The 57,671-nt window shown below is 40.7% G+C and carries 41 protein-coding genes and 1 tRNA gene (1 of these 42 running past the window's edge); 8 read left to right on the top strand and 34 right to left on the bottom strand.

What is annotated here, in order from left to right:
* Nucleotides 1-365: 365 nt before the first annotated feature.
* The 7 genes from HCG69_RS15665 to HCG69_RS15695 form a co-directional block, all read right to left on the bottom strand.
* Nucleotides 366-728 carry a hypothetical protein gene (locus HCG69_RS15665; RefSeq protein ID WP_221650819.1) on the bottom strand — a complete coding sequence of 121 codons (363 nt, stop codon included), beginning with the start codon at nt 726-728 and terminating at the stop codon, nt 366-368.
* A gap of 230 nt (nt 729-958) precedes the next feature.
* Entirely contained in the window at nt 959-1,918 is a 960-nt protein-coding gene (locus HCG69_RS15670) for a FimB/Mfa2 family fimbrial subunit (RefSeq protein WP_221650820.1), read from the bottom strand.
* Between the two features lie 236 nt (nt 1,919-2,154).
* Nucleotides 2,155-3,795, bottom strand: a complete 1,641-nt coding sequence (locus HCG69_RS15675; RefSeq protein WP_221650821.1) for an Mfa1 family fimbria major subunit — start codon at nt 3,793-3,795, stop codon at nt 2,155-2,157.
* Between the two features lie 38 nt (nt 3,796-3,833).
* Nucleotides 3,834-5,360 carry a DUF3868 domain-containing protein gene (locus tag HCG69_RS15680; RefSeq protein ID WP_221650822.1) on the bottom strand — a complete coding sequence of 509 codons (1,527 nt, stop codon included), beginning with the start codon at nt 5,358-5,360 and terminating at the stop codon, nt 3,834-3,836.
* Between the two features lie 7 nt (nt 5,361-5,367).
* Nucleotides 5,368-5,940 (bottom strand): DUF3575 domain-containing protein, encoded by a 573-nt coding sequence (locus HCG69_RS15685; protein WP_221650823.1) that lies wholly within the window; start codon nt 5,938-5,940, stop codon nt 5,368-5,370.
* A gap of 25 nt (nt 5,941-5,965) precedes the next feature.
* Nucleotides 5,966-7,669, bottom strand: a complete 1,704-nt coding sequence (locus tag HCG69_RS15690) for a hypothetical protein (RefSeq protein ID WP_221650824.1) — start codon at nt 7,667-7,669, stop codon at nt 5,966-5,968.
* Nucleotides 7,670-7,708: 39 nt separating this feature from the next.
* Nucleotides 7,709-10,621, bottom strand: a complete 2,913-nt coding sequence (locus HCG69_RS15695) for a fimbrial protein (protein WP_221650825.1) — start codon at nt 10,619-10,621, stop codon at nt 7,709-7,711.
* A gap of 495 nt (nt 10,622-11,116) precedes the next feature.
* Here HCG69_RS15695 and HCG69_RS15700 point away from each other — a divergent pair, with 495 nt between their 5' ends.
* Complete coding sequence (locus HCG69_RS15700; protein WP_221650826.1) at nt 11,117-11,440, top strand: co-chaperone YbbN; 324 nt, start codon at nt 11,117-11,119, stop codon at nt 11,438-11,440.
* 197 nt (nt 11,441-11,637) lie between these two features.
* Here the strand turns inward: HCG69_RS15700 and HCG69_RS15705 are convergent.
* Nucleotides 11,638-11,722: transfer RNA gene (locus HCG69_RS15705), tRNA-Ser, on the bottom strand.
* A gap of 287 nt (nt 11,723-12,009) precedes the next feature.
* Between HCG69_RS15705 and pflB the strand changes: the two genes are divergently transcribed.
* From pflB to pflA, 3 genes are read left to right on the top strand one after another with little or no spacing between them, the layout of a single operon-like run.
* On the top strand, nt 12,010-14,238 hold the full coding sequence (pflB, locus tag HCG69_RS15710) for a formate C-acetyltransferase (RefSeq protein ID WP_221650827.1): 2,229 nt from the start codon (nt 12,010-12,012) through the stop codon (nt 14,236-14,238).
* A gap of 37 nt (nt 14,239-14,275) precedes the next feature.
* Entirely contained in the window at nt 14,276-14,635 is a 360-nt protein-coding gene (locus tag HCG69_RS15715; RefSeq protein WP_002561881.1) for a four helix bundle protein, read from the top strand.
* Between the two features lie 2 nt (nt 14,636-14,637).
* The gene (gene pflA, locus HCG69_RS15720) at nt 14,638-15,396 is read left to right on the top strand and encodes a pyruvate formate-lyase-activating protein (protein WP_002561882.1); all 759 of its coding nucleotides are present in this window, start codon (nt 14,638-14,640) and stop codon (nt 15,394-15,396) included.
* Between the two features lie 96 nt (nt 15,397-15,492).
* Here pflA and HCG69_RS15725 read toward each other — a convergent pair whose 3' ends face one another.
* Entirely contained in the window at nt 15,493-16,740 is a 1,248-nt protein-coding gene (locus HCG69_RS15725; RefSeq protein ID WP_221650859.1) for an outer membrane beta-barrel protein, read from the bottom strand.
* A gap of 11 nt (nt 16,741-16,751) precedes the next feature.
* Nucleotides 16,752-17,303, bottom strand: a complete 552-nt coding sequence (locus tag HCG69_RS15730; protein ID WP_007484765.1) for an RNA polymerase sigma factor — start codon at nt 17,301-17,303, stop codon at nt 16,752-16,754.
* 217 nt (nt 17,304-17,520) lie between these two features.
* On the opposite strand from HCG69_RS15730, the gene HCG69_RS15735 reads away from it, so the two are divergent.
* Nucleotides 17,521-18,276: a NigD-like protein gene (locus HCG69_RS15735; protein WP_221650828.1), complete on the top strand. Its 756-nt coding sequence runs from the start codon at nt 17,521-17,523 to the stop codon at nt 18,274-18,276.
* A gap of 374 nt (nt 18,277-18,650) precedes the next feature.
* Here HCG69_RS15735 and HCG69_RS15740 read toward each other — a convergent pair whose 3' ends face one another.
* On the bottom strand, nt 18,651-19,577 hold the full coding sequence (locus HCG69_RS15740) for a hydrogen peroxide-inducible genes activator (RefSeq protein WP_221650829.1): 927 nt from the start codon (nt 19,575-19,577) through the stop codon (nt 18,651-18,653).
* A gap of 134 nt (nt 19,578-19,711) precedes the next feature.
* On the opposite strand from HCG69_RS15740, the gene HCG69_RS15745 reads away from it, so the two are divergent.
* A complete protein-coding gene (locus HCG69_RS15745) occupies nt 19,712-20,188 on the top strand; it encodes a Dps family protein (RefSeq protein ID WP_025866908.1) in 477 nt (158 codons plus the stop codon).
* Nucleotides 20,189-20,347: 159 nt separating this feature from the next.
* Here the strand turns inward: HCG69_RS15745 and HCG69_RS15750 are convergent, their stop codons facing one another.
* From HCG69_RS15750 to galB, 5 genes are all read right to left on the bottom strand, one after another.
* Nucleotides 20,348-22,414, bottom strand: coding sequence for a family 20 glycosylhydrolase (locus tag HCG69_RS15750; protein ID WP_221650830.1), 2,067 nt, complete (start codon nt 22,412-22,414; stop codon nt 20,348-20,350).
* A gap of 317 nt (nt 22,415-22,731) precedes the next feature.
* Nucleotides 22,732-24,981: a GH92 family glycosyl hydrolase gene (locus HCG69_RS15755; RefSeq protein WP_221650831.1), complete on the bottom strand. Its 2,250-nt coding sequence runs from the start codon at nt 24,979-24,981 to the stop codon at nt 22,732-22,734.
* 152 nt (nt 24,982-25,133) lie between these two features.
* Entirely contained in the window at nt 25,134-26,105 is a 972-nt protein-coding gene (locus HCG69_RS15760) for a glycoside hydrolase family 130 protein (RefSeq protein WP_221650832.1), read from the bottom strand.
* A 202-nt stretch (nt 26,106-26,307) separates the two neighbouring features.
* Complete coding sequence (locus HCG69_RS15765; protein ID WP_221650833.1) at nt 26,308-27,612, bottom strand: MFS transporter; 1,305 nt, start codon at nt 27,610-27,612, stop codon at nt 26,308-26,310.
* Between the two features lie 107 nt (nt 27,613-27,719).
* Nucleotides 27,720-30,218 carry a beta-galactosidase GalB gene (gene galB / locus HCG69_RS15770; protein WP_370634157.1) on the bottom strand — a complete coding sequence of 833 codons (2,499 nt, stop codon included), beginning with the start codon at nt 30,216-30,218 and terminating at the stop codon, nt 27,720-27,722.
* A 239-nt stretch (nt 30,219-30,457) separates the two neighbouring features.
* On the opposite strand from galB, the gene HCG69_RS15775 reads away from it, so the two are divergent.
* On the top strand, nt 30,458-32,833 hold the full coding sequence (locus HCG69_RS15775) for a beta-N-acetylhexosaminidase (RefSeq protein ID WP_221650835.1): 2,376 nt from the start codon (nt 30,458-30,460) through the stop codon (nt 32,831-32,833).
* Between the two features lie 215 nt (nt 32,834-33,048).
* On the opposite strand, the gene HCG69_RS15780 is transcribed toward HCG69_RS15775, so the two are convergent.
* From HCG69_RS15780 to HCG69_RS15800, 6 genes are all read right to left on the bottom strand, one after another.
* Entirely contained in the window at nt 33,049-33,930 is an 882-nt protein-coding gene (locus HCG69_RS15780) for an exo-alpha-sialidase (RefSeq protein ID WP_255586123.1), read from the bottom strand.
* Nucleotides 33,881-34,078 (bottom strand): hypothetical protein, encoded by a 198-nt coding sequence (locus HCG69_RS20745; protein ID WP_255586124.1) that lies wholly within the window; start codon nt 34,076-34,078, stop codon nt 33,881-33,883. Before HCG69_RS20745 ends, HCG69_RS15780 begins: the two co-directional genes overlap by 50 nt.
* Before the next feature lie 124 nt (nt 34,079-34,202).
* Nucleotides 34,203-37,274, bottom strand: a complete 3,072-nt coding sequence (locus HCG69_RS15785; protein ID WP_221650836.1) for a GEVED domain-containing protein — start codon at nt 37,272-37,274, stop codon at nt 34,203-34,205.
* 76 nt (nt 37,275-37,350) lie between these two features.
* The gene (locus HCG69_RS15790; protein WP_221650837.1) at nt 37,351-39,132 is read right to left on the bottom strand and encodes a SusD/RagB family nutrient-binding outer membrane lipoprotein; all 1,782 of its coding nucleotides are present in this window, start codon (nt 39,130-39,132) and stop codon (nt 37,351-37,353) included.
* A 20-nt stretch (nt 39,133-39,152) separates the two neighbouring features.
* Complete coding sequence (locus HCG69_RS15795; RefSeq protein WP_221650838.1) at nt 39,153-42,644, bottom strand: SusC/RagA family TonB-linked outer membrane protein; 3,492 nt, start codon at nt 42,642-42,644, stop codon at nt 39,153-39,155.
* Between the two features lie 366 nt (nt 42,645-43,010).
* Nucleotides 43,011-44,000 (bottom strand): FecR family protein, encoded by a 990-nt coding sequence (locus tag HCG69_RS15800; RefSeq protein WP_221650860.1) that lies wholly within the window; start codon nt 43,998-44,000, stop codon nt 43,011-43,013.
* Nucleotides 44,001-44,156: 156 nt separating this feature from the next.
* On the opposite strand from HCG69_RS15800, the gene HCG69_RS15805 reads away from it, so the two are divergent.
* On the top strand, nt 44,157-44,753 hold the full coding sequence (locus HCG69_RS15805; protein WP_221650839.1) for an RNA polymerase sigma-70 factor: 597 nt from the start codon (nt 44,157-44,159) through the stop codon (nt 44,751-44,753).
* Nucleotides 44,754-44,765: 12 nt separating this feature from the next.
* On the opposite strand, the gene HCG69_RS15810 is transcribed toward HCG69_RS15805, so the two are convergent.
* The 12 genes from HCG69_RS15810 to HCG69_RS15865 form a co-directional block, all read right to left on the bottom strand.
* A complete protein-coding gene (locus HCG69_RS15810) occupies nt 44,766-45,857 on the bottom strand; it encodes an AMP-binding protein (RefSeq protein WP_221650840.1) in 1,092 nt (363 codons plus the stop codon).
* A 13-nt stretch (nt 45,858-45,870) separates the two neighbouring features.
* The gene (locus HCG69_RS15815) at nt 45,871-46,896 is read right to left on the bottom strand and encodes an o-succinylbenzoate synthase (protein WP_221650841.1); all 1,026 of its coding nucleotides are present in this window, start codon (nt 46,894-46,896) and stop codon (nt 45,871-45,873) included.
* A gap of 34 nt (nt 46,897-46,930) precedes the next feature.
* Nucleotides 46,931-47,752: a 1,4-dihydroxy-2-naphthoyl-CoA synthase gene (gene menB, locus HCG69_RS15820; RefSeq protein WP_221650842.1), complete on the bottom strand. Its 822-nt coding sequence runs from the start codon at nt 47,750-47,752 to the stop codon at nt 46,931-46,933.
* A 181-nt stretch (nt 47,753-47,933) separates the two neighbouring features.
* On the bottom strand, nt 47,934-49,628 hold the full coding sequence (menD, locus tag HCG69_RS15825; RefSeq protein ID WP_221650843.1) for a 2-succinyl-5-enolpyruvyl-6-hydroxy-3-cyclohexene-1-carboxylic-acid synthase: 1,695 nt from the start codon (nt 49,626-49,628) through the stop codon (nt 47,934-47,936).
* Between the two features lie 97 nt (nt 49,629-49,725).
* Nucleotides 49,726-50,847: an isochorismate synthase gene (locus HCG69_RS15830; protein WP_221650844.1), complete on the bottom strand. Its 1,122-nt coding sequence runs from the start codon at nt 50,845-50,847 to the stop codon at nt 49,726-49,728.
* Complete coding sequence (locus HCG69_RS15835; protein ID WP_221650845.1) at nt 50,844-52,076, bottom strand: Cof-type HAD-IIB family hydrolase; 1,233 nt, start codon at nt 52,074-52,076, stop codon at nt 50,844-50,846. Before HCG69_RS15835 ends, HCG69_RS15830 begins: the two co-directional genes overlap by 4 nt.
* Before the next feature lie 169 nt (nt 52,077-52,245).
* Entirely contained in the window at nt 52,246-54,507 is a 2,262-nt protein-coding gene (locus HCG69_RS15840; protein ID WP_221650846.1) for a GH92 family glycosyl hydrolase, read from the bottom strand.
* A 148-nt stretch (nt 54,508-54,655) separates the two neighbouring features.
* Nucleotides 54,656-55,015, bottom strand: coding sequence for a DUF488 domain-containing protein (locus tag HCG69_RS15845; protein ID WP_221650847.1), 360 nt, complete (start codon nt 55,013-55,015; stop codon nt 54,656-54,658).
* Nucleotides 55,016-55,269: 254 nt separating this feature from the next.
* Entirely contained in the window at nt 55,270-55,815 is a 546-nt protein-coding gene (locus HCG69_RS15850; RefSeq protein ID WP_221650848.1) for a hypothetical protein, read from the bottom strand.
* Between the two features lie 27 nt (nt 55,816-55,842).
* A complete protein-coding gene (locus tag HCG69_RS15855; protein WP_221650849.1) occupies nt 55,843-56,208 on the bottom strand; it encodes a hypothetical protein in 366 nt (121 codons plus the stop codon).
* 4 nt (nt 56,209-56,212) lie between these two features.
* Nucleotides 56,213-56,749, bottom strand: coding sequence for an RNA polymerase sigma factor (locus tag HCG69_RS15860; protein ID WP_221650850.1), 537 nt, complete (start codon nt 56,747-56,749; stop codon nt 56,213-56,215).
* A gap of 237 nt (nt 56,750-56,986) precedes the next feature.
* On the bottom strand, nt 56,987-57,671 hold the 3' end of the coding sequence (locus tag HCG69_RS15865; RefSeq protein WP_221650851.1) for a family 20 glycosylhydrolase. 1,613 nt of this gene lie beyond the right edge of the window; 685 of the gene's 2,298 nt are visible here — the last part of the coding sequence; its start codon lies off the right edge, out of view; its stop codon occupies nt 56,987-56,989.

Here is a 57,671-nt window from a genome sequence, read left to right on the forward strand (position 1 = left end):
ATAGCAACCCATTTAACTTATTTAACTATTTTTTCTTGCACAAATATTTGCGCAGGTCTTAGAATTCTGCGTTTCAAGAAAGATTTAAACTCTGTGTTACTCTGTGGTGAGTTCATTTCTTTTCAGGTTTGTACCAAATGCCGTCTACCGCTATCGTCTATTTCTTTCTCCGGTATCGGTAAAGTCCTGTCTCATAGAGGAACGTAGGAATCCTCGGTATGCAACGTTGTTTTAGATGTACATGTAAAGCAGTACGACATGTACATGTGGGCCAGTACGACATGTGCATCTCATACTGTTTTAGATGTACATGTAAAACAAGACTATGTACCGGGAAAAGGAGCGTTCCTTTCTGAGAAAGACAATTATAGTGAACTTACAAAGATACTATCGCCTGGCACACCTCCCCATGCGGGAAGCAAAGGATTTTGCTGGTGAGCCAAAGGAAGTTCTGTGGCCAATTCCATTATATCGTCTCCCAACAATGTACAGTAGGCTGGTAAGTTATAACGATCCATTTGCTCAAAGCTAATAGCAGCATAGCGAAGACGTATTTCCGCATCGGAGAATATCTCTTCATCGGGTAACAACAGAGGAGCAAGCGACAGCAGATTCAGTGCCGACTGCTCATAAGCTACCCAATGCTCGTGCTGCGGGCGATAGTGTAGATAGATACGGTTGGTATTGGATGCTTCTTGCATCAGAATTTTTTCAAGTTTTGAATTCATTATTATTTTCCTCAGTTGGTTTTGATTATTAATATTCGTTTTTCTTATTGCTTTGTAAAAAAGCCCCTATTACACATCTACACTTAGAGGAAATAGGGGCACACACAAACAAAACAAACAATATAATATACCCCGCGATTCACATCGAAGAAGTATAAGTGCCTTTAAGAGAATGCTATATACATTCTCTTTATCTTTCTACTCAAATATGTCAGTCTATACCCTTTTTATCAAAAATCGTCTTCATCCTGAAAGCGATACGTCCAGCCATTGATATTAATCTGTACGGCCAGCCACGATTCAGAGAAGAAAAAGGATATCTTATATTCATCTTCACGGTCCAGATATTCCTGTGCATTAGGAAAACTCCCTTCCATAGCAGACATTTTCAAATAATTAGTCAGATTGATATTGAAAACTTTCCGTCCCGTAGCTTTCTCCGTCACGATAAAACGGGTGGGACGATCTGCCATAAACCGCATTGTATTGAGTTCCACTGCTACAAGTGAAATATCATTCTGTTCCATATGGTAGGGACGGAAACTCAGAACATCATCAACCAGCAAAGAGTTATCGTAATTCAGATGACCATTTGACTCGATAATCTCATAATCATAATCATTCATGTTCAACGCCCAGTCGTCATCTGAATAGCCCTGGAACAGGAATCTCACTTTATTAGTGTCTTTTATGAGGTTTATCAACTCCGTCTGGTTACGGGTACCTGTGAACTCTACATCAATAATCTCACCATACCACAACGGCTCGAGTTTCTTACTCATAATAAGAGATTCTTCACGTTTCAGTTGCAATTTCAAATCCGTAAGGGTAGAAACTCCTGCCGTCAGTGAAGTTATGTCGTATGAATCACGTGCTCCTGCCCATGCCATAAGCTGATACTTTCCCACAGGCAGTTCTACAACCATGCGGTAATAACCGGTTCCAAGTGAAGCGCCTTCCTCTGCCTGCTTGAACATGAATTTACCTTCTTCATCAAATACATAAAGTTCCACTTTATCTACTTGCGTATGGAATGCATCGGCAAAAAGCATATTATAATCATACTTGAATTTAACGAATAAACGGCACTCCGGCAGATCTTCGTTAAAGCTATCGCATGAGGTCATCATCCAGGAACAGGCTACAAGAAGTCCCAGGGCAATGTAATGTATAAGGCTTTTCAGATTCATATTTTTTATTTTTCTAATTTAATCATATATAGAGTGGAAAAGAAACGGGTTCTTTTCTCGTAATTTCCAATTTTGGGGATAGAACCAAACAGTCGTTCTATCAAAACTATAATATCCCGGAATTTTTTATAGAGGAGTTTCCGGAAACTTCCTGAAGTTGAAAGTAAGGTTGTGGGAGCAATACTTATCTCCCACAACACTTAAATAAAGAATTAAATAAAACTACTAATCTGAAATTAGAATTCTACTTCCTGAGTATACCATGTCCATGGGTTAACATCAATCAGAATAGACATACGGAGATCATCATCTTCATCCTTATCTGTTACTATAGGAGGAATAGTAGGATATCCGGGATCATTGAATTTAGTGACACTAATATCGTAAACAGAATTACGAACTACACCAAACTCACCCAATTCATTGGTAGCTAAACTGGTATCGTCATGCTTAATCATCGCTTTATAGAAGCTATAACCTCCCTTATAATAAGTAAGAACATCTACCGTTTTTGCTCTGTCATCCACACCCAATATACCAGTTTTCGTATCCTTGAAATCCTGCATAAGAGTTGTAATAGCAGCAGCATCTGCAGTAGCAGGAAGAGGCACAGCAGCCAGACTTATTCCTACCAGATATTTGTTAAACGCAGTGGTCAAAGGTGTAGTGATGACAATAGGATCCGGATGAGTACTGAGATACTTATACTTCAGTTCTTTTTCAATCCAGTCCATCAACGTAGTAAAGGTATAGAAACCACCATCAATCAGCATCCAGTCTCCATTAGTTTCCTGATCAGTAGTAGTTGTACCATCTGCTTTCTGATACTCTTTAGGCATATATTTAGCTTTCACCAATATCTGCGTTGTATTATCATGCGTATTACCAGCCTGATTCTGAGTATTTTCAAGACAATATTCACTTTCTGTAGTCAGATGCCACGGAATCGCTGTAGCACCTGCATCAACATGATTTTCATCATACACATTGTAAGATCCTGCCGGATGAGCCGTATAATTAGGGTCTATTCTATAAGAACCTTTCTTATATTGGTCAAACGGGGCACGGAAACCTCCTGTAGGAACATTCTGTTGTTCCAACCATGTCGGAGTTCTCTTAGAGAGAGGGTAGTAACTCTTATTCGTTGTATTCAATACCCATTTAGCTTCGGATATATCCGCCTTAGAACTTGTTTGTGTAATAGTAACACGAACTTTGGCAACGACACGGTCAATATTGATAGTCAACGGATTGGCCTTTGCTCCGGCATCTGTTTTATAAAGACTCAGATCTTTCGGATCACCCAAAGTAGGACCGTCTTCGGTAATCGATGGTTCCAGGTCTCCTTTAGCATTTGTCATCATAAAACCATCGGTTGAAGAGATGCTGGCTGCCGTATTAGTAAGAGCTGCATTAACAACGGAATACTTTGTACCGGTAATCCATTTACTATTGACAGCATCATTCTGGAAGGTTGCAGAAGGATTGGCTACAATCAAAATACGCTTAGAAACTCCCGGTACTTTAAACGCAGTACCTGCACTTCCTGTAGGTTGTCCGGTAGCATCCACACCTGCCTCAGCATTGGTCAATAAAATATCAGCTGTCACTTCAGGATCAGCATCAGCCGTAAAGAAAATAGCTCTTACTTTCTTCAGTTCCGATTCAACAGCAGTCCCGTTTTGATGATCCGGAGTATTCAAGCCACGAGACTGAGACGGAGTTTTAATCCCCACAGCTACCCATGCATCCCCCTTAGGATCGGTTACCACGCCATAATCGATATCTTCTTCGACCACCGGCACGATGTCTTCATTACTACATGCCACAAATGCCAAAGATGCAAGTGCCAGCATAAAAAGATTCTTCTTTTTCATTGTTTACAATTAACTTAAAGTGTTTATAACTAAAATATTTATCTCTTTTGTTTTTGGTTTTTATTTTCAATCTCAGCTGCATTCGCTTTTTTCGTAGCCAGTTCCTCCAAATTGTGTCCGGCAGCTTTCAGACCCGATTCAGCAGCGGCTTTCAAATACTTCTCCGCATCATCATACTCTCCTTTTAATAACATTAATACACCCATAGCATTCGTATATTCCGGTAAATGCTTTTTAGAATTTACCATACCCAAATAGCGCTCTGCAGAAACCAGGTCATTGCGTGAAAGAGCAGCAGCAGCGGCGTTCATATTAGCAACCTCATCTTCAGGATACATCCTGACAGCTGTTTCAAACACATCAATAAACTCTTGCGAACCTGCCGGATAAGTATTAGCCACCAGGAACATTTCGTTCAGGCTCAGGTTCTGAGGACGTTTCTTTATCACCTCCCGTGCCTCGTCTACATCGAAGTTCTTGATGTCATAATTCACTTTACAAATAGCAACACGCAGGCTTGGGAATATATTTTTCAACATATAACGGTAAGGTACACCTCCGCGAAGCTTCATCAGTTTTGCTTCTCTCCCCTGTTCAAGAGAAGTATACTCAATAATATCCAATATCTCATCTTTATACTCTATATCTATCGTATCAAGTGCCTTCACCAGCCCCTCCCAGTTTTCGCCACCAAAGATGATGTAATACTGATTCCGGGAAAAATCATACCGGGTTGCCAGATAATCACGCAACGCCATAGCACGTCCTTCAGACAAGCGTTTGTTATTCGCCAATGATCCTTCGGGCGAAGCATAACCAATAATATCCAGTCTGTTTACCTTGATACTCGGATCGGCCTTCAGATCGTCAATCATCGTACGAATCTTAGCCAACTCTTTAGGATTGTTCATGTATTCGGGACGAATATTTACTTTATTCACCTCAAAGTCCAGGAAACATTCTGCCTGTATATCACGACGCTTCACTTCTTCAGCTACCGGCTGTAAATAAGCCAGGTAAGGTGCCACAACATACGGGAATAGTATGCGTTCTAATGTAACCTTATCAATCAGTGGCTCTACACTCATCAAGGTCGATTCACCGCAACCACACTCATCACGCTGTAAAACCAGTTTAGCATCTTCCATCCATGCTTCATAAGGCAATATGTATCTATATTGAATGGTATCATTTTTTCTTTTGTTACCCTTTTCCACGACATAAGGACGCACATAACTCTTTCTCTCTTTAGCACTCATCACCGCCAGTCGGCGTTCGTAAGCCATATATTCGTCACGTCCTTTGATAGATACTTTCGGAAGATCATAAGTACGTTCCGGGGCAACCAGCTGCGGAATAAAATCGACTCCCCGGGCTGTTTTAACCTTCACATTATTCATGATAAAGTCGATATCTATATGAAGAAAATCACCCCGTTGTTCCAGCTGCATCGGTTTTACTGACACAACACCCTCATAAGAGCGGTCCTGAGCCACAGCCAGATTCATACTCTGACATAAAACAGCTAATACAAATACGATGAATTGTAGATTCCTTTTCATCATTCTCTTTTTATTTTATTACGTAAATAAGTGACAGACTCGCTTTGGTAGGACCGAAATAGTTCTTACTCGTATCCTTTATCTTAGTACCACACTCTGCACAAGGGTATTTTTCATACACAATACGCGCATATCCTACTCCGACAGATGCTTCTAAACTCCAGCGTTTTTTCAAGATCCACGAATGCCCTACGGAAATACCACCACCGTACAGGTGTCCTTGATATCGGTTGTTCTGCATATTCTCACTGATAAACGACCAGCCGGGAAATCCTCCTACATTGAAATCGGCGTAATGACCATGTACTCCTATAAATGTACGTCTGAAGCTTTCGCAAAACCAGTAACGGACTTCCGGCTGAACTCCCCAATGCCGGAGTCTGGCTCCATCATTAAATTTCCACGGATTATAGTTGAATGGTACGTCGAGCGTCCACTTGCGTGCCAGACCAACCTCCAGACCAAGATTCAGGGTAGTAGTAGCATCATAAAGCAGATTACTTTTGACAGCAATTTTCTGCGCTTTGCTGTTTACTGCAAAAGTGCAAAGTATGACTAATATGAGTATGAATACTTTCTTCATTATCAAGTTTTTATTTTTTCTGTTATCAAGATCCTCGTTGATATAAATATACTTTAATTCGTCTCGGTATATCTTCATTATCATCCTGAGGTTCTTTCGGATTTTTTATAGTTGTAAGATAGATCACCTGGTTTCTTGCAGAAGAAGTGGAAGCCACGTTTATATCAATTACTCCGTCTTCTACCAGAATACTGTTCGGATCGGCACTAACCACACCATATTTGTTTTTCATTGTAATCCACGGTACATTGACTGAATTATCTACTTTTGCAGTAAGAAGATAATATTCAAAATCATAGGCACCGGAATTCTCCGTGTAATAGTTTACAATCATTCCTGCAGCCGGAATAATAGGTTTTCTTATCACGCTAATTGTCTGCTCGATGTTACCAAGCTTTATATTAATGCTTGAGTTAGCGGCACTGCCGGCAGGAAGCTTTACTATCACATTCATCGTGACCGGAGAATTCTGATTTGAGGCAGAAGGAATTCTTGCGGGCGATGGCGAAACGATAGTCATCGCACCATTGGCGACCTTCAGATAGTTACTTCCATCCGAGAATTGATGTGCGTAAGTGCAATCCGTCGTCAGTGTAAAAGCAACATACTGATTGCCTGAACTCTCCGTATTGTCATATATGATACAAAGCCGGTTACTTACAGCAAGAAAATATTCGCTATTGGCTTTAATTTCATAAGAAGAAATATCTGTTATTGTAACTTTATATTTCAAATTCATGTTATTAGGTTTCGACAGCATAGCGTCACTGTAAGTTGCAAACCCCGGAGAATTAGCAGATAGTATCGTAAACTCATATTCATGATTACGCTTTATATCCATATAATTGAGGCCATCATCGGCTATAGCCATCTTATAATAATATTGAACCCCTTTATAGAATGCGCGTATAATCATATAAGTATAAACATTGCTGTTTGCCTTTGCTTCATACACATATATAGGATCGGCTACATTAGTAACAGCAGAGACAAAATCTTCATTTGTATTACTTCTAATATAATTCAACATAGTTGTTGCCATTGTCAAATTGCCGGACAGATTATGCAGTACCGTATTTTTATTCAGATTATACACCGAATGTACACCCGATAAGGTGAAGTCTGTAGCATTACTCTTAACAACGATTTTGGCTACTGCACGCGTCAACTCCAATGGAACATCATCTGTACCTATTTTCGTATTTACATTAATCCCTCCGGTAACTTTATACAAATAGCTCATTGGCAACGTTTTTCCCACGAATGGAGGTTCATTTACAGTGTTTAATGGTATAACTGAAATCTGAGATGTCACATTAGCAAGCCTCTGACCTGTAAACAGGCTTTTAAAATTAGCAATCGAAAAGTCATAAGGCATATTGCCTATATAGAACTTTTCTTGCGGATTGGCTACTATTAAGATCCATGATGTGACACTTTGTGGCTTAAGCAAAACATAACTTTTATTACCAACATTAATGTTTGCTTGTGCCGCTTCTGCAAATACAGCATTATCAACTATGCCATCACCAGCATCAGTGAATACAAGTACCCAAGGATCTTTGGATACTACATCTTCCAGCGCTTCCGCTCTGGACACAGGAGTATCGTATGATCTCAGCCTTGTAAACAGCTCGATGCTGACCTGGTCGGCTTCCTCGGTTTCTACCGGATAAATCTCCTTCTCCAGTACGCATGAAACCATACAGAAAAGTAACCAGAAGAGCATATATATCTTTATTTGCAATCTCATTCTTCACTCATTAATTCATTCATTCTTTACACACCTCAAAGAAAAACCACCCTTAAACGAAGTGCTTATAGGCGCTGTTCCCATATAGCTTAGCTCCATATTCCATACAGAACTCCAATCAGGATCAATTGAGCTTTTAGTCTCAGGAACATCAGCAGCCGATGCCGTCATATAAAATCCGGCACTCGGATGTTCTAACATGCCAGCCTCGTTTGCTCCTTTCACGCCATAGTTCCGTCTGCCCGCAGCAGGGAGAAACAAAGACTTATTACCATTAAAAAAGAGACATCCCCAGTATGCGGCATTCGCACTGTTTATTGTAACTCCATATTGTACATTATTGCCTGGAAGAAAATTCTGTTCGATAGGACGCCTGTCAAAATACCCATCTGCATAAAACCCGAATGTCATATTGTCGGGGAGAGTTACAGGAGTATAATATGAAGGCGATGTCACCTGACCATCGGACGGAGGATTCGGATTATAATCCGGATGACTTGGATTATACAATTCATTTCCATCACCAGTCATCGGATGTGCAAAAATGGATGCTCTCCATTCTGACGCATTCGCTTCCGCCTGTGAACTATTATGTGATGCCACACGCCCTCCGGATATACTTCCATCATTCGGCCGATGATAACCATTAGGGCATACTTCATAATCAGTACTATAACTTTCAGACGCATTTCCATTATCCCATATCAGGTATTCATAGTTTTTATAATAGCTCCATCCCCAGCCTATAAGACCAATCGCATTCTTATCAGGACGCGGATTCAATGCTCTATAGCCAAAATTGTCATAGTCTGCGTCTGTTCCCGCTTCATTGGCATAACTACCATATGACCCCGATTTTAGTCTTGTCCATTGGAAATGCGCTCCCGCTTTCGTCGGGAAATCGACTTCCGAAGCATTTCCTCTATTCACTACAATACTAAAAGGGCTCGTTACAGGGGCAGTTAGAAAACTGCTATGAGTCATATTGTAAACAGCAAATGCTCTCGATCCTGTGCGTCCTGTATATAGATAATCCGGTTTTTCACCTTGTCTTAAGTAAATAGTCGCCTCTATAGGATCTCCCCATCCCCACAAGTAATATTTCAATTTTACTGTTGCATATCTTGGGGTATTCGTCGTATTTGTTCCCGTCAATCCGATACGGAAATAAATACGTCCCTTGCCAGTTACACTTTTACCATCCTCCCCTTTCTGGGAATTGGGTATTACCAGAAAATCTTCGGCTTGTCCCGGATTAGCAGTCCCAACATTAGGATCGAGGCTGGGCGTCGTACTCAAAACAACCATTTTATTAGGATCATTGTCCACCCATGCACTCCAATTCACCAGTGTCCCAGCATATGTATCGACTCTGGCATGTTGCCCCATGATAATACGTTCTCCACGCTGATTATCTTTCCAAAAGGCACCGGCATAACCCGTTGCACCGTTTGACGGTTCCGCAGCCGGATGATAAAATTGAAGACGTTTACCATTTTGTATTATCTTAACTGTAATCTCCCTTTGTAGAGCATTACTGCCATCTTCATTTTCTGCCGACAACGTAAGTTTATATGTACCGCTCACATTTCTGGCCATACTAAAATAATCATCTACTCCACTTCCCCAATATTCTCTTTCAACCCATCCGTCAGCCAATAAGTCCATGTATCCTGTACCCGTTCTCTGTCCATTTTGGTATTGAACTGTATACATGAACCGTTCGGGAGCAGTAGTCTTGTCTATGGTGTATTGAGATGCCAGGCTATTAAAAATACGGTTAGTTTCCACCATCTTACCAGCATCTACATCGTACACTTCGGGCAGCACTTTGACTACAGGCATGTTTGACCAGAATGAAATCCGGCTGCCGTTAAAGTCTGTTATCGATGCATCCACATGCGAGATTCTTAATATACGTTGATTATCTATGTTCCAATCACTATCCATGTCCACCCATTTGGAAGCCTTGATATTCATTTCCAGCGGTTCCTTAATGATGCCATGCAAATCCAACATTGTATTACCTGGCAGACTGTAGTTCACCGGACTCGAAGCTATCTGTAGTTCACAAAAAGGACTATAGTGGCTCCCCATATCTACTGTAAGAACCACAGCCTTTGTTTTGTCCCCCACTGTACTCAGTTCCTTAGCTGGCAAAATAATTCTGCTTATCCTCTTTGCCCATATCCTCCCACCGGTCGGAGCCTCATCTGAAAAATAACTCCCATCATCATCTTTAGAGAAAGTACGGATATTGTTCTGCCCGATCGTACCTTGATAATTGGAAGTAAGAGGTACTACATCCGGAATATTCTCGAATATAAGTCCCGAGAAAATATCTTCCAGATCATCTTCCGACTCTAATACTACATCAATCCGTACTGCCAATCTTTCAAGAGCCAGTTGCAACGGATCCACTGTTGTATTATCACTTAATACAGCACCTTGCCCACCCGACAGAACTTTTACATCTTTAATCTCCTGTATCATCGGAATAACCTGTTCGGATGAGAAAAAATATTCAGGATACGCAATCTCATCCAAATCAGCATACTTCGTGATTCCATTCAATTTATTTATGATAAGCTCGTGGGGAGGTTCATTAGCAAGAAAAACAAAATTATAATCTCCGGCATCAATAGAGTGCTTTATAACATCCCCATTCTCAGCAGTATAACGTTTATTTGAAACACATTTTCCGTTAGCTTGTTCAAATGCCAGAACACGAAGTGATTTAACAATGTAGTCATCAGGAACAGTTCCCGGATTCGTTGCAGCCCGCGTCATTGTTCCTCCAATCATTATATATGAATTACCGCTTGTTTTATTATCAGTGAAAATATCATCAAAACAAGATGAAAACATCATCAATAATAAAAAATAGAGTAACCCTTTAATATATATGTCTCCACTTTTCTTCATCATCCTATAAAACTTTCCTTTCTAAGTTTAGTGTATGCATCCGCCAAATAGCGATGCATTCAAAGGAAGTTTCTTTGCGTTCTTTAATGTATCACGCGGTGCAGAAACTTACCTGATCCTCACATTACAAAGATCGTGATATTGTAGGAAATGCAGAATTGTATTCATTTCTAATATAGTCAATTAAGCCCTCATGCTACCAATAAAAAGGAGAGTAAAAGCCAGCGAAGTTGCTAAATATAAAAAAAAAAGGTTAGATAAAAAAGGGTTTGCACAATTCGCACAAACAAAATAGGGGAGTTTCGATATTAGAAAATGATATAACTTTTAAAAGTAAAATTAATTATATAGAATAACAGGCGTTTAAGTAATACCCTATCTACAAAATAATATGAAGAGTAATTAACCTCTAATCTATGTTTATTCTCCCTCCTCCCGCAAACATTTTTTCTTTCTTTATTGTTGGAACAACAATTAATCATTTAAAATATTATCGATATGAAAGAAAAGAAGGAAGCCCGTGAAGAACGGAACAAAGAAAAGTTGACTCACGGCGATTGGATAATGGTCGAATTTTATGCCCACTGGCAGCCTGAAAACAAGAGAATGCATCCTGTCATAGAGGAGTTTAAAAAATTAATGAAAGGGACTCTTGAGGTAGTACAAATTGACATCGATCAGGAACGTGCTCTTGCAGAACTGTATACCATTGAAAATACTCCTACCTATATATTAATGAGAAAGGGCGAAGAACTGTGGAGACAATCCGGAGAATTAAGTCTGGAAAGACTGGAAAGAGCAGTGAAAGAATTTAAACCCTGACACAGGTATTGCTGATATAGACCACAGTCAAAAGCAATTCGAACAACAGAGTGTACAAATAAGAAGTGAGCTCAACTGATTGCGATAAAAAAACATTAACAAATCCGAATTAAAGCAACATCATTCTATTGTTCAATAAAAACAAACTCCCTGTAAAGTAATGCTTTACAGGGAGTTTCATGTTTTTTACTTCTCAGCGGAGAGACAGGGATTCGAACCCCGGGTACCTCGCAGTACAACGGTTTTCAAGACCGCCGCAATCGACCACTCTGCCACCTCTCCAAAATGTCCTTTTTATTCCTCTATAATGGCTTACATTATCAGCTTACCAAGACTCATATAAAGGTGCTTGTTGTTAAAAGCGGTGCAAAGATACAAAGAGATTTTAAACCTCCAAACGATTTTATAAAAAAAAAGAATAAGTCTTTTATTTTCTCTCCTTATTTATAGGTATTTTATGCTATTAAACACAAAATAGAGGATATTTATACTTATAATATGAAAAATGCTTGTAACTTTGCGTGCTCTAAAGAAGAATGGATAACCCAACCACTAACTAATATTTAAGTATGGAATTGAATAAAACCTTTAATGACGGACTTTGGAGCAAAGAAATCAACGTAAGAGATTTCGTTAGTAATAACATTACTCCTTATTATGGAGATGCATCCTTCCTACAAGGACCTACAGAACGTACAAAGGCAGTGTGGAACTGTTGCCTCAAAGCACTCGAAGAAGAAAGAGCCAACAACGGTGTGCGCTCCCTTGACTACCAAACCGTTTCAACCATCTCCTCTCATAAAGCCGGATACATTGATAAAGAAAACGAGCTTATCGTCGGATTACAGACAGATGAACTGTTGAGACGTGCCATCAAACCGTTCGGTGGCATCAATGTAGTAGCAAAAGCCTGCCATGAAAATGGTGTAGAGGTAGATGACCGTGTAAAAGATATATTTACTCATTATCGCAAGACTCACAACGACGGAGTATTTGATGTATATACCGAAGAGATCCGTTCATTCCGTTCATTGGGATTCCTTACCGGGCTTCCCGATAACTATGCCCGCGGACGTATCATTGGTGATTATCGTCGTCTGGCCCTTTACGGCATCGACCGCCTGATTGAAGCCAAGCTTGAAGATCTGAAAGGATTAACCGGTCCTATGACCGAAGCACGCATCCGACTTCGCGAAGAAGTGGCCGAACAGATCAAGGCACTGAAAGAAATGAAAATAATGGGTGAATACTACGGACTGGACCTCAGCCGCCCGGCATACAACGCGCAGGAAGCTGTTCAGTGGGTGTATATGGCTTATCTGGCTGCCGTAAAAGAACAGGATGGAGCTGCAATGTCACTGGGTAACGTATCATCTTTCCTTGATATTTATATTGAATACGATCTGGCTCATGGCAATATTGACGAGACATTTGCACAGGAACTGATTGACCAGTTCGTTATCAAACTGCGTATGGTACGCCACTTGCGCATGCAATCTTATAATGACATCTTTGCCGGAGACCCAACCTGGGTGACTGAATCCATCGGTGGACGTTTCAACGACGGACGTACAAAGGTGACCAAGACTTCTTTCCGTTTCCTGCAAACACTATACAACCTGGGAGCATCTCCGGAACCTAATATGACTGTATTGTGGAGCCCCGATCTACCGGAAGGTTTCAAGGAATTCTGTGCAAAAGTTTCTATCGACACCTCCTCCGTACAGTACGAAAATGATGACCTGATGCGTGAAGTACGCCAGTCAGACGACTATGGTATTGCCTGCTGTGTATCTTATCAGGAGATAGGAAAGCAGATACAGTTCTTTGGTGCACGCGCCAATCTAGCAAAAGCTCTGTTACTTGCTATTAATGGCGGACGTTGCGAGAACACGGGTACTGTTATGGTGAAAGATATCCCTGTGCTGACAGGTGATGTACTGAAGTTCGAAGAGGTAATGGCCAACTATAAAAAGGTGCTGACTGAAATTGCCCGCGTGTACAATGATGCAATGAATATCATTCACTATATGCACGATAAGTATTACTACGAGAAGGCACAGATGGCACTTATCGATACCAATCCCCGTATCAACCTGGCATATGGTGTAGCCGGACTTTCTATTGCTATCGACTCTCTGTCTGCCATTAAATATGCAACAGTAAAAGCCCGCCGTAACGACATCGGCCTGACAGAAGGTTTTGACATCAACGGCGAGTTCCCTTGTTTTGGTAATGACAACGATAAAGTAGACCACTTAGGTGTAGACCTCGTTTACTACTTTAGCGAAGAACTGAAGAAGTTACCGGTTTACAAGAATGCTCGTCCTACCCTTTCATTGCTGACAATCACTTCCAATGTGATGTACGGCAAAAAGACAGGTGCCACTCCGGACGGACGTGCCAAAGGTATTGCTTTTGCTCCGGGAGCCAACCCGATGCACGGACGTGACAAGAATGGTGCTATTGCCTCTCTCAGCTCTGTTGCAAAGTTACGCTATCGCGACTCTCAGGATGGTATCAGTAATACATTCTCCATCGTACCGAAATCACTCGGAGCTTCTGCCGAAGATCGTATAGAGAACCTGATAACAATGATGGATGGCTATTTCACCAAAGGTGCACACCACCTGAATGTCAATGTATTGAACCGTGAAATGCTTGAAGATGCCATGGAGCATCCGGAGAAATATCCGCAACTGACTATTCGTGTATCAGGTTATGCAGTAAACTTCATCAAGTTAAGCCGTGAACATCAACTGGAGGTTTTGAGCCGTTCGTTCCACGAACGTTTTTAATTGAAAATTGAAAGTTGAAAATTGAAAATGAATAGTTATGCCAATAAATATTATAGGAGATAAATCGTACTCATTTGCACTTAGGATCATAAAAGCTTATAAGTTTTTGTCTGAGCAAAAAAGGGAATTTATTTTATCCAAACAATTATTAAGAAGTGGCACTGCAATAGGAGCTTTATGCCGGGAGGCTGAACATGCCCAAAGTAAAGCAGATTTCCTCAATAAAATGAATATTGCTTTAAAAGAAGCAAACGAGACCGAATATTGGCTTATGTTGCTCAAAGACAGCGATTATATTTCAATAGACTCTTACGACTCTATAAGAAACGATTGCAGCGAATTAATAAAGCTATTAGCCAGCATTGTCAAGTCAACCAAAACATCACTCAATAAATAGCTATGAATTTTCAACTTTCAACTTTCAATTTTCAATTAATCAAAGTTCATTCTTATGAAAGTATGGGAACATTCGACGGGCCGGGTCTACGGCTCGTCGTTTTTCTTCAAGGTTGTAATTTCCGTTGCCTTTACTGTGCCAATCCGGATACAATTGCTGTAAAAGGCGGAATACCCACTGACCCGGAAGAAATTGTCCGCATGGCTATCAATCAGAAACCTTTTTTCGGAAAACGTGGAGGGATTACTTTCTCCGGAGGTGAACCAACGCTACAAGCAGAAGCTCTGTTACCCCTGTTTCACCGATTGAAAGAAGAGGGTATCCATATCTGTCTTGACAGCAACGGCGGATTATGGAACGAACATGTAGAGAAACTTTTGAAACTGACAGACCTCGTTTTGCTGGATATTAAAGAATTCAATCTGCCACATCACCAAAAGCTTACCGGACGGAGTAACGAACAAACGCTACACACAGCTGCCTGGCTGGAAGAGCATAAACGTCCCTTCTGGCTACGCTATGTGTTGGTGCCGGGATACAGTGATTTTGAAGAAGATATCCGTGCAATGGGACAACAACTGGGTAGTTACCAAATGATCCAAAAAGTAGAAATACTCCCCTATCACACATTAGGTGTACACAAATATGAGGCAATGAAACAAGAGTATCTGCTAAAAGGAATAAAAGAAAATACACCGGAACAAATCGAACAGGCTGCCAACCTGTTCAAAGAATACTTCAAAACAGTACAAATAAATTAGATGCTTCCCGCACGGGGAGGTACGCCAAGCGGTATGCTTCACAAAAAACGGAGACTTTAAAAAAGCCTCCGTTTTATTTTATATTTAATGCTATTTTTAATAGGTGAAGCGAATACCTGCCTGTATATTGAAGTTACACGGCGTTTCCTTACGAATGGTTTGCACATTGGAACCATCATCGAAGAAATATGCCACTCCAGGTTCTACGTAAATACCCACATGCTTTGTCGCATTGAATTGTGCGCCCACTGCACCGGCTACCGAAAGCTGCACCGGCTTCACTGTTTGCTTTTCACTCCCTAATTTTCCATATACGCACTTCTCTATCATTCCGCCGGCAGCCACATACAATGTGAAACGGTCCTTATCGAAGAAGTTCCAGTTAGCCCGGACAGGAATACCTATATAATGCAGTTTCTGATCGATCATGGCATTACCGCCACTCATCTCGACATCCGAAGAAAGTAATGTATACGTCAATCCGGTTTCTACCGAAAAACCTTTTGCCAACCCCTTACGTACCGACAAGCCAAAAGAGATAGGCTGATGATGTTTGATGTCCACTATTTCATCCATACGTTTCAGGTAGGGTACCCCTTCTTTGAATACCACCATTTGATTATCGGGGATGCGAATAATCTCTCCCTCGGCAGAATTGGATACCAGGTTGAGCCGTTGTTCATTAGGCATACCACCACCTGCCAGATCATTGCCTGTAAGGGAGACTCCTCCTGCATTGCCTACCGCTGCACCAAGTGACCAACGTCCTTTTTTAGATTCCGTTTTTTCTACCGGGATATGCAGTTTATCCTGCCCAGATCTTTTATGTGATCTCACCACAGGTGCTTCTTCTTTCGTTACTACCGGTTCTTTTTCAGTTTCCTCTTTCTCGTTGGCTATCTGCTGCACAGTCTCCTTTCCATCGGCTATTTCACGAACAGCCTCAGCAGGTACCGAGGGTTCGGTTCCCTGTCTCTCCGCTATTTTCTTCGCTTGTGCAACTATCGGACGGATAGCACGTGCCGGCTCTACTTTCGCCACCTGTACATCGGGCGCATCTGTTTGAGGCAATATATCCGGATCAGCAGCCAACATCGGGGTAGCTGTACGACGAATCTCTTCAGCGGTAGGAGTATTCAGGAAGTAGATGCTCAAGGATGTAGCAGCCACCAGCAATACCGCCGCTGCTGTTGCCACCCATTTGCGATAAGGATACAGTATCCGCTTTTCAACAGGCGATACCAATTCCTTCTCCAGTTGTTCCCAACCGGAAGCGGGCATAGGCTCGGAGTAGTCCTGCAACTTCTCCTTCAGCTTGTCCATCCACATTTCTTTATCTTTCATCTTCTCATCTTTCATCTGTCATTCACCATTAACCATTCTTTCACTCTCCTGGCCAATACACTCTTTGCACGAAACAACTGCGAAGCCGAGGACTTTTCATTTATACCCAGTAGCTGGGCAATCTCTTTATGCGACTTATCTTCAAACGTGTATAAGTTGAACACGGTACGATAGCCTGCGGGTAACTCTTCAATAAACTGCATCAGTACTTTTTGCGGTATAGCCTCCACTGCCGCAATATCCGGCTCTTCATAAGTTTCGGGGGCTTCATCAAGCGCCATTGCCTGATTCATCACATCATTTTTACGCAAATACTGTAATGCCACATTTACCATCACACGCTCCATCCATGCTCTGAGAGAACCTTCGCCCCGCCAGGTGAACTTATCAAAAGAAGCAAAGATTTTCAGGAAACCGTCATGTACCAGGTCCTGTGCCGTGTCCCTGTCTCCGGCATACCGGAGACAGATGCCAAGCATCCTCCCTGAATACTGCTCATAAAGTTCTTTGCGGGCACGGTTATTTCCCTGCCTGCATAGCTCTGTCAGCTCCTGTTCTTCCATTCTCTTTAACACGTGTTTATCTTATAAATGCAGCAAAGATAGAAATACTGCATAGAGAGAGCAAGTCTTTTATTGCTTTTATTTCTTTAACAATCTGTCGTGCAATATTCTTTTATATCCTGCATTTTTCATACAGTGTGCTTCCCGCATGGGGAGGTACACCGGGCGATGATAGCCATTAATAAGTGTAACAGTAAAAAGAAAACCAAACAAACTTATGAAGAAATTAAATTTTATTGCAGCAACAATGATTCTGGTCCTTACTCCTTTCCTCCAGTCATGCCTGGACGATGACGGACCAAGCTATTCTGATTTGACCATTGCCACCCTCAAAGCCACTGATGCCGACAGCTATTATTTTGGTCTGGATAGTGGCAGAAAGATGTATCCGGGTGATGACTCTGCAGTTCGCAACTATCCGATTGTAGATGGAAAGCGTGTATTTGTATGGTTTCACCAGCTCGAAGAGCAAGTTCCGGGATATGATTATAACATTCAGGTAGTACAAATGGATTCTATCCTGACCAAAGGTATCATCCCGCTTACGGAAGTTACAGCAGATAGCATCGGTGATAATAAGATAAACGTCACTTACCATTGGATTGCACAGGGATATCTTACGATGGAATTCCAGTATTATGGAACACGGAACCCCAACAAGAAACACATGCTCAATCTGGTTCACAACGAAGACACGGAACTTGTGGACGAAGAAGGTTACATCAATCTGGAGTTCCGCCACAATGCATTTGATGATAATGGTGGTAACTTGGGTGAAGGTATTGTCTCCTTCAACCTCGATAAAGTAGCCGAAGAAATGAAAACAGCCAAAGGACTGAAAGTACGTGTAAAAACGATATACGACAATATACAGTTTATAAAAATGGACTTTAAAGAATCCAAAAACAGCAGTCAAATACCTACTGCACAACAACTAAATATTTCTGCATACACGGCTGAAACGAACTACTAATTCTGATATAATAAAATGTGACGAACGATGACAACTTCCCATGATTGTCATCGTTCTTTTTTTATCCCATCATTTGGGTTAAAGCTGATACAGGAATGAATCAGTTCACCACAGAGGACACGGAGGGCTCAGAGATATTATTTTCTCTGATGAAACGCGGATGATCGCAGATGAACGCAGATTAAAAAACTGTAGTTCTTTATTTTATCGTTATTTCTCTTTGCGAGAATTTGCGTTCATCTGCGTTTCAATAAAGATTAAACTCTGTGCCCTCTGTGTCCTCTGTGATGAAATACCGTACAATAATGAAGTAATTTACCGATATACCAATTAGCTACACCGCCCACTGTCAATTGTCAATTGTCCACTGTCCATTAAACCAAGCACTGTACAGCCTGCAAACTAAGCATCTCCTTAGGCACAGCTGCACGTATCTCATCTTTCAGTACAGAAAGTAAACTACCACGAATAAAGTCTTTATTGGTGGTCAGTACAATGGGTCTTGTAGGACGGGGAATGGCAAACGGACGTACCAACTCTTTTTGTTCATTGGAGAGTTGAGACACTGCCAGTTCCGGGACGAATGTAATTCCTTTCCCACTCTCTACCATACGCATAAATGTCTCCATACTTCCCAGGTGATATGCCATCTGATGGAGTTTCACAGCTTCCATCTGGCAGAAACGCACCAGCTGATCACGGAAGCAATGCCCTTCATCGAGCAACCATAACCGCTCTCCCGTAATATCGGACGTACGGATCACATCATGCTTAAACAACGGTTCCTTGCGAGATACATATCCATAAAACTGTTCATAGAAAAGAATCTCTTCTGACAACGCAGCATCTTCGAGCAGACTTGCTAAAATAGCAGCATCAATTTCTCCGTCACGTAATGCCTGACGGATATCCTTCGTTTTCATCTCCGTCACCCGTACATCCAGCTCCGGATACTTTTCCATTAGTTGCAGAAAAAAGCGTGGCAACAGATAAGGTGCGATAGTAGGTAATACCGCCAAACGGAAAGTACCGGACAGCGAACGTTTCTCTTCACTGATAATCTCTTTCACCTGTGAAGCCTGGGCGAGTACGGCACGGGCCTGAGCAATCACCTTCTCTCCCACCCGTGTGGGACATACCGGTTGCATTGCACGGTCGAAGAGCTTTACTCCCAGTTCATCTTCGAGTTTCTGAATCATTGCGCTCAAAGTAGGTTGCGTCACCCGGCAATATTCTGCTGCCTTGGCAAAATGCCTGAACTGGTCTACGGCAAGTATATACTCCAACTGTTGTATTGTCATCTATCAAAGTTTTATAAGTTATAGATTCTGTCTATGCAAAGATAGAAATTATCAGTTTGACACGCATACATTTTCGCCTTATCTTTGCAATACGAAAAAGAAAAATAGTATAAACAAATTAAATAAAACAAGTTATGAAAACATTAGATTACATCAAGTTGAACGAATCGGGAGTGAACAACGTAGTAGCATCTTTGCAACAATTACTGGCAGATTTCCAAGTATATTACACCAACCTTCGCGGTTTCCACTGGAATATTAAAGGACATGATTTCTTTGTACTCCACAGCAAGTTCGAAGATCTCTATAACGATGCAGCCGAGAAAGTTGACGAAATAGCCGAACGTATCCTGATGCTGGGCGGAACTCCTGCCAATAAATTCAGTGATTACCTCAAGATGTCCAACATCAACGAAGTAGACCGGGTGAGCAATGGCGAGAAAGCTTTAGAAAATATTCTGGAAACTTACAGCCATCTGATCGGCGAAGAACGCAAACTGTTGTCCATCGCTTCACAAGCCGGTGACGAAGTTACAGTAGCTTTGATGAGCGATTATCTGAAAGAACAAGAGAAAATGGTTTGGATGCTGACAGCTTATAACAACAAATAAGTCCCCCCACAGCAAGTTTTGATTTCCTTTTTAAACAAAACTGTTTCTAAATCGAGAGAGCCACAATTTACGGTTATTGTGGCTCTTTTTTATTGTATGACAATAAGGTAACACATCAAATTACCCTATTGTTTATCAATCACATACATTCAGCTATCCCTATTTGATCACAATTTCATCCGTGAAAAGCCATCCCCCCTCTATCCCATTGGATAAAGCCCGGTAACGAACATAACGGGCTGACGCCTTTCCTTCCCATTGATAAGTCCGAAAAACCAACCGGTCTTCCGTAGTAGGAACATCGGTAGATAAACGTTGTACTTCTGTAAACGTCTTTCCGTCTTCTGATATAGAAATAATCACCTCACGCGGTAACCAAACATAAGGACCGGACAGCTGCATAAACTCGGCAGCTACCGAAGTAATTTCCGTCACCTTCTCCAGATCAATCGTAACATCTATATCCGTATTCAGGAAACCCTGCCAGCGCTTATCTCCATACGTCCATCCGCCGCGAACCCCGTCTACCAGTGCCGAATCACCTCCGGCTGTATATTGAGGTGCATACGGAGTTGTGTAATGAATCGGTTTCATCAGTCCTAAGTGTTCAATGCGTGTAGCCGCCTGCGGACGCTCTCCTACCTCTTTACTCAAATCGAAAGGATGATATCCGTGAGCCTGCAACCAGCTAACCTCTTTCAGGGCAGACTGCCGGAAGTGTTCCCAATTTTTCTGTTCCGGCTGTGTCCATGCTACTTCTGCCAATGCCAGCAAGCGGGGATAAATCATATATTCCATATGTTCGGGAGTAGATATATATTCCGCCCATACATTTGCCTGTACCCCCTTTATATAAGCCGCCTCCTGCTTTGTCAGTACTTTAGGTACAGGATTGTAAGAGTATACCTTCTCCAAAGTCAGGTAGCCTCCGATAGCTTCGGGCTGCCTGGTCGGGTCATCCTGGTAAGCGTCCAGATAACAAAACTCTCCCGGAGTCATTATCACATCGTGCGCTGCACGGGCAGCAATAATTCCTCCCTCTTCTCCGCGCCATGACATCACAGTGGCACGGGGAGCCAGTCCACCTTCCAAGATTTCATCCCATCCCAATAACTGACGGTTGTGGTCATTGAGGAATTTCTCCATTCGATGAATGAGATAGCTTTGCAGTTCTTTCACATCAGACAATCCCTCCGCCTTCATTCTCTTCTGGCACAGAGAACACTTTTTCCAGCTTTCCATATTCGCCTCATCACCGCCCACATGAATATATTCAGAAGGGAAGATATCTATCACCTCCGACAATACATTTTGCAGAAAAGTAAAGGTGTCCTCATTGCCGATACAGAATTCCGAATTTACATAAGGCTTGCCGGAACAAGACAACTGAGGAAAAACAGCTAACACTTCTTCCGAGTGCCCCGGCATTTCTATCTCGGGAATAACGGTGATATGACGTTGCCGTGCATATTCCACAATCTCCCGTGCATCATCCTGTGTATAGTATCCTCCGTCTGCGCCCGGAGCGTCTTTTGTACAGTACTTACGGCCACCCTTCCACCATGCTTTCCAGTTAGGATAAGGACGATAAGCTGCCTGCTCCGTCAGTTCCGGATAACGTTTAATTTCCAGACGCCAGCCAGCACCATCTGTCAGATGCCAATGAAGGGTGTTCAGCTTATAGCGTGCCATGGCATCCAACTGTTTCTTTATAAATTCTTTGGTTCGGAAATGGCGGGATACGTCCTGGTGCAAACCTCTGTAAGCAAAACGAGGAGCATCTTTGATATCAACCAATGGCAAGGTATAGGTACCGTCTGTATCGGCATCTGCCAATTGCAACAATGTTTGAAAGCCATAAAACAGCCCGGCACCGGAAGGAGCAGACACAACAATACCTTTTGAAGTTATTTCTAACTGGTAGCTCTCTGTCGAATCATGTTCGTTGCCGGGAGCAATTATCACAAACTGAACAGCCGCTTTTTCGGACTCTTCTGTACTCAATTGTAAACCCAAAGGAGAAGCCTGCACATATTCTGCAAACTCTTTTCCCTCTGTCTCCGGCAAATTAGAAGTAAACGTAGCTTGTTTTTGTAACCGGTAAGTTCCGGAAGTAGTTTCAACCGATTGTGGTTGCGGAATGATCCGTATCTCAACATCCTTCTGCTGACATCCTACCATCCCAAGACACATAAACAATAAACATGAAACAAATCCTTTTTTCATACTATCAAATATAATAAATAAATACTCGTACTAATAATGTGAATGTATTTCACCACAGAGTACACAGGGCACCGAGTTTCGCAAAGAAAAATTAATCTAAAATAAAGAACTACAGCTTTTAATCTGCGATCATCCGCGTTTCATCAGAAATTTAAAACTCAGTGTTCTCTGTGTCCTCTGTGGTGCCCCTCCCGGTTCGTACTAATAATACAATTGAGAAAGCAAAAGTGCTAATAAAAACAAGACTGCCCTAACAAACAATGTCCGGACAGTCTCTCCTTTTTACCTTCATTACTAAATTAATTGGGGAAAAACATTTACCTGATAGAAAACTCTAACAACCCGCCATGTACCAGCTCCTCATGAGTGATACGGAAGCGGTTTATCTTTTTACCACCTATTTTTACATTATGAATATATAAAGCATCGGGTTTCTGACGGGTAGACTCTATCACAAGCTCACGTTCTTTATACCATTTCGGATCAAGCCGGATGGTCACTTTATCAAAAACAGGAGTGGTAAGAGTATATTCCGGCAATCCCGGACAATCCGGGTAAAAACCTATCATATTAAAGATGGCCCAGGCAGACATCGTTCCCGTATCATCATTCCCGGGAATACCGTCCGGCTGAGTAGTGAAATACTTAGCCAATAAACGTTGTGTCTCTTTCTGCGTGCGCCATTCTTCTCCTTTAAAATAAGAGAATAAATAAGGATAGGCAATATCGGGTTCATTGGCAGGATCATAAAGACCTTCATCAAATATCATCTGTAGTTTGTTGATGAAAGGCTTCTTCCCTCCCATCAACCGCGCCAGTCCATATACATCATGGGGCACATAGAATGTATAATTCCAGGAATTACCTTCATGAAAGCCGGGGCTGGGTTCAAAGTTCTCACCTTCTTTCGGATTGAAGGGAGAATAAAAAGTTCCGTCAGGAAGTATGGGACGAAGCGTGCCAAACTCTTTACTGTAATAATGTTTATATCCTAATGAGCGATTGTAGAACAGTTTGGCATCCTCTTTCTTTCCCAAAGCACCGGCAAGCCGGGAAAGAGCGAAGTCTGCTATGTAATACTCCAATGCATGAGAAACCGAATTATCATATTGTTCGCGCAGAGGTACATAACCTTTAGACATATAATCATCATTGTCCGGACGCATCAGATTCTCAGCACCGGGCAGAGTGGCCGATTTGTACATGGCTTCATAAGCCAGATTAATGTCAAAATCGCGTAAACCTTTCATCCAGGTATCTACAATCACGGGAATACTGGGATCTCCCTCCATTGTCAGCGTCTCACGACCATACAACTCCCATTTCGGAAGCCAGCCGTGTTCACGATACATATCAAGCATGGTACGTACCATGTCTATCTGCCGCTCCGGATAAACCAGCGTAAGCAACTGATGCACATTCCGATACGTATCCCACAAAGAGAATACAGTGTAACGATTGCCACTGGCAGTCATTATTTTATCGCTTTCCATAGCCGGATATTCTCCGTTGACATCCTGCAAAACATTGGGATGAATCAGCAAATGATACATGGCTGTATAGAAAACGGTTTTCTGATCTTCTGTCCCTCCCTCTACAAGAATACGGGATAAATCATCATTCCAGCGAGCACGGGCTTCTGCATGTACTTTCTCAAAATCCCGGCCTTCCTGCTCTTTGTCCAGATTGAGACGGGCATTTTCTATACTTACAAAAGAAACACCCATTTCTACTTCTACCTGTTCACCGTCTTCGGTGTCGAATGAAAAAAAGGCACCGATATCATCTCCGGCAATCTCTTTTCCATATTTAGTATAAAGTTTATATTTACCATTATCCGCATCCCACTCTGCTTCAACACCAGTCATCGGACGCTGCTTCTTCCAATATCCTGCCTGCGAAGGGAGTTTGTTGACGCGCATCACAAAGTAGATAGGAAATACAGCCTGAGGATTATAACAAAAAGTACCCAGAAGTTTAACTCCTTCTATCTCCTGTGCATTCACCCGGCGAAGCATGGCACCCGATTCGTTGGTAAGCCCTTCACCCAAATTGAGCAATATATGACTCTTTCCTTCCGGAAATGTAAAACGGGTAACGCCCGTACGGGGGGTGGCAGTTACTTCAGTCTTCACATTGTATTTAGTCAGATAATTTGTGTAGTAACCCGGCGAAGCCTGTTCGTCTTTATAACGGCTTCCATATTCCTTGTAATCCACATTCAACTCTCCTGTGGTAGGCATTAACAAAAGAGAGCCCAACTCCGGACAACCTACTCCACTCAAATTTACATGAGAGTATCCGGTAAAAAAACAGTTATGATACTCATAAGGAGTAGACCACCAACGGGCGTCTTTATCATACTTGTTATCGGCGGACCCCATCACATTGAAAGGTACAACAGACATCATCCCATTCGGACAAACCGCTCCGGGATTTGTTGTACCAAAGTTAGTGGTACCAATAAAAGGATTCACATAATCAACAGGGGAAAGCTTCTCTCCACCTCCGGCAAAAGCCGGAAGCAGAAAGACAGCCAGTGTGTAAGTCAATAAAAGTCGTTTCATTTCTTTAATTGAAAATTGAAAGGATCAAGAAAGATTGACGATTAGACAATTTACGATTTACGATTGAAGGAACTCTCTCTATATATATTCTCTTCTAACTCTAACTTCTACTCTAATATCAATCGTAAAATCGTAAATCGTCAAATCGTAATTCATCCGATGTTTGTTCTTTTTATAAATTCAATGATTTCGGAAATATAGCCAAAAGCAAGTCCCGTTACAGTATCGGCTGCTCCGTAGTATACGGCAACTCTCTCGCCATCCTGCAATGCTGCACAAGGGAATACAACATTAGGTACATCGCCCTGTAACTCATAAGGTGCAGCAGGTGCAAGCAGATAATCACGGGTACGGTATAGCACTTTATCCGGATTATCTTTATCCAAGATAGCCGCTCCCATGGAATAACGGAAACCATTGCAGGTGGTAATTACTCCATGATAGAACATCAGCCAGCCTTCATCAACCAGGAAAGGAACCGAACCGGCACCGATCTTTGTACACTGCCATGCACTTTCAGGAAATGGAGTCACTTTCATCACATTGCGATGTTCTCCCCAATATTTCATATCCGGGCTATAGCTGATATAGATATCACCGAACGGAGTATGTCCATTATCGCTGGGACGGCTCAACATGGCGTATTTTCCATTTATCTTCTGCGGGAAAAGCACCCCGTTGCGATTGAACGGAAGGAAAGCATTCTCGCACTGGAAAAACTCTTTGAAGTCGAACGTATAGGCAATGCCGATAGTAGGACCATGATAGCCGTTGCACCAGGTAATCCAGTAACGATCCTCAATCCAGGTTACACGCGGATCATATTTATACTCCGACTCAATCATATCCGTATTGCCTGCCTTGAACTTTATAGGTTCGTGACTGATATCCCAATTGATACCATCTTTACTGAAACCGGCAAAGATATTCATTTGTACTGCCTTGTTGTCACAACGGAATACTCCGGCAAATCCATCTTCAAACGGCACTACGGCACTATTAAAAATACTGTTTGATGACGGAATGTGATAACGTCCGATAACAGGATTTTTTGAATAACGCCACATGGCATCTGTGCAACCAGCGGGACGTTCTTCCCAAGGCATATTAATTTTCTCGTTCATACTTTTCTTTATAATTAATATATTAATGTTTAAGTAGCATTTCAAATTTAGTTCATACTATGACAGTGTTTTATTGAAACGCAAATGATCGCAGATTTTCGCAGATTAAATGGCTGCGCTATACTTGAGCGATGATATGCTTTGCGTGAATCTGCGAGTTTCTGCGTTTCAATAATAATATCATATAATTTAGAACGATTACTTATTTCTTGGCATCCGGATATGTAAACGGCACAAAATAGGTAATCAGGAAAGCCGGAATAGTAGCAAACAGGATAAAAATAAAGAAATCGCGATAACCCAACCAGTCACTGACAAATCCGCTGACCATTCCCGGAAGCATCACTCCTAAATTCATAATGCCGGAAGCAAAAGCATAGTGGGCCATTTGATGTTTTCCGGGAGCCACTTGTTGCATCATAAACAAGGTGAGCCCCACAAATCCAAACCCATATCCAAAATACTCTAATACAATGCCACCACCTATCAGCATTCCGTTGGTAGGTTGATAAATAGCCAGCAACGTATAAGCCATAAAGGGTAGGTTGAAGATACAACAAAGAGAAAACAGTGTTCTCTTCAAACCACGGTGTGAAATATAATAGCCGGCCAATAAAGAACCCAATACAAAAGCTGCAGCTCCATATGTACCATAATAAATGCCAATTTCCTGTTCGCTTAATCCCAATCCACCCATCTCTCTGCCTGCTTTCAGAAATAACGGTACAATCTTCATCACAAACCCCTCCGCAAAGCGATAGAGAATAATAAAAGCGATGTAATACCAGATATGCTTCTTCTTAAAGAAATCAAGAATGACTTCTACCAGTTTATTAAACGTTTCAGCGAATGAGGTCGCTTCGGTAACAGCAGCTCCACCGGAAGGAAGCATCCGGGTATGATAGAGTCCCAGCAATATCATCACAGCCGCCATAATGAACATGACAATCATCCAAGCATGTACGTTGGCTTCATATATCACTTCTCCAGAAGCTCCTTCCACCCCTCCAAAGTGTTTCACTAACCATCCGGCCAGGTAAACCAATCCACCGGAAGCTACAATCTTGGCAATATTATAAAAAGCACCCTGCCAACCGATATATTTAGCCTGATCCGGTTTACTGAGCTCAGTCATATAAACACCATCAGTAGCAATATCATGTGTAGCGCCACTGAAAGCAACTATAGCCAACATGGCAATGGAACAAGCAAAAAAATGAGGAAGCTGTAACGATAAGGCAACAAGCCCAAAACCTATTCCGGAAACAATCTGGGTGAGGACTACAAAGTACTTTTTCGTCTTAAACATTTCAAGAAAAGGACTCCAGAGAAATTTTAAAGTCCAGGGTAACATAATCAACGAAGTCCAGAGGGCTATTTGTGCATCAGAGATTTCCAGTCCTTTAAACATCAGAACGGATACCATATTTAATACGACAAAAGGCAACCCCATGGCAAAGTACACAGTAGGAACCCATGAAACAGGGTTAAAGGCTTTTTTATTCATCAATAAGTATTTTATCGGTTAACGATTATAATGCATTTGTATATAATACAACCGAAACCGATAAAATACTAACTTGTATATGCTACTTTTTTTAATTCCAACGCAAATTATTTACTTTCAACCGTAAGAGTTGCTTTCTTAAGTCCACTTCCTGTAGCTTCAAGAACAATAACTCCGGCTTTATCGGTAGTTTGAATAATCGCTGTCATCATTCCACTAAATACTTTCATCCGGGGGATTTGGAAAGACTCCAAAGAAGCCGGATTTCCATTGGCACCGGCACAATACGCGCCCGCTCCTTTTACTTTGAAACGAATTTCATCAGTAGCTTCCGGACATAGATTTCCATCCTTATCTACCACTTTTACCGTTACAAAGCAAAGGTCTTTTCCATCTGCCTGCAACATCCGGCGATCCGGGATCAGCTCTATATGATGTGGTTTACCGGCTGTATGTATTTCTTTCTCAGCTACAGCCTTCCCATTCTCGTCGTAGGCAACTACTTTTACTGTGCCCGGTTCATATTTAGTGTCCATCCACATCAGACGGTAACGCTGCTGGCGTTTCAAACTCATCATCGAAACCGAATCGGCACTGTTGTATACTGTAACCGATAAATCTTTTGTGCGTTTACCCTGACTTTTACCATTAATAAACAGTTCGGCAGAAGGATAATTGGTATAAACAAAAACCGGAGTCACTTCTCCCTCACGTCCTTTCCAGTTCCAATGAGGAAGGATATGCAATGTTTCTTTCTCTTTATTCCAATGACTACGATAAAGATAATAGCGATCTTTGGGCAATCCTGCCAGGTCAATTATGCCAAACAAAGAAGAGTGACTGGGCCAATCCGTATAATAAGGAGTGGGTTCACCTAAATAATCGAAACCGGTCCACACAAATTCGCCAATACAATAGGGTAAATCTTCGTGTTGTATAAAATCATCTTCCGGCAAATTAGACCATCCGCAATGTTCCACATCATAGGATGAGGATTGATGATCATCGTATTTCTTCATCCAGGCACGGGTAACCGGAAATTTATAAATACCCCTCGAACTTACTGTAGAAGCCGTTTCGCTTCCTAAAATGATCTGCTGAGGTAATTTCTTGTAAGCCTCCTGATATTTATGGGGACGATAGTTAAAGCCCGCCACATCCATTACTGCTGCCATATTATTATTTATCACAGCATCCGGAGCATCCATTCCCTGCGTCACAGGACGGGTAGGATCTTCACGATGGCAAATATCCTGCAAATAACGGGAGAGCTTCGGTCCACGGTCACCATTCCACTGATCGGGTACTTCATTACCAACACACCACATCACCACACTGGGATTGTTGCGATAGTGACGCAGCACATTCACAAGATCTTTCTCTACCCACTGATCAAACTCCTTATGATAACCATTTTCACATTTAGCAGCCTTCCATTCATCAAAAGTTTCTACCATGAGCATCATTCCCATTTCGTCACAAGCTTTCACCAGTTCAGGAGCCGGCATGTTGTGGGAAGTACGAATAGCATTACACCCCATATCTTTCAGAATACGTATCTGACGACGGATAGCAGCGTCATTCACAGCAGCACCCAACGGACCTAAATCATGGTGGTTGCAGACGCCTTTAAATACTGTTTTCTTTCCGTTCAGGAAAAAACCTTTATCGGGAATCACTTCAATAGAACGAATACCAAACGGAGTAACAGATTCATCTTTCAATGTATTACCCTCATATACCTTTGATTCTGCAATATACAAATAAGGAGTATCCGGGGTCCAAAGCATCGGTTTTTCAACCACAAACTCCTGACTGAATATCTGATTATCGAAATCAGTAAGCTGTTTACTCTCTTTACTGACAACCTTTCCATCCGCATCTTTTATTTCAGTAACAATGCGGTAGGATGAAGGAGATTTGCCTTCCGGCATTACCCATGATGTATTCAAATGTACCCGTGCAAAGTTATCTTCTACCACCGGAGTAGTCAATTGTGTACCCCACATAGGGATATGTGCCTCTTCATTTACTATCAGATGTACATTTCTATAGAGCCCGGCCCCCGGATACCAACGAGATGATTCCACTTCATTCTCTAGACGAACTGCAAGTGTATTTTTACCTTCAGCATTCAGATAAGGAGTAACATCCAGATAAAATGTATTATAACCGTATGGCCAATAACCAGCTTCTTTTCCATTCACATAAACACGGGCATGACTCATAGCACCGTCAAAGACCAATGTAGCCTTTTTACCTTTTGCAAATGCCGGTACCTCAAAATCCAACCGATACCAACCCACACCGACAAAAGGTAGTCCTCCCGTACGGCCGGCGTGTTCCATAGCTTCTTTCTGTCCATCTTGTGCTATTGCTACCTTCTGGCGATCATTCTGAACACTAAAAGGACCGTAAACGGCCCAGTCATGCGGAACCGTCACTAATTGCCAACGGCTATCATCATAATCAGAGAGACTAAAATTCGCATCATCCGAACGAATAAACTTCCACCCTCTTTCAAAGGTATAACGGGTATGTACTGATGCTGTTTTATCAACTGCCCATATCATTTGGCCGTGTGTTAAAAAAAATAGTGCCAGCATAGCAACAAATAAAGAGTTCTTCATGGTATTTTAATTAAATGTAAAAAATAAAAGCTGTTTCAGGGTAGACAAATATATAGAAAACTAACTCAACAATCCTAATTTAAAACTCATAAAATAGTAGAAATCAATTATTTTAAAGCCAATAGAGAAATTAATGACTTTTAGGTTAGCACTACCCGCTTTACAATTGTATTATATAATAAAGGAATTATCAATAACCCATTAAATTACTACTTATGAGTTTATCGAAACACTTTTGCGGAATACTGTCCGCATCGTTATGTGCCCTCATGCTAAGCATGACCTCTTGTCAGGAAAAAGGAAACAAAGAGCAATGTTCTCTCATTCCCCAACCCAATGAATTAAAAACAAACACAGGACATTTCACATTCAACAATTCAACTGTTTTCTATGTATCTCCGGAATTAGATAAAAACAGCACTCCCATTATCGAATCCTTCAGTGAAAACCTGAACACAGTATCCGGATTTCAAACAACCTCTCAACCCCTCAATGAAGCCGAAACACTTTCCAAACAAAGCATTATTTTTAAAGCGAATGAAAAAATAGCTCCCGAAGGCTACGAACTCAAGATACAACCAAACGAAATAATGATACAGGCGTCTGACCGCAGTGGAGTATTCTATGCCATTCAGACATTAAAACAATTATTACCAGTAGCTATTTACGGAAACGGGCCTGTTGCTGATGCTCAGTGGACATTGCCTTGTGTAGAAATAAAAGATGCCCCACGCTTCGGCTACAGAGGCTTGCATATTGACGTAGCCCGTCATTTCTTTCCTAAAGAAGAGATGAAAAAGATACTCGACCTTATGGCTCTTCACAAACAAAACCAATTGCATTGGCACCTTACGGACGACCAGGGATGGCGCATTGAAATAAAGAAATATCCCCTTCTGACAGAGATAGGCAGCATCCGTAATAAAACGATGATACGCAAAGAATGGGAAAACTATGACACCACTCCTTACGGCGGATTTTATACTCAGGAAGATATAAAAGAGGTTGTAGAATATGCCAATGAGCATTGCATCAATGTTATTCCGGAAATAGACCTACCCGGCCATATGATGGCAGCATTGGCAGCTTATCCTAATTTGGGATGTACAGGTGGACCGTATGAAGTATCCGGCCAATGGGGTGTACGCGATGATGTATTATGTCCGGGTAAAGAAGAGACCTTTACTTTCATTGAAGATGTCTTGACGGAAGTCATGGAACTATTCCCTTCGGAATACATACACATCGGCGGGGATGAATGCCCCAAAGCACGTTGGGAAAAATGTCCCAGATGTCAAGCACGTATCAAAGCTGAAGGATTAAAAGCCAATGAAAAACACAAAGCTGAGTTCTTCCTGCAAAGTTATGTCACTACTCGCGTTGAGAAGTTTTTGAATGATCATGGACGTAAAATTATCGGTTGGGATGAAATCCTGGAAGGAGAGCTCGCACCTAATGCTACGGTAATGTCATGGCGTGGAATGGAAGGCGGCATCGAAGCAGCACGTTTGAAGCATCCGGTCATCATGACTCCTAACAACTATGTATACCTGGATTACTATCCAACCATGAATACACAGGACGAGCCTTTAGCTATCGGTGGATACAACCCTATCGAAAAGGTATATTCATTGGAACCGGTTCCTGCCGTACTCAACGAACAGGAGCGTGCTTACATTATCGGAGCACAAGGTAATCTGTGGACAGAATATATATTGAGCAATGAACAGTTGGAATACATGCTACTCCCCCGCCTGGCTGCGTTAAGTGAGGTACAATGGACACAACCTGCAAACAAAAGCTGGGAACGTTTTCAAAACAGCCTCAGCCACATTGTATCTATTTATAATGTAATGGGGGTGAATTATGGAAAGCATATCTATGAAATAGCAGCAAACTACGATGTGCCTACTGCCTCTGAGGGCAAAGTAGTAGTAACTCTATCGACACTGGGAGACTCACCTATGTATTATACACTGGACGGAAGTCAGCCTACAGAAGAAAGCACTCGTTATACCCAACCAATAGCAATTGCCAAAAGCTGTGTGTTACAGGCAATCGTAGTAAGAGACAATGTGAAAACCCGTACATTCAGGAAAGAATTCAATTTCAACAAAGCAACTGGTAAACTGGCAACTCTGGCAACTACTCCAACAGAGAAATATACATTTGCCGGAGCTTCCATCCTTACAGACGGCCTACGTGGAGATTTCAACTACAGCACAGGTTATTGGATGGGATTCATGAATGAACCAATGGATATTACCATTGATTTAGGAAAAGCAACTTCTGTATCTTCTGTCAAAGTGGGAGCTATGATACAATTTGGCGAATACATCTTCCCACCCACTAAGATTACAGTATGGACAGCTACCGGAAAGAATGGTGAATTTATCAAGCAGGGAGAGACTGATATTCCCGTTGCTACAGCTGATGTTAAAGATGGACTGGCAGAGTACAGTTGTCAGTTTAAGGAAGTAGAAGCTGACCGTATACGGATATTGGTAAATACAACTTCCTCTATCCCCGATTGGCATGGTGCACGCACAGAGAAGGCACACATGTTTATAGATGAAGTTATAGTAGAATAAATGTTCTTTTATGATTATGGAACGATCATAAAGTAATGATAATCAAGCAACACAAAAGTACATACTTTTGTGTTGCTAAAATACGTATTTAACGCACTGTTAATATGCATTTTAAGTCACTGTTAAAATACTAATTTTACAATCAAAGAAATTCATAGGATAATCTCACCTTAAAGTATATCCTGTTTTTATATCCAGGTTTGTAACGATTCAAATCAGTTTTCACTCATAAGCCAACCCAATGTGAAACGAACAAACCAAAGCTTAAAGCCATCAGTACCCGGTAATGAATCATCCCATTTACCTTCTTCCACTACAATGCCAATAGTCCCGTCCGGTAACACCGTCATTGATGAATAGGCCGATAATCCGGACAATATTGTTTTCTTTACCGACCAGGTTCTTCCTTCATCATAACTTAAAAGAACGGAAACATTTTGTCGGATGCGGTTATCATCAGGAATAGAATGAAGAATTATATTTTTAAGGGCACCTTCTTTTATGGTAGAGTATCGCATAATATCACCATTATTCAGTTCTATTAGTTTAGCTTCATCACCATTATTATCGGCTGCATTCTCTGAAACCTTCCAGATACTCCCACCATCATCAGAGTAACAGACATAATTACTTAAAAGGCCTCCCCAATCAGATGTAGTTCTTACAGCTATACAAAACATAATCCGGCCATCCTGTAACTGTAAAGCTCTTCCGGAAGAGGCAAAAGCCCCATACCAGTATCTTCTAATTTTATCAGGGCAGTCTTTTCCATAAACTTGCGAAGTGATATCCACAGGGGTATCCCACGTTTTACCATTATTAACACTTTTAGAAATATTAATTCTCATCAGACTATTCTCCCCCAATTGCCATAATCCATTACCGGAAGTAAAAATACAGAGTAAATGTCCGGTTCTCCTATCCAATACAATAGCCGGATCTTCATAACCAACAGTCGTTCCTTCACCTGCTATTATCACAGTTTCCGACCATGTTCTACCATTATCCTCACTCCGGCGGGACACTACATCTATATGTACCGGAAGGTCATTTATTTTGTCCCAACACCTGTCTGCCACTACTACCAAAGAACCCATCAACTGCCATAATAAGCCCAGGTATACGATAAAATTTAGAACCGGTATCTCCCATATCAAACAAAAGTGTGCGCTCTAAAGAAACGGAGTCAGGAACTAATCCCCAACAAGAAATAAAAAAAACAGCAAAACAATATTTCAAATACATAATAAACAGTTATTTATGACTAGTACATAATAAAAAAGAAGGATTGTCCATATAACTCATAGTTACGGACAATCCTTCAATAATCAGATTATAGTAAGATATTTATTTAAATATAAAATCTTATTTATTTCTTAAACATCTTTTGACTACGCACCACCTGCCCCTTTTGCATCTTTACAACATATGCAGCCGGAGTTATTTCTGATACGTTTACAGAAGAAGGATTATTATCTACATATTTTACCAATTGACCAGAAACGGTATAAATCCATGCTTTATCCACATTCTCAAAATTGATTACATCTTCAACAACTGTAGGCCACATTGTAGAAATGCTTGATGCCTTATCAGCAAATGTATTTTCAACACCATCCGGCAATCCACCAGCTAATCCTTCCGGTTCGTCAGCAAGACCTTGATCGTGCATATCCGGATCCGGTTGACGTGATGGGTTATCACCTGTGATTTCTACCGGAATATCTAATGTAAATCCTTTGGCTGTAAATCCACAAGGTCCAGGATGAGCAAACCATGCATCAGAGAATACTACACGTAAACGACTTACACCCGGTCTTGCATCTGTAGGAATAGTAAAGTTCTGAGTAACACCTGTAGATTCGAATTCCGGAGTTGCACTTTTAGATGTTCCCAATTGGAAAATTATTTCATCAGCCGGTTCAAATGAGTTATTACCATTCAAATCAATATAAGCTTTAGCTATACAATATTTCAAACCATCCGATTTTGGTTTACCATCAACTTTATCATTTGTTGAGTCATGTGCTTTAAAGAACAATTGCAGGTTTTGTCCTTGTTGTACCTTCAACGTCTGCTCACACAAAGCATATTGAGTACCATCCGCCTGCGGAGCATCAGCTGTATAATCAACATCTGTTGTTCCACCAGTGATTTTAAACTGTGAAATATAACGTTGAACTATTGCAATATCAGCACCTTCGGCATTATAGTTCAATGATGATTCACAATATGGATCATTATTAAACTCAGGTAATACACCTGTTACACGCTCTATATGAATCCACTCTATCGGTGAGTATGTTTTCAGATCGACAGATACCGAACGTATACCAATATACGGATCATCCTTTGCACCTTCAAACATAATATTACCTACATACGCAGACCATGTAGAAGTACGAGCTATTTCAGTAACCCTACCGTCTTTTCCATTTTTATACAATATATCAAAGTGATTAATATCTACTTCATCATTGTAAATCATACCATAATCCTTACGAGCTGTAGGATAATTTGTTGCATCTACTTTCCATGTCAATTTAACAGAAAGAGATTGCGTAGTCTCTTCTTTCACTTCAGCAATAACGCTCTTTGAATCAATAGAAGCTGGAATAACACCCGAGCGATCATCGCTCAATTCCAGTTTACCAACTAACATATTATAATTACCACTATAAGTACCCTTTACGCGGAAACCTATATATTCAATAATATCTCCTTTGCTAATACCATTTAAGGTAATTTTCTTTTCTCCCCAAGTAGCACCAGTCAAATCACCTACAGAAGATTCCAGCCATGTATTATCATTCATTTTTTTCACAATGACATACAGATTAGAAGGATTTGTCCCGCTGACACCCGACTTCAATGCAACTTTTGCAACCGGGTTATCACCAGTTACATTCAATTTGGCACGATACAAAATAATATCAGAGCCCTTAGTGGTAGGTTCACCACTCAAACGTAAAGAAGAACCACCAATATAAGCATCTTCATGCGTATATTCAACAGCGATTTCTGTAGACTTAGTAGTAGCATTTGATTGATAAATCAACCAACGATATGTAGGAACTACATCTTGTTGTCCCATATTATACCAACTTCCAAAAGTTTTCTTTCCTTTGTAGTTGTAACGGTCACCATTACCCAAAGTAAAATGAGTATTGAAAGGAAGATCTCCCTGGATAGCAGTACGCTCCGGAACAAATTCTGCAAGACCGCAGAAGTTAGTCATTTGGTTAGGTTTGTCTTTTTCATCTCCTACTTCAAACGTAATACCTGAATTTACAGGAGTTGGCCTATCAATCGGAGTACGATTACCACCGGAAAAACCTTTTTCTAACAGCTTCTGATAGTTAGCTTGCAAATCCATCTGATTATCACCCAATGCAAATTGGAAAAAACGACTGATTTTATGTTCGCCCCACAAACATATACCACACTTCTTAACATCATCATTACTATTAAGACGGTTCCATGCGCGATTCATATTAGAAATCCACACACCCGAATACAAACCATCTGCTGTACCTAAAGCATTTATCGCTGTTTGAACAGATGATTTCATCGAAGAAGCACCAGTAAAATCTCCACCAGAATAATTCAACATAACATCCGTTGTCTTACCATCTGCATTTCCATACATATCAACATTACGAGAAGACAATGAGCTATCTTGTGTATATAACCCAATATGAAAATTGTCAAAACCTATTTCCTTAGCCTTCTTATACAAAGCTTGATGGAATTTAACAACATCTGGACTTGAATAACCAGCATCTTCCCAGTTGTAGTTAATACCATCAAGTCCCATATACATCAAGACATTCAAAAAAGCATCCACATAGCGATATGAACCATCCGAATTCGTTGTTGTAATTAATTTAATGTAGTCGGCAGCTGTACTCCCTGGTGTCCAACTTTCAAAGAATTTAATACCACTAAAAATATCCACACCATTCTTATGTGCTGCATCTGCCCAAGAACCTGGAGCCTGAAATGGTTGATGATTCCAGGAACCATACAAATTTGTATAATTCCACATGGAATATACATCACTATTAAATTGTGTACTCGGATATCCACCCACATCTTGTCCTTGTCCTGTAGGGATATTCATCCAAAGACGACGAGTAGGATTGATCGTTTTTACAAGTACTTTATCCGCATCTTCCATAATTTTACGGGGACGTACATGTGAACGAGAAAACTCAAGGTCTAGATTAAATCCCGCAGCAGCCCACTCATCAGCAGTAGGATACTTTCTTCCATTCTCAATAGCAGTTACAAACAATTCTAAGATTTTTCCCTCATTCCATGGAGTAAAATCAAAGATTTCTGTTGATGCCGACTCCGGATAGTCAGGCCCATCCTGAGCTTGTACATAGCCAGCTAAGCAAAACATAGCTACCACACTAAATAATGTAATTTTTCTCATGATAATAAATAAATTATTAAAGTTAAAGTATATGAATGCTCCCTCCACTAAAGAGGGAGTATCCAATCATTATCTATTAGAAATTTGGTGTATTAATATCCCACCATAAACGGGTTCCTTGCTTATCGCTCCCTCCTAAGGCATCCAAACCAGATGTAGCAATGTCCTGTGCAACCGCACTTGTTTCGCCAGGGAAAGGCATTCTACGAATTAAGTCGCCATCATTCAAACTACCATCACCATCGTCCGGATGTAAAACCGGAAATATTTTCGGATATCCGGTACGGCGTAGATCCGTCCATGCTTCATACGAATAAGGAAATCCAGCAATATATTTTTGAGTTATAATTTTCTGCAACTTAGTTTCATTATCATCACCTTCATTCCATTTCACTCCTACACTAGTAACGCTTCTCACATTATTCGAATGGTCCATCGGATCTATATATGTATAGGCAACAGGTTGCTCCAAAGACATATATTCATCAACTCTTTCAAGATATTCAGAATCTAGGTTACGATCTTCTATAGCGGCATAACGTATACCATTTTCATAAAATTCTTTGGCAGTCCCCCCCATATTCCAGCCTCGTATAACACCTTCAGCACGAAGAAAACTTACCTCGGAAAGTTTCATTAAATACATAGGTGCTAAAGCAATCTCTTCTCCTGAAGTTAATCTTGAATATCCAACACGCGGATTATTATTTTGATCCTGACCAGCAATCATATATGTTCCTGCTCGCAAACCTACAACACGTGAGTCAGTAGGCAATACCTCTACAGGGTTAGACTCATTAGCCAGATTACGAGAATTCTTCAAGAATAAATAGCTGAAATAAGGATGCTTAAGGCTAACCAATAAGCTTTCAAAAGAAGCATTCAAACGAGTATCTCCCCATGTTGTATTTATTTCAGTCAAAGGATGAGTAAATCCTGCATCCATGGGGCGTAGAGCAATTTCGTGCTGTGTCGATTCGACAACACCCGCCTCAATAGCTTCTTCCGCCCAAAGTTTTGCTTTTTCAGGAAGAACTTTTACTACATGCATCGCTACACGCAATTTTAAAGAATTAGCAAAGCGTTTCCATGTATCTATGCTAAAATCTGTAGTATAATAATCATAATACTTTAAAATATCAGTTACCCTCTTCTTATACCACGCTGGTTTCTGCTCAAAATGTTCAAAACAAGCAGATATTGTATCAATATTATCTACGATCGTAACATAAATAGTACGCATATCATCATAAGTGTAGGGATGAGACTCTTTATTTTCTTTATAATTAATATATGGGAAAGGTCCGTAAATATCAGCCATTTCCTGAGATGCATAATCATAAATCAATAAGCCTATTGCTTTCAGTTCTGGTATAGAATCAATCTTTGGATGATTTAACATAGGTACTATTGCATTTTTTACATTCAAAAAACCTCCATTCGGACCATCATTATATTTACGATTGAAATAATAAGTTGAATTCATAACACCGTCAGCACCGTGAGAAAAGTTATGAGGAACACAAAAATAGCCTGCATAATTATCAACTGTTATATTATACTGATATTGATACTGGTGCGACACAGGCTTTTTTCCTTCTTTACCGCCGCGCAGAGCATATTCTGCCGTAAGCATCTGTCCAAAATAGTTTCCTAAAGCACTTTCTGCTTCTTTAAACCCCTCCTCGCTTATTTCCTTTTTATAATCTATAATATCAGCCTGTCCATGATAAACCACATCCTCTCCTTTTTCATCATTACCTGTCAGTTCATCACCCGGTACATCAAAATCCATACATGACTGCAACCCTGCCATAATAAATACTGCAAAAGCCGCTTTTAAAATATATCTTTTCATTTGGTTAGTTTATTATTATTTTAGAAATTAGCCTTTAAAGAGATACCAAGAGAACGTGCTGAAGGCATATTAAACACATCAAATGCTCCCAACCCATTTGCTGTAGACAATGCTATATCAGGATCAACAGGTGCTTTCTTGTACAAAAAGCATAAATTACGCGCTACTGCTGAAAGTGATAAGTTTTTAGACGTTCCAAATAAATTACGGAATGTATATCCTAAAGATATTTCCCCAATACGGAAATTAGTTGCATCATACACATATTGTGAACCATACGCATTGCCACCAACCTCTTTATAATAAGCCTCAATCGGAGCTAAATTGCCATCGGGCATATACATCGCCGGTTGCCCGTTCCATACCAGATCAGGATTCGCTTCTGCAGCCAAACGCGCATCTGCAGTACGTTTTGAAACTCCCTTATTATCCAATTCAGCTTCTGTCAAAGAGATCACTTTTCCTCCAATTCGTCCGTTAATCAAAAAATAAAACGAAAAGTTTTTATAAGTAATCGTATTACTCCAACCTAACTGAAATTTTGAATTCATATTACCCAAATACACGTAGTTATTATTATCCAAATATGGTCTTCCGGCAGCATTTTGTTTTATACTTCCATCTTCATTCCGTTTAAAATCCTGTGCATACAAATCACCATAGGATCCTCCCTCATCATATCTCACAACAACCTTTCCACCGGCAATACGTTGTTCCATTTTAGCAACTGCACCTTCTTTGGTACGATAAGTTTTCTCTATTTTGTTATTATTATAAGAGAAATTCACAGAGGTTCTCCACATCCAATCTTTCGCAAAATTCAGAGCATAACTCACTGTTGTTTCAACTCCCTGATTGCGAATACGGCCTGTATTAATAGGATTAGATTTACCACTACCATCAGCGCTCAAAAAATAACTATTATACATTGCACTATTATAATAGGTAAATTCAATGTTCAAAGCATTAGAAAATAAAGATAAGTCAAAGCCGGTCTCTACAGATCTTGTCATTTCAGGGATAGGATTATCAAAATATCCATATTTTGAAGGAGATACAGCTCCTGTTGTGGGATCTTTACCCACTTTACTAAATAGTATATTGGGAATAGAATTACCTACTTCACTATAAGAAGCCCTGATCTTCAAATTAGTAATTTCCTCTGGCATAGAAATCATTCGATGGAGTAACACATTACCACCTACTAAAAAATAGCCATAGTTTGTTGGAGTTCCACGCACCGAAAATTGTTTAAAAGAACGGTACCAGTCACGACGATAACTACCTTCTAAATATGCCATCTCTTTATATCCCACTTGTCCGGTAAACAGTAAAGCCTTATCCCAGTTAGAAGCTTTCACATAACTTCTGTCACCTGGACTTCCGGCAGAAGCTGTTGGTTCAAAGAAATTTATTAATGTAGGAATCTTATCCTTCATGGAAGAATATGTAGTTGCAGAGGTCCATATCTTCTGAGTTTCACCTTTAATTGTATGCCCTACCCAACCTGCAGTAGCTGAAACAGAAAAATCTTTAATATCTTTATTATAACTTAATAAAGCATCAACATACACGTCATTATTCCATATCAAATCTTGTCCGTACATACCATAATCTTCCATAGCCGATGCATTCCAAGTGGTAGCCATTCGATTGGTAGTACCTTTGTATTTAGAACGGTCTAAATTTAAGCGTCCTTGTATCCTCAATCCATCAATAATTTCATAACTGGCTGTAATGTTTCCATAAGCACGTTCTTCTTCGGACGATCCGTTTATTTCATTAGTAGTCCAATAAGGATTATTATTAGTCGCAGAAAAATAAGCCCATTGTTGTTTAGGTCCTGTCAATTCAACTGTTCCATTTGGCACCCATACACCTTTATTATAGTAACCTTGTTCATGTGATGTCCAAGTTCCATTTTCTTCACGATAGTTGTTCTTATAATATCCTAAGTCAATATTACGTGGCATACGGTACAAATCATACAATGGGTTCATAACCGTACCACCACCTGGACGATTTTTTGTCAATGCCTGTACATAATTCAATGATAAATCAACATTCAATTTCTTATTAAACAAAGCATAACTTTGTCTGAATGATAATGTATTACGATTATATATATTATTACGCATCATTCCATTAGAATGTGAATTCGCATAAGAAAAATAAGTACGTATTTTTTCAGAACCTGCACTTACCGATACAGAATTATTAAATGTCGTACCGGTACGAAAGAAGTCTGAAATATCATCAGTTGCATAGTTACGCAGATGGGCCCCTTCATATGCACTCTCTTCTGGTGTCATATCAAAAATCTTCTTTCCCCAGCTATCTGTACCCAATGTGTTAGCAGCCAAATTTACTGAAGCACCATATATATTCTGTATTTCTGGAGTTAACAAAGGCTTTTCAAAAGTTACGTTAGAAGTCACACTTACAGATATATTACCTTCTTTACCTTTTTTAGTGGTAATCATAAGTACACCATTGGCAGCTATACTACCATAAAGAGCAGCTGCATTGGCTCCCTTTAGAATATTCATACTTTCAATATCATCTGGATTTATCAATGAAAGTGGGTCGGAACCTTCTGAGGTTTTAGCATAAGTTAAATTATATCCACTATCAAAACCGCCTTGTCCATTCACCCCATTATTCATAGGGATACCGTCAACGACAACTAACGGGCTATTATTACCGACTATTGATTTATTTCCTCTTAATAAAATTTTAGATGCACCACCAGCACCACCAGCACTTGGAGTAATCGTCACGCCGGCAGCTTTACCTTGTAAAGCATTAATAAAGTTGGCATCCTGTACTTTCATCAATTCATCCCCGCTAACTTTCTGCGTAGCATAAGTCAAAGATTTTTCTTTACGCTCAATACCCATTGCAGTGACTACTACTTCATTCAACTGTAATGCATCTTCCTTCATCACCACATTGAATGAGGATCTCCCTGAAATAGGCAATATTACTTTTTGATAACCAATATAAGTAAACTCTAATGTGCTTTCATTCGCAACTTCAAGGGAATAATTTCCATCCATGTCAGTAATTGTCCCTGTAGTAGTACCCTTAACTAGCACACTCACTCCAATCAAAGGTTCACCACTTTCATCCGTTACTACTCCTTTTATTGTACGTTTATTCTGCTGTGCTACGTTTTTCACTTCTTCTACCTCTTTTGTAAAGAGTACCAAATACTTATCACGTACAGAAAAAGAAGCACTAGTATTTCTAAGCAAGCGATTCATGACAGTCCCTAATTTCTCACGATTAGCTTTAATCGTCACTACTCTATCGGGATTAATATCTTTAGTATTATACACAACTGACAGAGAAGCTTGCCGACCTATTTCATTCAACACCTTACTCAAAGGGACATTAGTAAAATCCAGATTTAACAATACATTCTGTGCAGATGCACTTAAAAAGGCTGGAATAAAAAGGAAAAGGAATCCTAACAAGAATTTAATCTTGTACTTTGTAATTTTTTTCATTTCGTATTCTTTTAACATTAACAGATCAAGAAATTATTTCAGTATAAAAATTCAATACTGGAAATATTTTATATAATTTCCATCATTCTATATTATTTAGGTTATTATATTGATTGTAATTCTGCTTTTACTAAAATAATACAGTTAAGACAGCAGAGTTACTAAAAGAAAAGAGAAAAATTTAAAAGAAAAAAGAAAAAGAAGAATCTTAAAGCTTCAGATAGCCTAAAAAGGCCATAAAGTAAGAGATAAATTTAAATAAATAAAGAGAGCATATCAAGGTAAAAGACGCATACGTAATGCAACCCCTCCTTTGATACACTCTCTCTATTTATTAATTGATGAGTATCTATAATTTATCTGTTTTTATTTCCCGGCAGATAAATATATCTTATTTCCGTCTATTTTATACTGAAAACGTTTGGTTAATGATAATACAGAGAGAATATCTTCTATATTATCATCCGTACGGAACTCACAGGTAAAACGTTCTTTTTTTAATTGTTCATCTTTAAAATAGAAATGAACGTCAAAGTGCTGTTCAAGACATCGCGTCATTTCTAAACAGGTAGCCTGTTCAAAAGAAAGTTTTCCTTGTATCCATAAAAGTACATCCCGGGCCGAAGAAGATTCTGTAAGCTCTGCCTGCAGAGTCGAAGTATTCACATTAAGAATCTGTCCTGGTTTTAAAATGAAACCTTCATTATTTTCCCGAGGTAAATCAACACGAATAGAACCTTTCAGCAAAGTAGCAACAACCTTCTCTTCTGCAGCACGAGCACGCACATTAAACTTCGTACCCAATACCTGCGTTTTTATATTTTTGCTTTTTACAATAAAAGGAGCATGTTCATCACGTGCCACCTCAAAATAGGCTTCACCCGTAAGATTAACCTGGCGCTCCCGACTCCATAAAGAAGATTTATAAGCTAACTGAGTAGAGGCATTCAACCACACCTTAGAACCATCCGGCAACACAAACTGTGCACGTTGTCCGGCTGTTGTCGCCACAATATAATTCGACGTTTTATTTAATGCCAAATAAGAAAAGCCGATAGTAAATACAATTCCAGTGAGAAAAGCAGCTAACGGAACAGCATAACGCCTCCATCCAATAGACCGATGCTTCTTAACTGCATTCTCTTTGGACTTCATAGCGACTTTTAACTTCTTTAGAGAACCTTCTACATCAACTGAATTCATCACAGCAACGCGATCCCCGACAAATGCTGTATAATATATTTGTTCAAGTAGCTTTCGGTTTTCTACAGAAGCTCTGGACCAAGTCTCTACTTGTAAAACTTCCTCTTCACTGAGCTCTCCATTGAAGTAGCTCAGCAATTTCATTTCATCCATCATGTTCAATCTTTATACCTAATATATACTATTGTCGTAGGTAATACAGTTGTGGGAACAAAGATACTAAATGAAACAGAAAAAAAAATATTATTTAATGATTCATTTTGAGAATGAGAAAATTATAAGTATGTTTGTTGTATATTTAATGAAAAAATGGGGAACTTTACTAAACCTTTAGATATAAATGATAATAGCACCGTAATTGCCGCATTGAGAGACAGTGACGAACAGGTCTTTGAAGAGGTATATCGTTATTATTTTCGAGGGTTGTGTGCGTTTTGTTCTCAATATGTTTCCCTAATTGAATCAGAAGAAATCGTACAAGACACCATGATGTGGCTGTGGGAGAACCGTTTAAGCCTGATCGCAGAACTTACACTAAAAACCTTGCTTTTTACCATAGTGAAAAATAAGGCTTTAAACCGTATAACCCATCATGAAATCAAACGAAAAGTCCACCAAGAAATAGCCGATAAATATGAGAAAGAATTCATAAGTCCTGACTTTTATTTAGGGAATGAATTGTTCTCACTTTATGATAAAGCATTAGCAAAACTACCTGCCGAATTTCGGGAGGCTTATGAATTAAACAGGAAATACCATCTCACTCACAAAGAAATTGCACTCAAATTGAAAGTTTCTCCACAGACTGTTAATTACCGAATTGGTCAGGCTCTAAAGATTTTACGCATAGAATTAAAAGACTACTTACCGCTCTTGATTTGCATATATTATTTCCGATCATTATAAGGCAGAAAAAGCCTATAAACATAACATCTTTTCAGCCAGCAAACGACAGTTGGCACGGTCTATCTTTCCACTACCTGTAAGTGGAAGATGAGAAACTGTAAAAATTTGCCTGGGACATTGATATTTGGGCAATATAGAATGAATCTTTTCTTTTAGCATATCAGTATCCTCCCCTTCTTCCAACAGAAGTACCACCGCCTGTCCCAACTTTAAATCAGGAATGGAAGTTATTGCAAAAGGAACTGTAATAAGAGGTTTCAATAATCCCTCCACTACTTCTGCCTGTACCTTAATCCCGCCACTGTTAATTATATTATCCTTCCTTCCAATGATTATAAAACTACCATCCGGATAAAGTTGTGCCACATCATTGGTAACCAACACTTCGTCACAAACCAAGGGTGCCTTTATTATTAATGTATTTTCCGGAGATAATGAAAGCTCAACTGAAGAAAATGGCTGATAATGTAAAGAGGCAGAAATGCCATTTAACCGGCGTAAAGCAATGTGTGAAAGTGTTTCTGTCATGCCATAAGTAGAATAAACTTCTCCGGGCAATGAACGTATCTCTGCCTCAAGAGCTACATCAATAGCACCTCCACCTATAATAAGTATATCTGTGCGGCTAAGACGTTCTTTCTCTTGTGGTACCTGCAAAGTATTAAAAACCTGCAAAGGAACCATTGCAGTAAAACGGAGAGGCATATCTATATCGGCCAACGGATGCCCGGAAGGAGTACGTAATATAAGATTTAAACCAGCCACCAATGCACGAACCACTACCATTTTACCAGCAATATACTGTAAAGGCATACAGAGTAAAACAGTATCATTTATACGAAGATTCAAAAACTCACAAGTCAAACGGGCACTTTGCATCATCTGTTCTTTACGAACCATTAGCACTTTGGGCGTCCCGGTAGACCCGGAAGTATGGACTTCTATAAAAGGGGAGTCATTAAACCAATCAGCAAGAAAATGATATAAATCAAGCAAAAAAGGAGAAGTCGCTTCTGAAGCATTGCTAATCAGATGCGCTATTTCTTCCCGAGAGTACTTTTTGCCTTCTAATGTCAAACTCTGCTCACATCTATTCAGTTGCATGACAAATCAATAATTAACGTGTTACAGAATACCACAAGCAATCTTTCCTTACTTCAAGAGGCATCTCTATATTATTAGTGAACAAGGCACCGGTACCAAGTCCCTGTGGCAAAGGATTATTAAATGTAGCACACCAATGAGCAATGGCATTCAATCCAATATTAGATTCGAGAGCAGAAGTTATCCACCAGCCGATTGTCAGCTCCTCAGCCAAACGGATCCATTCGTTACCACCGGCAATGCCTCCATGAAGAGATGGTTTCAAGATAATATACTGAGGCCGGATCTGTTCAAGCAAACGCCGCTTATTTTCTGAAGCATTGATTCCGATTAACTCTTCATCCAATGCGATAGGTAAAGGGCTGGTCTCAGTAAGACGCGCCATTTCCTCCCATTGTCCGGCACGAATAGGTTGTTCTATGGAATGTAGGTCAAGCTCTGCCAAACGGCTTAATTTATCCATTGCATCAACCGGAGAAAAAGCACCGTTAGCATCCACACGAAGCTCAATTTCCTTTGCAGAGAAATGAGAACGAATAAAACGTAATAAAGTCAGTTCTTCCTCAAAATTGATAGCACCTATTTTTAATTTGATACAACGGAATCCTGTTTGCATCTTCATTTCAATCTGTTCAAGCATTTTTTTGTAATCGCCCATCCAGATAAGACCATTAATAGGAATTCCGGCTTCTTCACGTGAAAAAGGCGTATTCCAAAGTGCAAAACTCCCTGCCTCCAGATGACGGAAAGCTGTTTCAAGTCCAAAGAGAATAGAAGGATACTCCCGAAGTTCTTCCACCGAAAAAGTCCCTTCGGTAACTACACGGTTACAGATTCGGGATAAAACAGATTCATAATCAGGGATATCATCACAACTCAGTTTAGGAAGCGGAGCACACTCACCAATACCTACCCTATCGGGATATATATCAGAAGTAAGATGTAGATACCATACATCACGGGTAACGTAAGTACCTCGTGATGTACCTGCCGGCTGCTTAAAATAAAGCTTATGAGGATGAATCTTTATATCGTACATAGCATTTACTCTTAAAGAAAACCAATCTTCTTTATTATGGCAATTTGGGATATTGTTTAAAATCAGGTTTACGCTTTTCAAGAAAAGCATTTTTTCCTTCCTGAGCCTCATCAGTCATATAATACAGCATTGTTGCATCACCCGCCAACTCCTGAATACCTGCCTGTCCGTCGAGCTCGGCATTCAATCCGGCTTTAATCATACGAAGAGCAAGCGGACTGAGCTGCATCATCTCTTCTGCCCACTGAACATATTCATCTTCAAGCTGCTCTAAAGGTACCACTTTATTCACCAATCCCATATCAAGTGCTTCCTGTGCATTATACTTACGGCAAAGGAACCAGATTTCACGTGCCTTTTTCTGTCCTACCACGCGGGCAAGATATGAGGACCCAAAGCCTGCATCGAAGCTACCTACACGAGGTCCTGTCTGTCCGAAGATAGCATTCTCTGACGCAATACTAAGATCACACACCACATGGAGCACATGTCCACCACCAATAGCAAAACCATTTACAGCAGCAATAACAGGTTTAGGGATGCTCCTAATTTGCTTCTGTACATCCAATACACTCAAACGAGGTACCCCATCCTTTCCAATATAACCTCCGCGACCTTTTACATTCTGATCGCCACCGCTACAAAAAGCTTTATCGCCTGCCCCAGTAATCACAACTACACTGATACAGGCTTCTTCACGGCAAATACGCATAGCATCACTCATTTCGCCGGTAGTAGTAGGTGTGAATGCGTTACGATAACGTTCGCGATTAATAGTAATACGGGCAATGCCGTTATAGTAATCAAAAAGAATATCTTCGTATTCTTTGATTGTTTCCCATTTTCTTTCTGACATATTCTTCTTTTTTATAAATTTAAGTACTGTATCCTAATTAAATGATCGTATCATTGAAACGCAGATTATCGCAAATTCACGCAAAGAATATCGTCCCTCAAATACAGCAAACCATCTAATATACGATTATTTGCGTTTCAATAAAACGCTGCCATAACTATGAATAAAATTTGAGTACTATTTATTTGTTCTCTTTATTCGGTGCACTTTCGCGTCCGGCAGCCTGATGATAGAAGTCTTTCAGAATTCTTGCATCTTTATTCTTATTGGTAAAGACCTCTACCAATACCGGTTGCGTCATAGGCTCCGGTTGTGTAAACAATTGCATTGCTTCTTCTAGTTGCACCTCATCCTCCACTTTCTGATAAAGGAAACCGCGGTCTTCCGCCCATCCTTTGGCAGATGTCTTATGAACAGCAGTAATAAATTTGTGCGATGTACCCGACATTTCCAATCCCGGCAACGTATGGAAAATTTCTCCTCCTCCATTATTCAACAAAAGAATACGCAGATTCGCACCAAAATTTCCATTCCACAAAGCATTCATATCGTAGAAAAAGCTAAGATCGCCAATGACCACAAAGTTTAACTTGTCAGAGGCTGCAGCATAGCCAACAGCGGTGGATAAGGAACCTTCAATACCACTCGTCCCCCGATTACAACAAACTTCTACCGTTGCAGGGATCGTGAACAACTGGGCATAACGCACAGTCGAGCTATTAGCCAGATGAAGAGCGCACTGTTCAGGCAATGCTTTTATCAATGCTCCGATTGCAGACATTTCCGAGTAAGGTAACTCGGGTTGTGGCAATGCCTTACAGAAGTTTTCCCACAGCAAAGGATATTGAGGCGTTTTGTTTTCAAGTAAAAATGCAATCTTTTCAAGAAATTCAAAAGGGTCCATTTCTATCACTGTTGTCAATGAACCATAAAGGTCCACTATCTCTCCATCAGGAGAAACATGCCAATGTTCCTTCGGAGGATTATTCCGCAAAAATTTCTTTAAACGCTTGGATACAACGTGTCCGCCATAAGTAATCAACAACTCCGGCACCATTTTTTCTTGCGTCTCTTCGTCCATAGCATAAAGTGCCACATCGAAGTTCTTCACAGGAATACCGGGAATAGTCTGGTTTCCAATATGCTCTGTCAGCCAGGCAAAATGCTTGTAAAGCAGTTTGGAATATTTCTTTTCGAACAAATAAATCAGATTCATCTGTCCGACAATAATCATACGCTTTTGATATTGATTGAGCCGTTGGATAAGATCGTTATAATCCCGGTCATAAATATTCAAACCCTGATAACGGGTGATAACACGTACTTCAGGAAGTGTCTCAGTAGTGAAACGGAATATCGGTTCAGTGACAGGGACATTAATATGTACCGGTCCTTTGCCATGATGATGTGTCTCCAGCAATGCTTCGTTAACCAGACGATTACAATACCACTCATCTTCATCCGTATAGATTTCCGGAAGGTTAACTGATTTCTTCACCAACGTGCCAAAAACACCCGGTTGTGGTAAAGTCTGTCCATCCATCTGCCCTATCCAGGCAGCAGGTCTGTCGGCAGAGATGACAACCAAAGGAACATTCTGATAAAAAGCTTCGGCTACAGCCGGATGCAGATTGAGCAAAGCTGTACCGGAAGTACAACATACGGCAGCAGGCGCTCCACCATTCAGAGCTAACCCAATAGCGAAAAAACCGGCACTACGCTCGTCCGTTACAGAATAACACTTAAAGGAAGGATGGGTGGACAGGGTATGAACAAGGGGAATATTACGACTCCCCGGACACAATACGATCTTCGTCACTCCATGTGCTTCGAGCAACGCCACCAATTGGAGAATATTCTTCTTATCTGTATACACTTTATTTAGTTGAAAGTTGTTTAATTGACAGTTGACAATTGACAATTGACAGTTGCTATGCAGTATCATAGCGCAGCCCACTGTCAATTGTCAACTGTCAACTGTCAATTAGATTAAGCATTGTTTGCATTTTCTTTTCCGTCTCCAGCCATTCGTCCTCCAATTCGGAAGAAGCGAGTAATCCGCCACCGGCATAGAGAGTCAATTGTTCTGAGCTTATATTCATACAACGCAAATTAACATACAAATCAGTCTTTCCACCGGGATTCAATGTACCAATGAAACCAGAGTAATACCGGCGGTCGTACTTCTCATTATCCTGAATAAACTGATATGCCTTTTCTTTGGGAAGTCCGCAAACGGCTGGTGTGGGATGCAATAGTTTAAGCAGATCTCCCAGTCTATTGCTATCTGGCAATGAGAAATGGAAATCAGTCTTTAAATGAGACAGTGCCCCGGCAAATGCCGGATAAGGACCGGATTCCTCGGGTTGGACATTAAAAGCAAGAAGCTGACTCCGAATATACGAAGCAACATACTCCTGTTCTTCCCGATTCTTATCATCCCATTCCTGCGGTAACTTTCCATTCTGAAGAGATTGTGTACCAGCCAGCGCTACCGTGCCCCATTCATTTTTTTCTCCTGCAAGAATAATCTCCGGAGTACTGCCCAGCCACGCCCCGGTCTGCGGAGTATAGCATAAATAGACATATGAATACAGATACCTCCTACAAGCTTCATGGAAAGCAGCTGCCGGTGAGAATTTCGATGGAACGTCCAGTTTCTGATTACGGGAAAGCACCAACTTATCGAACTGCTTTTGACGCAATGCCTTGATGAAGATATCAAAACAATCGGCATATTTGTCCGTAAATGGTGCATAATGAACAGACTTTGGCGTCCGTTCCGCTACCGGACTATAATAATCCGGCTTTATGTCATCCGAACATTCTTTCGTTGAGTCAAACTCTATTTCACATATTTCATCCGGCCTCAGCAACACAATCGGTGTATTCTTACCTATCCGAAAAGGGGCTATCACAAAGCCACTCCGTCCATTCAACTCTTCTATATCATTAAACAGACTTACTTCACTTTTTAGTTGTACCATCAAATGGATAACCTTCTCTCCCGGTATGCGATACATGGCAAAAGGTACTCCAGTCTCAATAAAACGATCCACGAGGATATAGGCTTCCTGTTCTCCTGTGCTAATCATCCCTTTTTCAATACACTATTTACCACCCGTATTGAAGACACCAACTTGGCTGTAGACGTAAATACATCTACATTCCACACATGCGAAGAGCGTCCTTTATGAACAATCGTTCCCACAGCTCTCACCGTATCTCCTTCGTGAGCAGAGGATATATGATTTCCACTGACTTGCATACCCACTACTATTTCGTCGGGTTTACAGAGTATCATCGAACCGAGTCCTGCCACTGTTTCGGCCAGCGCCAGCGTTGCCCCTCCATGGAGGATACCGAATGGCTGACGGGTACGTTCGTCTACCGGCATAGTAGCTTCTACCCTATCCTCAGAGGCATAAGTATATTGAATACCCAGGTTTCCCATCAAAGCATGACGAGCCCGTTGATTCAGTTCGTCCAAAGGAACTTCTGCCGGACGTATTTCTGAAAGAATTGCTTGTTCCACAGCTATCGCTACCCCATCCTCATCATTAGAAGCGGTGATTCTATCAGCACATACCTTTACTGAATCCTGCGCATTACCCATAGCAATCCCCAATCCGGCAGACTGTATCATGGAAACATCGCAAACGCCATCACCAATAGCGATAACTTCTTCTGAACTGATATTCAGTGTTTCGAGCAAAGCTCCCAATGTGTTCGCTTTATCGATAGAACAAGGAACTACTTCGAGGAAGTAGGGTTCGGAACGGAATACGTCCAACGCACCGTTCAGTCGTTTGCGCCAGTGCTCTTCAAGTCCCACAAGGGCTTCTTCATCATCACTGACAAGCATACATTTGCAGGGAGCAAAGTCTACTGCAATTGAAAATTCCGTTTCCGGGATTATCTTCAGGCCATTAAGCTCAGCTTCCTGGCGTATGTGTTCATTTTCGGGTGAATCGGTAATAATAGTGTCGTCATGATAAGTAAAGATAGCGAAACCGTTTTTACGGGCTTTCTTTTCCAGATAAGGCAACATCTCAGGGTTTATCCTACGCTCAAACAGGAGTTCACCATTTTGCGCATTGATAATCTGCCCACCATTATAAGACAGAATAAAGCCTCCATAGTTTCCAAGTTCCAGCTTCATGGCAAGGGGCATCAGGCCATATGTAGGTCTGCCGGAAGCCAATACGATACGTACTCCCATCTGCTGCACTTTCAATAAAGCAGCAAGGGTACGTTTACTGATTTCCTTTTCACTATTGAGCAACGTTCCGTCTACATCAAGAACTAATAATTTATACTTCATAACTTATTGGTTTTGGGGTTCCGACAGCAAAGGTAGGATTATTTAATTGAAAATTGAAAGTTGAAAGTTGAAAATTAAAAATTAATGGGAAAGAGAGGGAAGGAAAAAAGGGCTGCACTGTAGTTGTTCTCTCAACCTACAGCGCAGCCCTTCTTTTATTTCTTAATTTTTATTTTTTAATTACCTTCCCCATTGTTAATTCTAATGTGCCACCATCTACAATATCCTGATGTGTAAAGAAAGGTTCATCCAGCGGTTTTCCATTCAACACGATAGACTGAATGTACTTATTCTCACGACTATTGTTTTTAGCTATAACCGTAAATTTCTTACCATCTTTCAAATTCACCGTAGCTTTGTTGAAAAGAGGGCGACCGATAGAATACACTGGTTTCCCGGGACATACCTGGTAGAACCCCATCGCATTGAGTATATACCATGCAGACATCTGTCCACAGTCTTCATTGCCCGAAAGGCCATCCGGATCATTGAAATACAACGTTTGCAATACGCTGTCTACAAGTTCCTGCGTTCTATAAGGCTGACCTACGTAGTTATACATATGAATAATGTGGTGACTGGGCTCATTGCCATGAGCATATTGCCCGATCAGGCCGGAGATATCAGCTGAAGTATTTTCACCTTCCAAAACAGAACTTACTGTAAACAATGAATCGAGTTTGCTGATGAAGCCTTCGCGGCCCCCCATCAGTTCAACCAATCCGTCAATCTGGTGAGGTACGAACCAGGTCCACTGCCAGGCTGTTCCTTCACAATAATCATCGTTGCGGTGTGTAGAAGAGCGGGGATTAAACGGTGTACGCCAATTGCCCTTACTGTCAAGTCCGCGCATAAAACGTGTGGACGGATCAAAATAGGTTTTGTATCCTTCGGCAAATTTGGCATATTTCTCATGATTGGCAGCATCTCCAAGGCTCTCGGCAAATGCAGAGATACACCAGTCGTTGTAAGCGTATTCCAATGCCTTAGCCACAGCCTCATTGTCTTTATCGCAAGGTACATACCCAATTTTATTCTTCCAGTATTTGGCCTGCGGCATCAGGTGAGGCAGTACCAACGGAGGACACTTAATCCCTGCCGTATCATACTCAGCCACACGTAAACAGGCTTTATAAGCCTCATTTACATCAAAGTTATGATATCCTTTCATATAAGCATCCACAATGACAGGCACTGCATGATAACCAATCATCGTACCGGTATAGTTACCAGCCAACTCCCACATAGGGAATACGCCACCTTCACGTTGCTTTTGGATAAGAGATCGGATGAATGCTTCGTTCAAATCGGGATCAATAATGGTCATCAACGGATGATAAGCACGGAACGTATCCCACAAAGAAAATACAGTATACATCGGTTCGTTTACACTGCCCTGATGAGCTTTCAGATCCATACCCAGATAACGGCCGTCTACATCAGTGAAGAGGTTGGGCTGCATACCGGTATGATAAAGAGCGGTATAGAACATCGTTTTCTGATCCTTATTATCGGTATCAATATCTATCTTTGCAAGATAGTTATTCCAGGAAGCACGGGCTGCCTTACGAACACCATTAAAATCCCATTCGGGAATCTCAGCTTCTACATTCTTGCGCGCCCCCTCTACATCAACAGCCGAGATACCCACTTTCACATACACCTCTTCACCGGCTTTGGTATTAAAGTGCAGCAAAACTTTAGCAGTAGGCAGTAAAGGGCCACCTTCGTCGAGCACCATAGAATCAGTCACCATTGTATAGGTAAATGGTTTAGAGAATTTTGCATAGAAATTGATATACTGATCAAAAGCCCAGTAAACCGTTTTCTTACGTCCGCATATTTCCGTATCGCTGATTACCTCCAACTCCATTTCTTCATTCTTCTGGCGTTGCAGGCTATAGTCTAAATCGAGAATAAAACCCGATTCATCAGATTGTGGAAAAGTATAACGATGAATGGCTGCGCGTTTAGTTGCCGTAAGTTCGGCTTTCACATTGTACCGGTCCAGCACTACAGAATAATACCCCGGTTGAGCCGTTTCATTCTGATGTGAGAAAGCCGATGCATAGGCCATCTGCTGGCTTTCCGAACCCATAGCGTGATAATCCTGTTTGCCAACAGTAGGCATCAGTAGTACATCACCATAATCGCCACAACCCGTACCGCTAAGATGAGTATGCGAAAATCCATTGATGGTAGAATCATTGTAATAATAGCCCGAACAGGCATCCCACTGATAAATACGTGTATCCGGACTCGGTTGAATCATGCCATTGGGAACCACCGCTCCCGGATAAGTGTGTCCGTGTCCTCCGGTACCGATAAAGGGATTTACAAAATCCGTGTAGTCTTGCGATGTAGATGTCTGAGTACAAGCGGCCATTCCCAGTAACAAAGAGCATCCGATTAGTGCAGAAATAAGTTTCATATCTATTCGTTTTTTTGAAATGTTTCAATACATATTAGTTTTAAGAAGACAAAAGCGTGGCCTCTTACAGTATATAATACAACTGAAAAGCAAAAAACACTAACGCCCCGAAGGGCAAAAATAGCAAAAAAACGATAATAAGTAACTATTACTTAAGGTGTGTCTCTAAATATTGTTGTAAAATACGAGCATGATTATATACAGGTTCTTTGGAAGCATACAGTAAAGTAACAACTTTATAAGATGCTATTTTTGTAAGAAACTCCTTTACGGCAGCAGAGCCCTCCAGTTCCTTTTCATACATTGCTGCAAACTCTTTCCAATGTCCGGCAATATCTCCGTGAAACCATTTACGCAAATCCGGAGAAGGAGTAATGTCTTTCTCCCAGACATCGTATTTCAAATACTCTTTTTTCATCCCCCGAGGCCAAAGGCGATCTACCAAAACGCGATATCCATCTGTATCGGCAGGCTCTTCATATACTCGCTTAATTTTTATCTGAGTCATAAATTGATACTTTATATTATACTGAATGAACCAATAAATAAAGAAATGGTTCATCCTGTTTGGAGACTACGCCTTGCCTACATGCAATAAAAGCAAAGCTATACGCGTCTCAAACCAAAGATATAACACATTGATAATCAACAGATAAAAGAATGTACACTTTTGTCATACAAGAATGTACACTTATATATAGCAAAAATGTACACTCTTGACAGACAAAAGTGTACATTCTTGTTATTCATCACAAATAGAGCTTATTTCTGCGACTTCACATTGTTGTTGCCACGATGCATATTACCCTTCTTTGCTTCCGGCCGTTGTCCCTGTTTTTGTCCCTGGCGTTTTTTCCATTCTTTCTGAAATTTATGTGCATTCCCTTTCTCTAATTGATAAATCTTCATTATCTGTTTAGGAGAAAGTATCTTGCGAAATTCATTATAATACTTCTCACGTATATCCAGCAACTTACGGCTCTGTGTAAAACGATCTTTAATCGCTTTTTCTACTTCCGCATCCGTAGGGATAGCCTTTGGAGCCGACTGTGTAGCAGCCGCATCCTTCACTTTGGGTTTGCGGGCATTCTCCATACGTACCTCACTCAACTCCTTCAGATATTTCTGATACACAGGAACGAATTTAGCAGCAGTAGCATCATCGAGCATCAAAGCTTTCACTACCTGATTACATTGCATGGCTTGAATCTGTTCTCTATCCGGACGTTTTTTCTCTTGTGCAAAAGCAGACTGGTTACACATAGCAACAACAGCCAAAAGCATAAAAATAATTCTTGTTTTCATCATTTGTTCTCCTTCTTTTTAAATTATCTATTAAAATAAAAATATATCAGTTTCCGATAGTTCGGCAAGCTCCTGTAGTTCCTCATCCGACAGACTCTCTATAAAATGATCCATCGCATCCGAGTTAGCAGACTCTGTTCCCGCCATCAGCACAAGAGTAGGTGATGTGGCAGGTACTTCATTTCCCCCCGGATTCAGTGGCATGAATAACAATCCGGCCAATAGCGCAGCGGCGGCCAATACAGTCGGAATGATAATATGCAACCTATTCTTCACACGACGCTCCTCTCCACACGTATGCTTTAATATCCTGCGCCGGTTGTCTTCAAAGAAAGATTCAGGCGTTTTATAAGGCATCCGCTTCCCAATGTCATCAAAATCAAATTCTCTGTTCATAACTCTAACTATTAACAATATATTCCTTTATTCTTTCCTTCGCATAGTGATAATTCACCTTGAGTGTCTCGGCACGGTCACCCGTTATCTGACTGATAGTCTCGTAGTCAAGTTCATCATAATAACGGAGGTTAAACACCACCCGCTGCTTTTCCGGTAATTTCAGGATAGCTGTCTGAAACTTCACAGCCAACTCATTTTCATAGTCTACGTAATCGGAAGTTTTCAGTTTATCGAGCAATTCTTCTTGTAGCTCTTCGGCAGAAATAACCTCTGCTTTACGGGTTTTCAAAAAACGAAGGCTCTCGTTAGTAGCTATCTTATAAATCCAGGTAATAAGCGAACTCTCCTCACGAAACTGTTCTAAATGCCGGAAAATACGGATAAAGACTTCCTGAATAATATCTTCCGCATCTTCATGGGACACAACAAGACGCCGTATGTGCCAGTATATAGGTTCCTGAAAACTGTCTACCAGCATTCTGAATCCTTTTTCAGGATTGGAAGCACAAGTCTCCCTGATTTTATTTTCGTTTATCATCTGTTCTTCTGGGCTTTATAGATTAGAACTCAGATTAAGGGGAAAGTTAAACCGGAAGGATTCTTTTTCATGTTCATTAACAAAAAAGGGAGAAGTCCCGCTATATTTTTAAATATAACAGGACTTCCCTCTTTTGAATTGAACTCACCACAGAGTGGCACAGAGCTTTTTTGTTAGAAATCAAAAAATTGCACTCTGTGGAGCCCTATGTTCTGTAGCGATATATATAATACTTTCTCAATGCTTCAACCAATCTTTACCAAGTATTTGTTTTTCTCCTTTTTCATTGATTAAAGACATCTCCAGCGTACCACCATTATTATCGAAGTAACGAATTTCAATCGGATGAAGTCCCTCCTTCAAAGCCACCTGAGCTATCACTTCACGTGGTGAATGAGGTCCGTCATTATCGATGAGCTGTTCTCCATCAATCATCAGCGTACTGCCATCATCCGAAAGCAAAGCCAATGTACATATTCCATCGACCGGAACCTGCAAGTACCCTTTCAATACCAGTCCGATATCTCCTTTCACTCCCTCAGGGATAGACACCGTTTCAACCACATATGTACCCTTCACCGGAGCAGCATCAATATCAGCACATTTCTCTCCCTTAAAATCATGCCATACAACATTCAAACCGTCTCCTGAAACAGCTGCCGTACCATCTGCCTCTGCATAAGGAGCTTTCACAAACTTGGTTTTCACCATATCACAAGCCGAACCATCAGGACGGAATGTGCGCAAGGTAAACTCTGTGGTTTCTGTCACCTTCAGCGGCCCTTCGTACAGTTGAGATGCCTTTGTCGGGAATTTACCATCCGTAGTATAACGTACTTCAGCATCAGGAAGCGGACATTTGATATTCAGAGTGGCCTCATCCACAAAAGCATTCGTATTATAAAAGCCTTCCAAATCGGGG

It is taken from the genome of Bacteroides sp. K03 (genome assembly GCF_019734355.1).
In the GTDB taxonomy this organism is placed as follows: Bacteria; Bacteroidota; Bacteroidia; order Bacteroidales; family Bacteroidaceae; genus Bacteroides; species Bacteroides nordii.

What these genes read in the sequence shown, in the direction of transcription:
- HCG69_RS15785 (WP_221650836.1), bottom strand. Translation starts at nt 37,274, where the DNA reads ATGAGAAAAATTACATTATTTAGTGTGGTAGCTATGTTTTGCTTAGCT.
- HCG69_RS15780 (WP_255586123.1), bottom strand. Translation starts at nt 33,930, where the DNA reads ATGGGTTCTTTGGTAGTAGTGGCAGACAGGTGTTGGGACAAAATAAAT.
- pflB (WP_221650827.1), top strand. Translation starts at nt 12,010, where the DNA reads ATGGAATTGAATAAAACCTTTAATGACGGACTTTGGAGCAAAGAAATC.
- HCG69_RS15860 (WP_221650850.1), bottom strand. Translation starts at nt 56,749, where the DNA reads ATGATAAACGAAAATAAAATCAGGGAGACTTGTGCTTCCAATCCTGAA.
- pflA (WP_002561882.1), top strand. Translation starts at nt 14,638, where the DNA reads ATGAATTTTCAACTTTCAACTTTCAATTTTCAATTAATCAAAGTTCAT.
- HCG69_RS15675 (WP_221650821.1), bottom strand. Translation starts at nt 3,795, where the DNA reads ATGAAAAAGAAGAATCTTTTTATGCTGGCACTTGCATCTTTGGCATTT.
- HCG69_RS15760 (WP_221650832.1), bottom strand. Translation starts at nt 26,105, where the DNA reads ATGAACGAGAAAATTAATATGCCTTGGGAAGAACGTCCCGCTGGTTGC.
- HCG69_RS15725 (WP_221650859.1), bottom strand. Translation starts at nt 16,740, where the DNA reads ATGAAAGATAAAGAAATGTGGATGGACAAGCTGAAGGAGAAGTTGCAG.
- HCG69_RS15700 (WP_221650826.1), top strand. Translation starts at nt 11,117, where the DNA reads ATGAAAGAAAAGAAGGAAGCCCGTGAAGAACGGAACAAAGAAAAGTTG.
- HCG69_RS15790 (WP_221650837.1), bottom strand. Translation starts at nt 39,132, where the DNA reads ATGAAAAGATATATTTTAAAAGCGGCTTTTGCAGTATTTATTATGGCA.
- HCG69_RS15685 (WP_221650823.1), bottom strand. Translation starts at nt 5,940, where the DNA reads ATGAAGAAAGTATTCATACTCATATTAGTCATACTTTGCACTTTTGCA.
- HCG69_RS15855 (WP_221650849.1), bottom strand. Translation starts at nt 56,208, where the DNA reads ATGAACAGAGAATTTGATTTTGATGACATTGGGAAGCGGATGCCTTAT.
- HCG69_RS15850 (WP_221650848.1), bottom strand. Translation starts at nt 55,815, where the DNA reads ATGATGAAAACAAGAATTATTTTTATGCTTTTGGCTGTTGTTGCTATG.
- HCG69_RS15795 (WP_221650838.1), bottom strand. Translation starts at nt 42,644, where the DNA reads ATGAAAAAAATTACAAAGTACAAGATTAAATTCTTGTTAGGATTCCTT.
- HCG69_RS15830 (WP_221650844.1), bottom strand. Translation starts at nt 50,847, where the DNA reads ATGATTAGCACAGGAGAACAGGAAGCCTATATCCTCGTGGATCGTTTT.
- HCG69_RS15775 (WP_221650835.1), top strand. Translation starts at nt 30,458, where the DNA reads ATGAGTTTATCGAAACACTTTTGCGGAATACTGTCCGCATCGTTATGT.
- HCG69_RS15805 (WP_221650839.1), top strand. Translation starts at nt 44,157, where the DNA reads ATGGGGAACTTTACTAAACCTTTAGATATAAATGATAATAGCACCGTA.
- HCG69_RS15665 (WP_221650819.1), bottom strand. Translation starts at nt 728, where the DNA reads ATGAATTCAAAACTTGAAAAAATTCTGATGCAAGAAGCATCCAATACC.
- HCG69_RS15695 (WP_221650825.1), bottom strand. Translation starts at nt 10,621, where the DNA reads ATGATGAAGAAAAGTGGAGACATATATATTAAAGGGTTACTCTATTTT.
- HCG69_RS15840 (WP_221650846.1), bottom strand. Translation starts at nt 54,507, where the DNA reads ATGAAACTTATTTCTGCACTAATCGGATGCTCTTTGTTACTGGGAATG.
- HCG69_RS15810 (WP_221650840.1), bottom strand. Translation starts at nt 45,857, where the DNA reads ATGCAACTGAATAGATGTGAGCAGAGTTTGACATTAGAAGGCAAAAAG.
- HCG69_RS20745 (WP_255586124.1), bottom strand. Translation starts at nt 34,078, where the DNA reads ATGTATTTGAAATATTGTTTTGCTGTTTTTTTTATTTCTTGTTGGGGA.
- HCG69_RS15845 (WP_221650847.1), bottom strand. Translation starts at nt 55,015, where the DNA reads ATGACTCAGATAAAAATTAAGCGAGTATATGAAGAGCCTGCCGATACA.
- HCG69_RS15755 (WP_221650831.1), bottom strand. Translation starts at nt 24,981, where the DNA reads ATGAAACGACTTTTATTGACTTACACACTGGCTGTCTTTCTGCTTCCG.
- HCG69_RS15745 (WP_025866908.1), top strand. Translation starts at nt 19,712, where the DNA reads ATGAAAACATTAGATTACATCAAGTTGAACGAATCGGGAGTGAACAAC.
- HCG69_RS15765 (WP_221650833.1), bottom strand. Translation starts at nt 27,612, where the DNA reads ATGAATAAAAAAGCCTTTAACCCTGTTTCATGGGTTCCTACTGTGTAC.
- HCG69_RS15735 (WP_221650828.1), top strand. Translation starts at nt 17,521, where the DNA reads ATGAAGAAATTAAATTTTATTGCAGCAACAATGATTCTGGTCCTTACT.
- HCG69_RS15680 (WP_221650822.1), bottom strand. Translation starts at nt 5,360, where the DNA reads ATGATGAAAAGGAATCTACAATTCATCGTATTTGTATTAGCTGTTTTA.
- HCG69_RS15690 (WP_221650824.1), bottom strand. Translation starts at nt 7,669, where the DNA reads ATGCTCTTCTGGTTACTTTTCTGTATGGTTTCATGCGTACTGGAGAAG.
- HCG69_RS15750 (WP_221650830.1), bottom strand. Translation starts at nt 22,414, where the DNA reads ATGAAAAAAGGATTTGTTTCATGTTTATTGTTTATGTGTCTTGGGATG.
- HCG69_RS15740 (WP_221650829.1), bottom strand. Translation starts at nt 19,577, where the DNA reads ATGACAATACAACAGTTGGAGTATATACTTGCCGTAGACCAGTTCAGG.
- HCG69_RS15670 (WP_221650820.1), bottom strand. Translation starts at nt 1,918, where the DNA reads ATGAATCTGAAAAGCCTTATACATTACATTGCCCTGGGACTTCTTGTA.
- HCG69_RS15800 (WP_221650860.1), bottom strand. Translation starts at nt 44,000, where the DNA reads ATGGATGAAATGAAATTGCTGAGCTACTTCAATGGAGAGCTCAGTGAA.
- HCG69_RS15835 (WP_221650845.1), bottom strand. Translation starts at nt 52,076, where the DNA reads ATGAAGTATAAATTATTAGTTCTTGATGTAGACGGAACGTTGCTCAAT.
- HCG69_RS15730 (WP_007484765.1), bottom strand. Translation starts at nt 17,303, where the DNA reads ATGGAAGAACAGGAGCTGACAGAGCTATGCAGGCAGGGAAATAACCGT.
- HCG69_RS15715 (WP_002561881.1), top strand. Translation starts at nt 14,276, where the DNA reads ATGCCAATAAATATTATAGGAGATAAATCGTACTCATTTGCACTTAGG.
- galB (WP_370634157.1), bottom strand. Translation starts at nt 30,218, where the DNA reads ATGCTGGCACTATTTTTTTTAACACACGGCCAAATGATATGGGCAGTT.
- menB (WP_221650842.1), bottom strand. Translation starts at nt 47,752, where the DNA reads ATGTCAGAAAGAAAATGGGAAACAATCAAAGAATACGAAGATATTCTT.
- HCG69_RS15815 (WP_221650841.1), bottom strand. Translation starts at nt 46,896, where the DNA reads ATGTACGATATAAAGATTCATCCTCATAAGCTTTATTTTAAGCAGCCG.